The sequence below is a fragment of the Corynebacterium guaraldiae genome (assembly GCF_053480195.1).
This window is the reverse complement of record NZ_JBRBAU010000016.1, coordinates 1-48,123: the sequence shown is the minus strand read 5'-3', so window position 1 is coordinate 48,123 and position 48,123 is coordinate 1. Positions and strand designations below refer to the sequence as shown.

Annotated in this window: 44 protein-coding genes, 1 tRNA gene, 1 other RNA gene and 1 pseudogene; 23 read left to right on the top strand and 24 right to left on the bottom strand. The window is 61.4% G+C overall.

Annotation, left to right across the window (positions count from 1 at the left end):
- The 8 genes from sucB to ACUY3D_RS11335 all read left to right on the top strand — a co-directional run.
- The coding region (gene sucB, locus ACUY3D_RS11370; RefSeq protein ID WP_448241133.1) for a 2-oxoglutarate dehydrogenase, E2 component, dihydrolipoamide succinyltransferase at positions 1 to 1,331 on the top strand (1,331 nt) is incomplete at its 5' end.
- Positions 1,332 to 1,586: 255 nt separating this feature from the next.
- Positions 1,587 to 2,741: an MFS transporter gene (locus tag ACUY3D_RS11365; RefSeq protein ID WP_448241132.1), complete on the top strand. Its 1,155-nt coding sequence runs from the start codon at positions 1,587 to 1,589 to the stop codon at positions 2,739 to 2,741.
- Positions 2,742 to 2,814: 73 nt separating this feature from the next.
- Positions 2,815 to 5,682 (top strand): aminomethyl-transferring glycine dehydrogenase, encoded by a 2,868-nt coding sequence (gene gcvP / locus ACUY3D_RS11360; RefSeq protein ID WP_448241131.1) that lies wholly within the window; start codon positions 2,815 to 2,817, stop codon positions 5,680 to 5,682.
- Between the two features lie 3 nt (positions 5,683 to 5,685).
- Complete coding sequence (gene gcvT, locus ACUY3D_RS11355) at positions 5,686 to 6,798, top strand: glycine cleavage system aminomethyltransferase GcvT (protein ID WP_070519776.1); 1,113 nt, start codon at positions 5,686 to 5,688, stop codon at positions 6,796 to 6,798.
- A gap of 42 nt (positions 6,799 to 6,840) precedes the next feature.
- The gene (gene gcvH / locus ACUY3D_RS11350) at positions 6,841 to 7,233 is read left to right on the top strand and encodes a glycine cleavage system protein GcvH (RefSeq protein ID WP_070562740.1); all 393 of its coding nucleotides are present in this window, start codon (positions 6,841 to 6,843) and stop codon (positions 7,231 to 7,233) included.
- Positions 7,234 to 7,303: 70 nt separating this feature from the next.
- Positions 7,304 to 8,110 carry a lipoyl(octanoyl) transferase LipB gene (lipB, locus tag ACUY3D_RS11345; RefSeq protein WP_070596484.1) on the top strand — a complete coding sequence of 269 codons (807 nt, stop codon included), beginning with the start codon at positions 7,304 to 7,306 and terminating at the stop codon, positions 8,108 to 8,110.
- 109 nt (positions 8,111 to 8,219) lie between these two features.
- Positions 8,220 to 9,293 carry a lipoyl synthase gene (lipA, locus tag ACUY3D_RS11340; RefSeq protein ID WP_448241134.1) on the top strand — a complete coding sequence of 358 codons (1,074 nt, stop codon included), beginning with the start codon at positions 8,220 to 8,222 and terminating at the stop codon, positions 9,291 to 9,293.
- Between the two features lie 42 nt (positions 9,294 to 9,335).
- Positions 9,336 to 10,121 (top strand): DUF4191 domain-containing protein, encoded by a 786-nt coding sequence (locus ACUY3D_RS11335; protein WP_070519767.1) that lies wholly within the window; start codon positions 9,336 to 9,338, stop codon positions 10,119 to 10,121.
- A 129-nt stretch (positions 10,122 to 10,250) separates the two neighbouring features.
- On the opposite strand, the gene ACUY3D_RS11330 is transcribed toward ACUY3D_RS11335, so the two are convergent.
- Positions 10,251 to 10,685: an RDD family protein gene (locus ACUY3D_RS11330; RefSeq protein ID WP_448241130.1), complete on the bottom strand. Its 435-nt coding sequence runs from the start codon at positions 10,683 to 10,685 to the stop codon at positions 10,251 to 10,253.
- Positions 10,686 to 10,813: 128 nt separating this feature from the next.
- On the opposite strand from ACUY3D_RS11330, the gene glnA reads away from it, so the two are divergent.
- Positions 10,814 to 12,247 carry a type I glutamate--ammonia ligase gene (gene glnA, locus ACUY3D_RS11325; RefSeq protein ID WP_070530146.1) on the top strand — a complete coding sequence of 478 codons (1,434 nt, stop codon included), beginning with the start codon at positions 10,814 to 10,816 and terminating at the stop codon, positions 12,245 to 12,247.
- 273 nt (positions 12,248 to 12,520) lie between these two features.
- Here the strand turns inward: glnA and ACUY3D_RS11320 are convergent.
- A pseudogene (locus tag ACUY3D_RS11320) lies at positions 12,521 to 12,841 on the bottom strand (transposase); the annotation flags it as partial.
- A gap of 197 nt (positions 12,842 to 13,038) precedes the next feature.
- Positions 13,039 to 14,196: a hypothetical protein gene (locus tag ACUY3D_RS11315; protein WP_448241129.1), complete on the bottom strand. Its 1,158-nt coding sequence runs from the start codon at positions 14,194 to 14,196 to the stop codon at positions 13,039 to 13,041.
- 439 nt (positions 14,197 to 14,635) lie between these two features.
- Between ACUY3D_RS11315 and ACUY3D_RS11310 the strand changes: the two genes are divergently transcribed.
- Complete coding sequence (locus ACUY3D_RS11310) at positions 14,636 to 14,779, top strand: hypothetical protein (protein WP_448241128.1); 144 nt, start codon at positions 14,636 to 14,638, stop codon at positions 14,777 to 14,779.
- Between the two features lie 148 nt (positions 14,780 to 14,927).
- Positions 14,928 to 15,887 (top strand): TDT family transporter, encoded by a 960-nt coding sequence (locus ACUY3D_RS11305; protein WP_448241127.1) that lies wholly within the window; start codon positions 14,928 to 14,930, stop codon positions 15,885 to 15,887.
- Between the two features lie 35 nt (positions 15,888 to 15,922).
- Here the strand turns inward: ACUY3D_RS11305 and ACUY3D_RS11300 are convergent, their stop codons facing one another.
- From ACUY3D_RS11300 to thrC, 5 genes are all read right to left on the bottom strand, one after another.
- The gene (locus ACUY3D_RS11300; protein WP_448241126.1) at positions 15,923 to 16,504 is read right to left on the bottom strand and encodes an META domain-containing protein; all 582 of its coding nucleotides are present in this window, start codon (positions 16,502 to 16,504) and stop codon (positions 15,923 to 15,925) included.
- 130 nt (positions 16,505 to 16,634) lie between these two features.
- Positions 16,635 to 17,165, bottom strand: a complete 531-nt coding sequence (locus ACUY3D_RS11295) for an NUDIX hydrolase (protein ID WP_070623311.1) — start codon at positions 17,163 to 17,165, stop codon at positions 16,635 to 16,637.
- Between the two features lie 17 nt (positions 17,166 to 17,182).
- Entirely contained in the window at positions 17,183 to 17,962 is a 780-nt protein-coding gene (locus tag ACUY3D_RS11290; RefSeq protein ID WP_257964697.1) for a trypsin-like serine protease, read from the bottom strand.
- Positions 17,963 to 18,023: 61 nt separating this feature from the next.
- Positions 18,024 to 18,176 carry a hypothetical protein gene (locus ACUY3D_RS11285; RefSeq protein WP_167595809.1) on the bottom strand — a complete coding sequence of 51 codons (153 nt, stop codon included), beginning with the start codon at positions 18,174 to 18,176 and terminating at the stop codon, positions 18,024 to 18,026.
- Between the two features lie 4 nt (positions 18,177 to 18,180).
- On the bottom strand, positions 18,181 to 19,626 hold the full coding sequence (gene thrC / locus ACUY3D_RS11280; RefSeq protein WP_448241125.1) for a threonine synthase: 1,446 nt from the start codon (positions 19,624 to 19,626) through the stop codon (positions 18,181 to 18,183).
- 38 nt (positions 19,627 to 19,664) lie between these two features.
- Between thrC and ACUY3D_RS11275 the strand changes: the two genes are divergently transcribed.
- Together ACUY3D_RS11275 and ACUY3D_RS11270 are read left to right on the top strand one after the other, a co-directional pair.
- The gene (locus ACUY3D_RS11275; RefSeq protein WP_070519750.1) at positions 19,665 to 20,966 is read left to right on the top strand and encodes an MFS transporter; all 1,302 of its coding nucleotides are present in this window, start codon (positions 19,665 to 19,667) and stop codon (positions 20,964 to 20,966) included.
- A 15-nt stretch (positions 20,967 to 20,981) separates the two neighbouring features.
- Positions 20,982 to 21,113 (top strand): hypothetical protein, encoded by a 132-nt coding sequence (locus tag ACUY3D_RS11270; RefSeq protein ID WP_255362876.1) that lies wholly within the window; start codon positions 20,982 to 20,984, stop codon positions 21,111 to 21,113.
- A 162-nt stretch (positions 21,114 to 21,275) separates the two neighbouring features.
- Here ACUY3D_RS11270 and ACUY3D_RS11265 read toward each other — a convergent pair whose 3' ends face one another.
- The 4 genes from ACUY3D_RS11265 to ACUY3D_RS11250 all read right to left on the bottom strand — a co-directional run bounded on the left by ACUY3D_RS11265 (position 21,276) and on the right by ACUY3D_RS11250 (position 26,640).
- Positions 21,276 to 21,707 carry a hypothetical protein gene (locus tag ACUY3D_RS11265; RefSeq protein WP_227485674.1) on the bottom strand — a complete coding sequence of 144 codons (432 nt, stop codon included), beginning with the start codon at positions 21,705 to 21,707 and terminating at the stop codon, positions 21,276 to 21,278.
- Between the two features lie 34 nt (positions 21,708 to 21,741).
- Entirely contained in the window at positions 21,742 to 22,059 is a 318-nt protein-coding gene (locus ACUY3D_RS11260) for a Cgl2226 family protein (protein ID WP_070519746.1), read from the bottom strand.
- A 176-nt stretch (positions 22,060 to 22,235) separates the two neighbouring features.
- On the bottom strand, positions 22,236 to 25,295 hold the full coding sequence (locus tag ACUY3D_RS11255; protein WP_144268612.1) for a bifunctional [glutamine synthetase] adenylyltransferase/[glutamine synthetase]-adenylyl-L-tyrosine phosphorylase: 3,060 nt from the start codon (positions 25,293 to 25,295) through the stop codon (positions 22,236 to 22,238).
- Positions 25,296 to 25,302: 7 nt separating this feature from the next.
- Positions 25,303 to 26,640 carry a glutamine synthetase family protein gene (locus ACUY3D_RS11250; protein ID WP_070519741.1) on the bottom strand — a complete coding sequence of 446 codons (1,338 nt, stop codon included), beginning with the start codon at positions 26,638 to 26,640 and terminating at the stop codon, positions 25,303 to 25,305.
- Between the two features lie 405 nt (positions 26,641 to 27,045).
- Between ACUY3D_RS11250 and ACUY3D_RS11245 the strand changes: the two genes are divergently transcribed.
- Together ACUY3D_RS11245 and ACUY3D_RS11240 are read left to right on the top strand one after the other, a co-directional pair.
- Positions 27,046 to 27,915, top strand: a complete 870-nt coding sequence (locus tag ACUY3D_RS11245; RefSeq protein WP_230307987.1) for a DUF2786 domain-containing protein — start codon at positions 27,046 to 27,048, stop codon at positions 27,913 to 27,915.
- A 110-nt stretch (positions 27,916 to 28,025) separates the two neighbouring features.
- On the top strand, positions 28,026 to 29,750 hold the full coding sequence (locus ACUY3D_RS11240; protein WP_070519737.1) for a CYTH and CHAD domain-containing protein: 1,725 nt from the start codon (positions 28,026 to 28,028) through the stop codon (positions 29,748 to 29,750).
- A 135-nt stretch (positions 29,751 to 29,885) separates the two neighbouring features.
- On the opposite strand, the gene ACUY3D_RS11235 is transcribed toward ACUY3D_RS11240, so the two are convergent.
- Positions 29,886 to 30,074: a hypothetical protein gene (locus ACUY3D_RS11235; RefSeq protein WP_070519735.1), complete on the bottom strand. Its 189-nt coding sequence runs from the start codon at positions 30,072 to 30,074 to the stop codon at positions 29,886 to 29,888.
- Positions 30,075 to 30,220: 146 nt separating this feature from the next.
- Between ACUY3D_RS11235 and ACUY3D_RS11230 the strand changes: the two genes are divergently transcribed.
- The gene (locus ACUY3D_RS11230) at positions 30,221 to 31,492 is read left to right on the top strand and encodes a galactokinase family protein (RefSeq protein ID WP_448241124.1); all 1,272 of its coding nucleotides are present in this window, start codon (positions 30,221 to 30,223) and stop codon (positions 31,490 to 31,492) included.
- Here the strand turns inward: ACUY3D_RS11230 and ACUY3D_RS11225 are convergent.
- From ACUY3D_RS11225 to ACUY3D_RS11205, 5 genes are all read right to left on the bottom strand, one after another.
- Positions 31,489 to 32,892 (bottom strand): RNB domain-containing ribonuclease, encoded by a 1,404-nt coding sequence (locus ACUY3D_RS11225; RefSeq protein ID WP_070562708.1) that lies wholly within the window; start codon positions 32,890 to 32,892, stop codon positions 31,489 to 31,491. The genes ACUY3D_RS11230 and ACUY3D_RS11225 overlap by 4 nt on opposite strands.
- A gap of 36 nt (positions 32,893 to 32,928) precedes the next feature.
- Positions 32,929 to 33,362, bottom strand: an RNA gene (gene rnpB, locus ACUY3D_RS11220) — RNase P RNA component class A.
- Positions 33,363 to 33,377: 15 nt separating this feature from the next.
- A complete protein-coding gene (locus tag ACUY3D_RS11215) occupies positions 33,378 to 34,559 on the bottom strand; it encodes a bifunctional RNase H/acid phosphatase (protein ID WP_101735552.1) in 1,182 nt (393 codons plus the stop codon).
- The gene (locus ACUY3D_RS11210) at positions 34,556 to 35,272 is read right to left on the bottom strand and encodes a zinc ribbon domain-containing protein (protein ID WP_070519727.1); all 717 of its coding nucleotides are present in this window, start codon (positions 35,270 to 35,272) and stop codon (positions 34,556 to 34,558) included. The genes ACUY3D_RS11215 and ACUY3D_RS11210 overlap by 4 nt, the downstream gene beginning before the upstream one ends.
- Complete coding sequence (locus tag ACUY3D_RS11205; protein ID WP_070519725.1) at positions 35,273 to 36,121, bottom strand: Nif3-like dinuclear metal center hexameric protein; 849 nt, start codon at positions 36,119 to 36,121, stop codon at positions 35,273 to 35,275.
- 102 nt (positions 36,122 to 36,223) lie between these two features.
- On the opposite strand from ACUY3D_RS11205, the gene ACUY3D_RS11200 reads away from it, so the two are divergent.
- The 4 genes from ACUY3D_RS11200 to ACUY3D_RS11185 all read left to right on the top strand — a co-directional run bounded on the left by ACUY3D_RS11200 (position 36,224) and on the right by ACUY3D_RS11185 (position 40,133).
- A complete protein-coding gene (locus ACUY3D_RS11200) occupies positions 36,224 to 36,715 on the top strand; it encodes a low molecular weight protein-tyrosine-phosphatase (RefSeq protein ID WP_070519723.1) in 492 nt (163 codons plus the stop codon).
- Between the two features lie 31 nt (positions 36,716 to 36,746).
- The gene (locus tag ACUY3D_RS11195; RefSeq protein WP_448241123.1) at positions 36,747 to 37,730 is read left to right on the top strand and encodes an SURF1 family cytochrome oxidase biogenesis protein; all 984 of its coding nucleotides are present in this window, start codon (positions 36,747 to 36,749) and stop codon (positions 37,728 to 37,730) included.
- A 137-nt stretch (positions 37,731 to 37,867) separates the two neighbouring features.
- A complete protein-coding gene (locus tag ACUY3D_RS11190) occupies positions 37,868 to 38,653 on the top strand; it encodes an excalibur calcium-binding domain-containing protein (RefSeq protein ID WP_448241122.1) in 786 nt (261 codons plus the stop codon).
- 280 nt (positions 38,654 to 38,933) lie between these two features.
- Entirely contained in the window at positions 38,934 to 40,133 is a 1,200-nt protein-coding gene (locus tag ACUY3D_RS11185) for an IS1249 family transposase (protein WP_448241121.1), read from the top strand.
- Between the two features lie 213 nt (positions 40,134 to 40,346).
- On the opposite strand, the gene ACUY3D_RS11180 is transcribed toward ACUY3D_RS11185, so the two are convergent.
- Together ACUY3D_RS11180 and ACUY3D_RS11175 are read right to left on the bottom strand one after the other, a co-directional pair.
- Positions 40,347 to 40,419, bottom strand: a tRNA-Val gene (locus ACUY3D_RS11180).
- A 110-nt stretch (positions 40,420 to 40,529) separates the two neighbouring features.
- Positions 40,530 to 40,967, bottom strand: a complete 438-nt coding sequence (locus ACUY3D_RS11175; protein ID WP_070517365.1) for a DUF3052 domain-containing protein — start codon at positions 40,965 to 40,967, stop codon at positions 40,530 to 40,532.
- A 173-nt stretch (positions 40,968 to 41,140) separates the two neighbouring features.
- Between ACUY3D_RS11175 and aceE the strand changes: the two genes are divergently transcribed.
- Complete coding sequence (gene aceE, locus ACUY3D_RS11170; RefSeq protein ID WP_070532701.1) at positions 41,141 to 43,897, top strand: pyruvate dehydrogenase (acetyl-transferring), homodimeric type; 2,757 nt, start codon at positions 41,141 to 41,143, stop codon at positions 43,895 to 43,897.
- Positions 43,898 to 44,122: 225 nt separating this feature from the next.
- Here the strand turns inward: aceE and ACUY3D_RS11165 are convergent, their stop codons facing one another.
- Positions 44,123 to 45,136 carry an alpha/beta fold hydrolase gene (locus ACUY3D_RS11165; RefSeq protein WP_101735549.1) on the bottom strand — a complete coding sequence of 338 codons (1,014 nt, stop codon included), beginning with the start codon at positions 45,134 to 45,136 and terminating at the stop codon, positions 44,123 to 44,125.
- A gap of 26 nt (positions 45,137 to 45,162) precedes the next feature.
- On the opposite strand from ACUY3D_RS11165, the gene ACUY3D_RS11160 reads away from it, so the two are divergent.
- Positions 45,163 to 45,465: an acyl carrier protein gene (locus tag ACUY3D_RS11160; protein ID WP_070519714.1), complete on the top strand. Its 303-nt coding sequence runs from the start codon at positions 45,163 to 45,165 to the stop codon at positions 45,463 to 45,465.
- A complete protein-coding gene (locus tag ACUY3D_RS11155) occupies positions 45,462 to 46,241 on the top strand; it encodes an HAD-IIA family hydrolase (protein WP_070562692.1) in 780 nt (259 codons plus the stop codon). Before ACUY3D_RS11160 ends, ACUY3D_RS11155 begins: the two co-directional genes overlap by 4 nt.
- A 3-nt stretch (positions 46,242 to 46,244) precedes the next feature.
- On the opposite strand, the gene ACUY3D_RS11150 is transcribed toward ACUY3D_RS11155, so the two are convergent.
- From ACUY3D_RS11150 to ACUY3D_RS11140, 3 genes are all read right to left on the bottom strand, one after another.
- Positions 46,245 to 46,679: a hypothetical protein gene (locus ACUY3D_RS11150; protein ID WP_070562688.1), complete on the bottom strand. Its 435-nt coding sequence runs from the start codon at positions 46,677 to 46,679 to the stop codon at positions 46,245 to 46,247.
- Between the two features lie 399 nt (positions 46,680 to 47,078).
- On the bottom strand, positions 47,079 to 47,882 hold the full coding sequence (locus ACUY3D_RS11145) for a serine hydrolase domain-containing protein (RefSeq protein WP_448241120.1): 804 nt from the start codon (positions 47,880 to 47,882) through the stop codon (positions 47,079 to 47,081).
- A 10-nt stretch (positions 47,883 to 47,892) separates the two neighbouring features.
- On the bottom strand, positions 47,893 to 48,123 hold a 231-nt coding region (locus ACUY3D_RS11140; RefSeq protein WP_448241119.1), incomplete at its 5' end, for an excalibur calcium-binding domain-containing protein.

The following is a 48,123-nucleotide window of genomic DNA, read 5'->3' as shown; positions in this document are numbered from 1 at the left end:
AACTCGGTGAGTCCGTCACCGAGGGCACCATCACCCAGTGGCTGAAGTCCGTCGGCGACACCGTCGAGGTCGACGAACCACTCCTCGAGGTCTCCACCGACAAGGTCGACACCGAAATCCCGTCCCCAGTCGCCGGCACCCTCGTTGAAATCCTCGCCGAGGAAGACGACACCGTCGACGTCGGCGCCGTCATCGCCCGCATCGGCGACGGCTCCGCCGCCCCGGCCAAGGAAGAAAAGGCCGAGAAGAAGGAAGAGCCGAAGGCAGAGGAAAAGGCCGACAAGAAGGCCGAGGAGAAGTCCGAGGCCAAGGCTGAGAAGAAGGACGAGAAGCCGGCCGCGTCCGCTGAGCCGAAGGCTTCCGAGACCTCTACGAAGGTCAATAACGGTGACAACGTCCCGTACGTCACTCCGCTGGTACGCAAGCTGGCTGAGAAGCACGGCGTGGATCTCTCCACCGTCTCTGGCACCGGTGTTGGCGGCCGCATCCGCAAGCAGGACGTGCTGGCCGCTGCTGGCGAGGGTGAGGCACCGGCTTCCTCCGCTAAGGCAGCTTCCAGCAGCCCGCGTGCTCGCTGGTCCACCAAGTCCGTGGATCCGGAGAAGCAGGAGCTCATCGGCACCACCCAGAAGGTCAACCGTATCCGCGAGATCACGGCGTCCAAGATGGTTGAGGCCCTCCAGATCTCCGCTCAGCTGACCCACGTCCAGGAAGTCGATATGACCGCCATCTGGGATATGCGCAAGCAGTCCAAGCAGGCGTTCATTGACAAGTACGAGGCCAACCTCTCCTTCCTGCCGTTCATCGTGAAGGCAACCGTTGAGGCGCTGGTGTCCCACCCGAACGTCAACGCGTCCTACAACCCGGAGACCAAGGAGATGACCTACCACGCTGACGTCAACGTGGCCATCGCCGTAGATACCCCGAAGGGCCTGCTCACCCCGGTCATCCACAAGGCTCAGGAGCTGACGCTTCCGGAGATCGCTCAGAAGATCGCCGAGCTGGCTGACAAGGCACGCAACAACAAGCTCAAGCCGAACGATCTGACCGGCGCAACCTTCACCGTGACCAACATCGGCTCCGAGGGCGCCCTGCTGGATACCCCGATTCTGGTTCCGCCGCAGGCCGGCATCCTGGGTACCGCCGCTATTACCAAGCGTGCGGTTGTCGTGACCGAGGACGGCCAGGACGCCATCGCTATCCGCCAGATGTGCTACCTGCCGTTCACCTATGACCACCAGGTGGTCGACGGTGCCGACGCTGGTCGCTTCATCACGACCATCAAGGACCGCCTCGAAACCGCGGACTTCGAAGCTGACCTTGACCTCTAAGCCTTAGAGCTAAGCCCTAGGCTTGCTCCCCCGCCACTGCGGCGGGGGAGCTTCGTCGTTTTCGCCCTGCTTTCCTCCATCCCACAAACACAGCTCGGTGACATCGCTCAGAGGAACCGCTACCCCTCCAAAACTGACGAAGTTTCCTTCAGATCCTCAGAGATCGGCGCCAACTTTGTCAGTTAGGCACGTTTTCTTTAACCGTCTTGCCACCAAGACCCGACAACTGTGACCCAGCACACTAGACTGAGTCGCATGGTTTCGCAAAAGTGGTTTCGCGTCGCACTCGGTATGTTTCTCGTCGCCTGCGGCGCCAATCTCTTCGCTCCCATGGTCGTGGTCTACCAAACCACCACCTCCCTCGGGGTTCTGCAAACAACCTTCCTTTTTGGCATCTACGCCCTCGGCATCATGGTCGCTCTATTCATCGGTGGTCCGCTTTCGGATTCGCTAGGGCGCCGCGCCATCATGCGCCCAGCCGTCCTCACCACCACTGCCGGTTCCCTCATTTTCCTTAGCGGCGCAGGCGGCGCCTTCCTCCCCTTGTTAATCGGCCGCCTGTGCGCGGGTGCCGCCGTGGGCCTCGCCATGTCTTCCGGCGCGGCCTGGATCAAGGAGCTCAGCACACATCTGAGCGTTGGAGCCAAGCGTTCCTCCATAGCCCTGTCGGCCGGTTTCGCATCAGCACCCGGCGTGGCTGGTATCGCCGCCGAGTTCCTCCCCTGGCCCACCGTTGTGCCTTATCTTTTGCACATCGGCCTAGCACTCATCGTGGTCCCACTCGTGTGGACGGTGCCGGAACAGCAATCTGCACAGTCAGCTTCGAGGCGCCGTTCATTTGTCCCGACCAGCCTGATTACTCCCCACTACTTACCGGTGGTGGCCTATGCACCATGGGTCTTCGGCTCCGCCACCACCGCCTTTGTGTTCCTGCCCGCGCAGCTCAGCGAGCACCTACGCCACCCAGTTCTTGTCGCCGGCCTGTGTGCGCTTCTCACCATGGGCAGCGGCGTGGTTATCCAGCAACTGGCTGGCCGCATCCGCGTGACCTCGTTCCATAGCATGGCGCTGGCCGCAGTAGGAATGGCACTGTGCCTCGCCGTCCTCGCTGCGACTCAGCATGGTTGGGCAGTTTTTCTCCTGCCTATCGCGGCTATCATCATGGGCAGTTCCTATGGAATCGGCATGCTCAGCGGACTCGCGGAGACCCAAGCCATCGCCGACGCAGAGGAGCTCGGTGCAGCGACGGGGGTGTTTTATTCACTGACTTATCTGGGTTTCTTTGCCCCCTTCATCCTGTCACTTTTGGGCCCTGCCGTTGGCTATTCCACGGCCTTCGTCATCGGTCTCACCGTCGCGGTAGCGACCGCCGTAGCGCTGCGCCTCCATGTCAGGGGTAACCGGGGCTAATGTCATGGCCTACGCCTTATACTTGGGGGCAGTTTAGGTCACACAAACTAACGCCACAAAGGAGATAAAACACATGGATTTCATCTCTCGCCACCTCGGGCCTGATGCGGCCGAGCGTGAGACGATGCTCAAGGCAGTGGGCTATGACAGCGTGGAGGCACTCGTCGATGCCGCCCTGCCCACCTCCATCCGCGCCACCGAAGCGCTGAACCTCCCGGAAGCTCTGAGCGAAGATGACGCGCAGGCGAAGCTGCGCGAGTACGCCTCCCAGAACGTCGTGCTGAAGTCCTTTTACGGCCAGGGTTATTCCGATACCCTCACCCCGGCGGTCATTCGCCGCGGGCTGCTGGAGGATGCCGGCTGGTACACCGCATACACGCCCTACCAGCCGGAGATTTCGCAGGGCCGCCTCGAAGCCTTGCTCAATTTCCAGACCATGATTGAGTCCCTGACCGGTCTTCCCATCGCGAACGCCTCGCTTCTCGACGAAGCCTCCGCCACCGCCGAAGCTGTCGGCCTCATGGCCCGCGCGGTGAAGAAGGGCCGCCGCGTGCTGCTCGATTCCCGCCTGCACCCGCAGGTTCTCGCCGTGGCCGCCGAGCGCGCCCGAGCCATCGAGCTCGAGGTCGAGATTGCTGATGTCCGCGATGGCATCGTCGGCGAAGACCTCGTCGGCGCCGTTCTGGCTTACACCGGAACCGAGGGCGATATCGTCGACCCCCGCGCCGCCATCGAAGAGCTCCACACCCGCGGCGCTCTTGCCGCCGTCGTGGCTGACCCCCTGTCGCTGCTTCTCTTGGAAGCCCCCGGTGAGATGGGCGCGGACGTGGTCCTCGGTTCCTCGCAGCGCTTCGGCGTGCCGCTCTTCTTCGGCGGCCCGCACGCGGCGTTCATGTCCGTCACGGACAAGCTCAAGCGCCAGCTGCCGGGCCGCATCGTGGGCGTGTCGAAGGACGCCGCCGGCCGCCCCGCCTACCGCCTCGCACTGCAGACTCGTGAGCAGCACATCCGCCGCGAGCGCGCGACCTCCAACATCTGCACCGCCCAAGCACTTCTGGCCAACGTGGCCTCCATGTACGCGGTGTACCACGGGCCTGAGGGCCTCAAGGTCATCGCGCAACGCGTCCACGACCGCGCTTCTGCTTTCGCTGCGGCCGTCACCGACGCAGGCAAGGACATTGTCTCCCGCGACTTCTTCGACACCGTGACCGTGACCGGCGTGGATGCCGCGGCCATCAAGACCCAGCTGCAGGAGCAGGGCTACCTGGTGCGCACCATCGGCTCGGACAAGGTCTCGGTCTCCTTCGGTGAGTCCGCCACCAACGAGGATGTCAACATCCTCGCCGCCGCCTTCGGCGCCGAGTCCTCCGCTAACTCCGAGCCAGCCGCGTCTGGCTCCTTCGAGATTCCGTCCTCCGTCCAGCGCGCCGAGGCCCCGCTGCAGCACGAGATCTTCAACTCCATCCACTCCGAGACCCAGATGCTGCGCTACCTGCGCACCTTGGCGGATAAGGACTTGGCCCTGGACCGCACGATGATCCCTCTGGGCTCGTGCACGATGAAGCTCAACCCCACAGCCGCGATGGAGCCCATCTCCTGGCCGGAATTCGCCGGCATCCACCCGTATGCCCCGGAGGAGACCACCGCGGGCTGGCGCGCGCTGATCGACGAACTCGAGTCCTGGCTCGCCGAGATTACCGGCTACGCCCAGGTCTCCATCCAGCCCAACGCCGGCTCCCAGGGCGAGCTGGCCGGCCTTCTGGCCATTCGCCGCTACCACGTGGCCAACGGCGATCACGGCCGCGATGTCATCCTCATCCCGGCCTCCGCGCACGGCACCAATGCGGCCTCGGCCACCTTGGCCAACCTGCGCGTCGTCGTGGTCAAGACCGCCGACGATGGCTCGATTGACCTCGCCGACCTCGACGCCAAGATTGAGCAGCATGGCGAGCACATCGCCGGCATCATGATTACCTACCCCTCCACCCACGGCGTCTTCGACCCCGAGGTGCGCGAGGTCTGCGACAAGGTTCACGCGGCCGGCGGCCAGGTCTACATCGACGGCGCCAACATGAACGCGCTAGCCGGTTGGGCCCGTCCGGGTGCTTTTGGTGGCGATGTGTCCCACCTGAACCTGCACAAGACCTTCACCATCCCGCACGGCGGCGGTGGCCCGGGTGTGGGCCCGGTGGGCGTCGCCAAGCACTTGGTGCCCTTCCTGCCGGCCGATGCCAACGACCCCAAGCTGGATCCCTCGCAACCGACTGCGGAGACCACCGGCGTGCCGTCCACCGCATCGCGCTACGGTTCCGCCGGCGTGCTGCCAATTTCCTGGTCCTACCTGGCCATGATTGGCGCCCAAGGACTCACGGAGGCCACGAGCCACGCCATCCTCGGCGCAAACTACCTGGCACAGAGCCTGAAGGATTCCTTCCCTGTGCTCTACACGGGCAATGCCGGCCTCGTGGCTCACGAGTGCATCTTTGACCTGCGCGAGCTGACCGACGCCTCCGGCGTCACCGCCGCTGACGTGGCCAAGCGCCTCGTGGACTACGGCTTCCACGCGCCGACCCTCTCCTTCCCGGTGGCCGGCACCCTCATGGTGGAGCCCACCGAGTCCGAGGACCTGGGTGAGCTGGACCGCTTCATCGAGGCCATGCGCTCCATCCGCGCCGAAATCCAGGAGATTATCGACGGCCAGGTGGCCTACGAGGACTCCGTCATCCACCATGCCCCGTTCAACGCCGAGTCCGTCGCGGCCGACGAGTGGGATTTCGCCTTTAGCCGCCAGCAGGCCGCCTACCCGGTAACTTCGCTGCGCGCCAACAAGTACTTCCCGCCGGTGCGCCGCATCGACGAGGCTTATGGTGACCGCAACCTGGTGTGCACCTGCCCGCCGCCAGAGGCTTTTGACTACTCCGACGAGAACCAGGAGGTTTAATCAATGACTGACTACCTGCACTCCCCGCTGCATGCTGAGCATGAGAAGCTCGGTGCCACTTTCACGCCCTTCGGGCCGTGGGAGATGCCGCTGAAGTATGACAACGAGCTCGAGGAGCACCGCGCGGTGCGCGGAGCCGCCGGCCTCTTCGACCTGTCCCACATGGGTGAAATCTGGGTCAACGGCCCGGACGCCGCCGAGTTCCTGTCCTACTGCTTCATCTCCAACCTGGTTCCCCTCAAGGTGGGCAAGGCAAAGTACTCCATGATTTGCGCCGAGGATGGCGGCATCATGGATGACCTCATCACCTACCGCTTGGAGGAGACCAAGTTCCTCGTCGTGCCGAATGCTGGCAACGCCGATACCGTGTGGGAGGCGCTCAACGAGCGCGCCGAGGGCTTCGACGTGGACCTGAAGAACGAGTCCCGCGATGTGGCCATGATTGCTGTCCAGGGCCCGAAGGCGCTGGAGATCCTCGTCCCGCTGGTGGAGGACACCAAGCAGCAGGCAGTGATGGACCTACCCTACTACGCCGCAATGACCGGCAAGGTGGCGCGCAAGTACGCTTTCATCTGCCGTACCGGCTACACCGGCGAGGACGGCTTCGAGCTCATCGTCTATAACTCCGATGCCCCAGAACTGTGGGAGGAGCTGCTCAAGGCCGGCGAGGAGTACGGCATCAAGCCCTGCGGCCTAGCCGCGCGCGACTCCCTGCGCTTGGAGGCTGGCATGCCGCTCTACGGCAACGAGCTCACCCGGGACATTACCCCGGTGGAGGCCGGCATGTCCCGCGCCTTTGCCAAGAAGGAGCAGGACTTCGTGGGCGCAAAGGTGCTGCGCCAGCGCGCCGAAGAAGGCCCGCAGGCCGTTATTACCGGCCTGGTTTCCTCGCAGCGCCGCGCCGCCCGCGCCGGAGCGGAGGTCTTCGTTGGTGAGAACAAGGTGGGCACGGTGACCTCCGGCCAGCCCTCCCCCACTCTGGGCCACCCTGTCGCGCTCGCGCTCATCGATACCGCCGCAGGCTTGGAGGCCGGCGACGCCGTGGAGATCGACATCCGCGGCAAGCGCTACCCCTTCGAAGTGTCCGCGCTGCCCTTCTACAAGCGCGAGAAGTAAACTCCACTACTGAATCCATCTACCGAAAGGACATCCCTTCTCATGGCTAATCTTCCTTCCGATTTTTCCTACTCCGAGGACCACGAGTGGATTAACGCAGCTGCTGATTCCGTTGTCGGTTCCACCGTCCGCGTCGGCATCACCTCCGTAGCCACCGACCGCTTGGGTGAGGTCGTCTTCGCCGAGCTGCCGGCCGTGGGCGATACCGTCGAGCACGGCGAGACCTGTGGCGAGGTGGAGTCCACCAAGTCCGTGTCTGACCTCTACTCCCCGGTCACCGGTACCGTGACCGCCGTCAACGAGGGTGTGCACGATGACTACGCCGTCATCAACAACGACCCCTTCGGTGAGGGCTGGCTCTTCGAGGTCGAGGTCACCGAAGCTGGCGAGCTGATGACCGCTGAGGAGTACGCCTCCGCCAACGGCGTGGCCTAAATCTGCGTCTGAACAGCACGTATTCAGCCCCTGTCTGGCTGAATCTTCGCGGGGACTAGCATGGGTATCCATGACTGCTCCCCGCGAACCTTTCTTTCCCGCCAACCGCTCTATTCGCGCATCCGACGAGCCACTGGAGATCCGCCGCTTGGGCCGCATGGGCTACCAAGAGGCCTGGGATCTCCAGGCCGAGCTCGCCGCAGCGCGGGCGGCGGGCACGCAGGGTGATGTCATCCTCGTGGTTGAGCACCCCAACGTCTACACCGCCGGCAAGCGCACGCAACCGGAGGATATGCCCGATAACGGCCTGCCGGTCATTGACGTCGACCGCGGCGGGCGTATCACCTGGCACGGCGAGGGCCAGCTGGTTGTCTACCCCATCATTAAGCTGGCCGAGCCGGTCGACGTCGTTGACTACGTCCGCCGCCTCGAGGAAGCCATCATCCAAGCCGTCCGCGAACTCGGTGTGAGCACCGCCGGGCGCATCGATGGCCGCTCGGGCGTGTGGGTTCCGTCCACCACCCGCGCCGCCGATCCGGCCGCCCCGAAGCGCGACCGCAAACTGGGTGCCTTGGGCATCCGCGTTACCCGCGGCGTGACCATGCACGGCCTCGCCCTCAATTGCACCAATACCCTGGAGTACTACGAGCACATCGTGGCCTGCGGTATCGACGATGCCGACGTGTCCACGCTCTCGCTGGAGCTTGGCCGCGAGGTCACCATTCAGGAAGCGGAAGCGCCGCTTCTCGACGCCCTCCTCAAAGCCCTCTCAGGCGAACTCACCGTGGCCGACCACACCTTCGCCTCGGCGCCTGATCCCATCAAGGTGGCCAACGAGAAGGCACGCCAAGCCCGCAAAGCAGCAGAGGGAAAGTAGAAGATACCCTCGGTGGAATAAACCCGGCTCTCGCAGGACTTGTATTAGGAAGAGCTAACCCCAACGCGTAAAGTGAGGTTCCGTGACTGTTAAGCCTGAAGGACGCAAGATGCTCCGCATTGAGAAGAAAAATGCGGAGTCGCCCATCGAACAGAAGCCACGCTGGATCCGCAACCAGGTTCGCACCGGACCGGGTTATGAGGACATGAAATCCCGCGTATCCGGAGCTTCCCTACACACCGTGTGTCAGGAGGCCGGCTGCCCCAATATTCACGAGTGCTGGGAATCGCGTGAGGCTACCTTCCTCATCGGCGGTGACAAGTGCACCCGCCGCTGCGATTTCTGCGATATCGCCACCGGCAAGCCGGAAGAGCTGGACCGCGACGAGCCGCGCCGCGTGGCCGAGAACATCCAGGAGATGGATCTCAACTACACCACCATCACCGGCGTGACCCGCGATGATCTGCCCGACGAGGGTGCCTGGCTCTACGCCGAGGTTGTGCGCAAGATTCATGAGCTCAACCCCAATACCGGCGTGGAGAACCTCACCCCGGACTTCTCCGGTAAGCCGGATTTGCTCCAAGAGGTTTTTGAAGCCCGCCCCGAGGTCTTCGCTCACAACCTGGAGACGGTGCCGCGCATCTTCAAGCGCATCCGCCCGGCCTTCCGCTATGAGCGTTCACTTGACGTCATCCGCCAGGCTCACGAGTTTGGTTTGATCACCAAGTCCAACCTCATCCTGGGCATGGGTGAAACCGCCGAGGAGATCGAGGAAGCCCTTCGCGATCTCCGCGAGGTCGGCTGCGACATCATCACGATTACCCAGTACCTGCGCCCCGGTCCGCGCTTCCACCCCATCGAGCGTTGGGTGCGCCCAGAGGAGTTCGTGGAGCACTCCAAGCTGGCCAAGGAACTGGGCTTCGGCGGCGTCATGTCCGGCCCGCTGGTGCGCTCCTCCTACCGCGCTGGCCGCCTTTACGTGCAGGCTATGGAGGCCCGCGGTCTCGAGCTGCCGGAAAACCTGAAGCACTTGGCGGAGACTTCCCAGGGTGCTACTGCCCAGGAGGCCTCCACGCTTCTGGAGAAGTACGGCCCCTCCGAGGAGACTCCGGTGACCACGCGCATGGTTAAGACCCCGGCTGGTGCAGCGAACCCGAACTCTGCGGCGTCCACTATTCGCTAGTTCGATTCTCTTTTTGACCCTCTGACCTCTAAAGTAGGAGCCATGGCTAACGACGACAAGGCATCGCTGAAGGAAGCGAAAAAGCAGGAGCGCGCGGCCAAGCGCGCCCAGCGCAAGCAAAACTGGTCACAAATGTGGCAAGCGTTCAACATGCAGCGCAAGCAGGACAAGGCGCTCATCCCCATCATGCTGGCTGCATTCTTGGGCATGGGCTTGCTCTTCTTCCTTATCGGCATGCTCTTCAACGGCGAGTGGTTCATGCTCATCCTGGGCTTGGGCATCGGCGCCATCCTGGCCATGTTCCTGTTTACCCGCCGCCTCGAGCGCGATATGTACAAGAAGGTGGAGGATCAGCCTGGCGCCGCCGGCTGGGCCTTGGAGCAGCAGCTGCGCAACACCGTCGGTGTGGTGTGGAAGGTCAAGACTGGTGTGGCCGCTACCCGCCAGCAGGACCTTATCCACCGCGTTATCGGCAACTCCGGCGTCATCTTCGTCGTCGAGGGCGACCGCAAGCGCGTCGGCCCTACTCTTAACCGCTTGAAAAAGCGCGTGGACCGTATGGCCGGCGGCGTGCCGGTGTACGAGGTCTTCGTGGGCAATGGCGAGGACGAGGTGCCCGTGTCTAAGCTGCGCAGCCACATTATGAAGCTGCCGCGCAACTACAACAAGAACGAAACCTACGACAACATTCGCCGTATCGAGGCCATGGATGATCTGCCGGGCACCACCCCTGGTCTGCCCAAGGGCCCGATGCCCCGCCAGGCTCAGAACATGGCGGGCATGAACCGCCGTATGCGCCGCATGCAGGAGCGCAAGGGCGGCAAATAAGCCACTAGCTCCAAGCACAACAAGGGTCCCTTCCGAGATTCTCGGAAGGGACCTTTTACGTTGCCTTCGAAGCCTCCCGGCCTAGTTGCCTCACGCACCCCAGCAGCTTTATCGCTGGCCCCAACAGCCTTAGGCCATGATGACGGCGGTGCCGGTGGCGCGGTCGTGGAGGCCACGACCGTCGGCATCGACCATCGCTGCGGGAAACAGCACGGCGGTCAGCAAGGTACGGACCACCGCACGCCACAGGCCGACGGAAGTGCCCGGCACGTCGAGGCGCGCCACGCCCATACCGAGCAACGCCATGCCCGGGGTGCGGGCGAACAGCCACCCGCACACGATGCCCATGACTACCCACACTGCATAACCCAAGAAGGCGGGACCGCCCAGATTGTCCGTGAAGAGCTCGAGAACGTTGGCAATGATCATGGCCAAAATCCAGTCAATTAACACGCCGAACGCACGCCGCATTACCGACGCCAGGGCACCTGGCCCTTCCTTGGGCAAGCCCAATGCCTGCCCAGGCCACTGCCCCGACCCGATGCCATCGTTGTTATCTGCCATGCCCACCAATCTAGCCGCCGTCCATCCCGAGCAGAAATTTTGCCTTCAGGTGCCCACGCGTCCCAGTGATGCAGCCAATACCTGTAAACTAGTCGGGAGTACTACACGTCAACCAACAGGAGACCACCGTGTCCTTTGAGACAATCCAGGACGTCATCACATTCATCAAGGAAGAGGACGTCAAGTTCGTTGACATCCGGTTTACGGACGTCCCCGGCACCGAGCACCACTTCTCTATTCCGGCCGAGGAATTTACTGAAGACGCAGCCGCCGACGGCCTCGCCTTCGATGGCTCTTCCATCCGCGGATTCACCACCATCGATGAGTCCGATATGACGCTGTTGCCGGATCCGAAGACTGCCTTCGTGGATCCCTTCCGCACCGCGAAGACCCTGAACATCAAGTTCTTCGTCCACGACCCGTTCACCCTAGAGCCCTTTAGCCGCGACCCGCGCAACATCGCCCGCAAGGCTGAGGAATACCTCTCCTCCACCGGCATCGCGGATACCTGTAACTTCGGCGCTGAAGCTGAGTTCTACATCTTCGACTCCGTTCGCTACGGCACCGATGTCCACAACGGCTTCTACGAGGTGGACACCGATGAGGGCTGGTGGAACCGCGGTTCTGAGACCAACTTCGATGGCACTCCGAACACCGGCTTTAAGACTCGCGTGAAGGGCGGCTACTTCCCGACGGCACCCGTCGACAAGCATGGCGAGGTCCGCGACGCCATGGTGGAGCAGCTGCAGAAAGCTGGTTTCACCATCGAGCGCTTCCACCACGAGGTGGGCAGCGGTCAGAACGAGATTAACTACCGCTTCAACTCCCTGCTGCACGCGGCTGATGATATTCAGACCTTCAAGTACATCATCAAGAACACCGCGGAGCAGTTTGGTAAGACCGTAACCTTTATGCCCAAGCCGCTGGCGGGCGATAATGGTTCCGGTATGCACGCCCACATGTCCCTGTGGCAGGACGGCAAGCCGCTCTTCCACGATGAGGCTGGCTACGCCGGTCTGTCCGACATGGCTCGCTACTACATCGGCGGCATCCTGGCCCACGCACCGGCTGTGCTGGCGTTCACGAACCCCACCCTGAACTCCTACCACCGCCTGGTTCCGGGCTTCGAGGCGCCGATTAACCTGGTGTACTCGCAGCGCAACCGCTCGGCTGCCATCCGCATCCCGATCACCGGCTCCAACCCGAAGGCCAAGCGCATCGAGTTCCGCGCTCCGGATCCGTCGGGCAACCCCTACTTCGGTTTCGCTGCCATGATGATGGCGGGTCTCGACGGCATCAAGAACCGCATCGAGCCGCACGCTCCGGTGGACAAGGACCTCTACGAGCTGCCGCCGGCAGAGGCCGCCTCCATCCCGCAGGCACCGACCTCCCTGGAGGCCTCCATCGCAGCACTCGAGGAAGACAACGACTTCCTCACCGAGGGCGATGTCTTCTCTGAGGACCTCATCGAGACCTACATCAACTACAAGCGCGAGAACGAGATTGCGCCGGTCCGCCTGCGTCCGACTCCGCAGGAATTTGAGATGTACTACGACTGCTAATTTCCGGCAGAATCGCCCTGATCTGAGAAATTACTTTCCCAGGTCAGGGCTTTTTCATGCCCGCAGATTTCAATGAAAATGGGCGAAAGCATCCGCCTTTCAGAATTGTGCGGGATTTCTGCGGGATCCGGCCTACACCGAAAGCGCTTCCCAGCTCACGAAAACACGCAACTCTGGCACGCTTCAAGGGGTATATTCATCCTGATCTCTCAGCACTTTGTGCGCGTTTTTCCTCGCGTGTGAAAGGGCGCTCTCTTTACTCTCGAGACCCCTTTTGAGGTAGCACGTTGCGATAACTGTAGTCAGGGCCCGTTCGGTGCGGGTGCGTCGTTCAAGAAGCCAGTCGGGGAAGAAGGAACCACGGCGCAGCTTCGGGACGGCTATGCCGATAGAGCCCACCCTGGTATCGAGTTGTCGGTGACGGTAGCCGTTGCGGGAATTAGTGCGAGTATCGGACATGGTGGCGTAATCAGCACCGCAGACGCTATCGGCTTGGGCAGAGAGGATCTGATTGATGAAATCGCCAAGCATTAGGCGCATTAAGTCTGGGGAGGCTTGGGGCAGCAGTTCTTCGAGATAGGCAGTCGGGTCGATATGATAGGGGCAGCGGCCATCGCGGTGTACTTCCTTTCGAGGATAGGTAGAAGTTGATTCGAAAGGTACCCGCGATGGTCGCCGCATTCGTTCACGGCACCGACATCACCGGGGCACAGATACACCACACTAAGGGACGCAACCCACCAAATTCCTAAATTAGAAGCAAATGCCCTGGCAGACGCATCGGCAATTAGTTATGTAGTGGAGTCCTCGTCTGTATCTTTGTTTTTCGCAAATCGGCCACGAAGCCCTTTCGCGAGCCCCGTAGCATTGCTCCCAAGGCTGCCGAGCTGCTCTTTGGTTGCCTGAGCAGCTGTGCCTGCGATATCCCGTGCACTTACAGCCGCGCTTCCAGCTAATCCGAGTGCACTTTCAGACACGCCTTTGACAGAGGAGCCCAAGTCCGCGAGTCGCGTCGACCCTGACCGTTCGGCGATGTCGTTGGCCACCGTGACCATGGCGAGATATTCTGCGCCGTCGACACCCGGGGGCGGCAGTTCGCGCAGGTGATCCTTGAGACGCTGCGACTGCGTCCGCAAGGTTGCAAAGGTCATCGTGCCGGAGAGCGCACCGCCCAGCAAGGGGATTACCTTTGTGACTGTCTTCGCGAAGGAGTCTTTGGTGACCTTGACACCCACGAGCTTGAGGGTTTGCTTAACCACTGGGTACCAGGCGGTCTTGGTCAGAGCTTTTTGAGAAATCTGCTTCTGAATCGCGGGGCGAGCGACTTGTTTTGAGAATGCAATGAGGCTATTCGCGGCGCCACCCACGCCCATCATCACACCCAAGAAAACGGCGAGCTTGCCAACGGTTTCATCATCAGCTTCATCCATGTCGCCAAGCAGATCCTGCCAGCCGTACAGATAGGCGAGCTTTTGCATCACGCGGAATGCGTGCACATAGAACTGAGTGATGTCGCCAGGAACGGTGGCGGCCATTGCTAGGCCGCCTGGCAGGCCCGCCGTGAAAGAAATCGCTGCGGACTTGGTGGTCTCAAAGCTAATGGTCGAATCTGCAATTGAATCCAGCTGCGCCAAGGTTAATTCAGCATGAATTGGCGTGCTTCTCAGGGCCTGTGAAATGACGTCATTGGATACACCGACCTTGCGTAGCTCTTGCGCAAGGAATTTTTCGCGATCGATGCGCACCCCGCGAAGACGGATGATTTTCTTGAGAAAATCCATGGCGAATTTTTGCGCCGCTGCGTCCTGCTCGGCGGTCATTGTCTCTAGATCTTGTACGTCCTCAAGCTCAGTGGGGACTTCGACTCCCTCGAGCGATTCTTCAACCAGTTCGCCATCGAGAATGTCATCGGTCAGTTCAAGAGATAAATCGTCGGGTTGCTGTGACATGAGACAGCCTTTCGTAATCAGGGAATGTGGACCAAATGTTACTGCAACGCCATGGTTTGCAGCTACAAAGTAAGAGGTACCTCTCAGCACTGGTTTCTTCCGCCCTAGGGCGAAATCGATGCGGGAGTGCGGAAGTAACTCGGAGAGATTCGCAGAAATCCAATTCGCTTCAATCCGGCTTAGGCTCTTGTGTCTGTGATGGGACAAAAGCAGTTCGCAAACGGGAGAAAACGCCAAAAGCCTAACTCGGCGTTGACCGAATTAGACTTGCGCGGACGGTCGGGAAGCGGCTACTCCACTGTGGGGCCTGCCCCCGGATAGTAGACACGTCGGGGGTTAGGCCCGAACAAGCCAGCGCGCAACGCGAACAACAGCAGCAGCAAAACCAGCAACAGCACCAGCTCCGGCACCTGCCGCACCGCAGCAGCAAGCGCCCAGCATGGAGTGGGCAACCCTCGGCCCCTACGGTGGATTCATGGGCTGCTCCCAGGCGCAGAGCATGTGGCCTTCCAACTCCACGGAGTGCTACCAGGGCGGCGACGGTAACTACTACTTCAACGGCCTACGGCAGGCAATGTGCTAGATACAGCTCACCGGCCGCCCTACTTCTTGGTGGAGCGACATTGAGGAATGTGGGGCCGCTTACTACGCCAGCGAATTCGGAGTAAATTCACCGCGCTATCAGGCATGACGATGGGGCACGGCACGAGCCAAACAACTACGCTAACCGCGTGACTACTAGATTCCGCCAACTGCCACCGCCCGGGCCCGCATGGGGCGGCAGCCTCATGGGAACCTCCATCGTCTCCCGGCTGCTCGTTGAGGAGGGCATGCTGACAGGCTCCGCCGTCTTCGCAGCGCTATCCTGCATTATTCTCCTCGTGCTGACGGTTGGCTTTGCGCTATACCGCCAGCCCAACTTCGCGCGAACCTCGATGGCTGAATGGTCCATGTATTTCATCGGCATCCTGGCGCTCGGAGCAGCGCTGTCCGGGTTGACGGATATCGGAACCTTCCGCTTAGTGGGCTTTTGGATTGGCGGCCCGGTTACCGTCATCACGTGGGCTATTCAGCTCACCCGCTTCGACGGTGAACCGCGCTTTACCTGGGGCCTGCCGCTGGTCGGTCCCATGATTTCATCCTCCGTGGCTGGCTTCCTTGCCCTCGACTATGGGCATGCCTACCACGTCATGGGCACCATTCTTTTCATCATGTCGATCTCTACCGCGGTCCCCATCTTTATCCGTGTGTATTGGGCCGCTTGGCACGGCAAGGTTAATCTCGCCGGTGCCAACTCAGCTACCGCCTGGGTTCCGCTGGGCGTGGTGGGCCAATCCACCACCGCGATGCAGATCCTCTACCCCGGTCATGTTTCCGTCTATTACGGGCTGACCGCCATGGTGATCGCCGTCCCCCTCGCGCTCTATGCCATGATCACCTTCTACCCCAACGTGGCTCGCTGGGTGGACTACTCACCGGCGTGGTGGGCGTGCACCTTCCCACCGGGAACGGTCAGCATGGGTGGTCACCAGGTAGCCCTAGTGAATGGCTCGGAGCTTCTCGACGTCATCGCGCTCAGCATTCCGTTGCTCCTCATCGCGCACTGGTCTGCTTGCTCCTGCCGCTTCATTAGCTGGCTCATCGAAGGCCGGCGCGCACAGAGAAGCGGAGCTAGCCCAATCTCGAGCTAGCTCCGCAGTGCACGCTGTCAGGTGTTTAACAGGCTTTAGTTTTCAGCCTTGGTGAACTGGATGGCCTGGCCCTGGCTGCCCAGCGCGAAGGTGTTGCCCTCCACGGGGATAACGACCGGCTTAGCGGTGAGGATGGTGTTGAGCGCATCGGCATCGGCCATCTCTTCAGGGGAGCAAGCACGCATCGTGGAAGTCAGGTTCTCCGCCACGACGGCATCAGTCTGATCAAGCTTGTAGCTGCCGCCACCGGAGTTGCAGCCATCGTTGTAGGTCAGCGTTCCATCCTCATTGAAGGTCACGGAAATCGCCGGGTTCTTCTTGGCGGTGAAAGTGCCGTTGAGAACCTTCTGGGCCTCATCAGCCGGCAGCTTCTCCTGCAGGCCGTCGATGTCTTCATACTTCTCAATCAAGCCAGAACCTTGCGGAGCTTCCGGCTTCGTGGATGAGGAGAAGGAGTCACCGAACAGGCGCGAGCTCAGCTCCTGAATCTGGCTGGACTTCACGGAGTCAGCGGAGGATGGTTCCTGCGCACCGGCAGTACCGGCACCCAGGACGCCGCCCGCGAGGGCGACGAACGCAGTTGCAGTGGTTGCTTTCTTTAATGTGCGTGAAATCATGACCCCGAAGCTATCGAGCACCGCCGGCAACACCAACCCATTTCATGCGTTTCTGATGATACTTTGCGGTAACTCCAACGATTCCCAGCCCACGGACAAACCTCAAAGAAAAGACCTCTGAACTGGGATTTTAGTTGCGCTTAACGTAGCCCATCCGCGGACGGAAGCCCTGCGGGTGTTTCATCTGCGCCACGGCATCCCCGATGATCATGCGGTGGCGCGCGCTGACGGACGTCGGCATCTGCGCCACCGAGAACCACTGCGCGGCAAGGTTCTCTTCGTCGGAGACGACCGGCTCCGCATCATCCGGAACGGAGACACGGATGGAGGTATCCATGTAGATGCACTTATCCCCATTGGGACAGACCACTGGGCCCACCTGACCGACGCCGAGGAGCGCTTCGATACGGCCGTCGAGCCCCACCTCTTCCTTGAGCTCACGTAACGCGGTCGTCGTGACTTCCTCGCCAGGCTCACAAATACCGGAGATGGGAGCCCACGTGCCATTATCGGCTCGCTGGGCCAGCAGCACTGAAGGCAGCTCCCATATCGCAGAACCGGTAGGAACCGCCCGCACGATAACCGCGGTCACGCTGGGAAGGAAGAGCTGCTCGTGACCGATTTTCTCACGCAGGGACACAATAAAATCAGGAGTCGGCATGAGTTTAATCTTAGCGCCTAGACCCGCTCCAGAATCTCCGGCAGGAGTGCCTCGATGTCGGAGGCAGCGGTAAAGGACATCTCCGCCTCAGACCCGTCGGTGCAGCCTTGACTGCTTGCCGCGGCTTCCGTCGTCCCTGACAGAACCCCGACGATCACGCCTTCAAAGGGGCTGCCCGGCGCGCCAAAGACCGGCGCCCCGGAATCACCATGCGTGGAACAGACTCGGGCACTCGCCGAGACGGTGTCCAACGTTCGGTCGCCAAACTGAAGTTTCCCGTGACTTTCTCCATGCGTCAGTGGTCCGCACGTCTCTCCCGTGATGCGCCCCAGCTTGCACACCTCATCCGGAAGCTCCTCCTGCCCCGCAGCGACCACGCTGGTAGGCATGTCCTGCGGGACATAAAACTCCGCCTGCCGCGTGATCTCCACCAAAGCGAAGTCGAGCTGGTGTGTGTCAGGTGAGCTGAGATCGGAATAGATGATGGTGCCGACGGGCTCCGCTGGGTACACGAATTCCCTATCCTCAGCGCCTGCCCACACCGTATCCCCCGGCTCACCGCAATGGGAGGCGGTGACGGCGATGGTACGGGCGTCGTCAAGCACAAAGCTCCACGCCACCGTGCAAAGGTTGAAGTCAAAGGCTTCGCCGGGAACGGGCTGCATAGCAGAAATGTCGAGCGCCGCGCCCGGCGGCACTGGGGAGACATCGGGCGTATGCGTCTGCGGCGGGGCCGGCGTCATAGTGGTGTACTCGGACGTGCTCGAGGCAGCTTCGGGAACGGAGTCAACCCCCATAGGCATTGAGCATCCACCCACTGCCAGCGCAGTCGCGCTGAGCACCACCAGAAGGTAAGGCCTAGTCCTCCTGAGCGGATGCAGCCTCACCCGGGTCCGCCTTGTGATCCTTGTTTTCCTTCTCCATCTCAGCGACCTGCTTCATGTCACGGATGAACTTCTCCGGGTCAAACTCAGTGAAATACTCCGGGCCCGAGAATTGTTCCTGTGCCATTGGCTTAAACCTCCGTGCTCTTGATGTATTGCGTGATGTAATCCTTCACCGCCGCCGCATCGTTGGGCAGATCGGTGACGTGGCGCTCGGCTTCCAGGATTCCGGCGAAACGCTCCGGCACCTCCGGTTCAGTGCCGATGGCTTCCGAGATGGTCTCCGCGAATTTCACCGGAAGCGCGGTTTCTAGGCACACGATGGGAGTGTCAACGCCGTACTCATCCTTGACTGCGCGGGCAACCTTGATGCCGTCGGCAGTGTGCGGATCCACCAGCACGTTGTAGCGCTCGTGGACATCCTTAATGGTGGCGAGGCGGTCCGCGTGGGTGGAGGAACCAGACAGGAAGCCGTATTCGGCGTGGGCGGCGTCGAGCGCCTGCTTGTCGACGTTGAACCCGCCTTCCTTCACCTTCGTTCCAAACAGATCCTTGATTTGTGCGGCATCGCGGCCCAGCAGGTCAAAGGCGAAGCGCTCGAAGTTCGAGGCGCGGGAAATATCCATCGACGGCGAGGACGTCTTGTACGTCTGCTCCGAGGAGCGCGGGCGGTAGCTGCCGGTGCGGAAGAACTCATCGAGCACGTCATTCTCATTGGTTGCGACGATGAGTTTGTCGATGGGCAGACCCATCTGGCGGGCGATGTGGCCGGCGCAGATATCACCGAAGTTGCCGGTGGGTACGCTGAAGGAGACCTTCTCGGTGTTCTCCGCGGTGACCTTAAGGTAGCAATTGATGTAGTAGACCACCTGCGCCATGAGGCGGGCCCAGTTAATGGAGTTGACCGCGCCGATGTGGTTTTCTGCCTTGAAGTTAGCGTCGGCCGATACCGCCTTGACCACATCCTGGCAATCATCAAACACGCCGTCCAGGGCGATATTGCAGATATTCGGGTCATCCAGGCCGAACATCTGGGCTTGCTGGAAGGGCGTCATGCGCCCGGCCGGGGTCAGCATGAAGACGCGGATACCTTTGCGCCCGCGCATGGCGTACTCCGCCGAGGAACCGGTGTCACCCGAGGTAGCGCCCAAGATGTTGAGGGTTTGCCCACGGCGGGCCAGCTCGTATTCGAAGAGCTCGCCCAACATTTGCATGGCCATGTCCTTGAAGGCGGCCGTCGGACCTTCAGAGAGGTGACCGATGTAGAGGCCCTCCCCCAGTTCGCTGACGGGGACGATCTCCTCATCGTCGAACTTCGGATAGGTGTAGGCGCGCTGGGCAATCCCCTCGAGGTCCTCTGCAGGAATATCGTCCACGAAGAGCTTGAGCACCTCCGCGGCCAGGGCCGCGTAGCCGCCCTCAGCCAAGGTCTGGCGCCACTGGGTAAGGGTGGCGTCATCAATGCGGGGGTAAGTTTCCGGCAGGTAGAGGCCGCCATCAGGGGCCAGACCTCCAAGGAGGATATCCGTGAAGGAGGCGGGCTGGCGGTCGGTATCGCGGGTCGAAATGTACTTCACCCCCTGCATCTTAGTTGGTGACGCGTAAAGTATCAGCCATGTCGGTTCCTCATCCACGCAATGTAATTACCACGAAGGCTCTCTCTGTGTGGGTGGCTGCGGTGTTGGTCTATATCGTGGCGATGACCGGCCGCACGTCATTTGGCGTGGCGGGCCTCGAAGCCATCGATCGCTTCGAGGTCGACGCCTCCCGCATTGCCGTGTTCACCGCTGTGCAATTGGGTATCTATTCGCTGGCGCAGATCCCTACCGGGATGCTCATCGATAAGTTCGGGCCGCGGCGCCTGCTCGTCATTGGTTCCGTCATCATGGGCGTGGGTCAGGTACTCCTTGGCTTCACCAGCAATTATTGGGTAGCCATCGCCGCCCGCCTGCTCATCGGCGCGGGCGATGCCACCGCCTTCCTCTCCGTGATGCGTATTCTCCCCTACTGGTTCCCGCTGCACCGCACCCCCATGTTCACTCAGGTCACCTCGTCGCTTGGGCAGCTGGGCCAGTTCTTGTCCGCCCTTCCTTTCGCCATGCTGCTGGGCTGGGGCGGGTGGACCATGGCCTTCGTTAGCTTGGGTGCGGTGGGCATCCTCATCGCCGTTGCGGCCGCGGTGGCGGTGGCTGATTCCCCAGAATCCCTCGGCATCGTGCCCAAGCCGAAGGAAAAACCTAACGCGAAGCCGGAAAGCACAGCAGCGCTGTTATCCACCGTTTTCCGTTCCCCCGTAGCCTGGCAGGCATTCTTTATTCACTGGATCGGCCTGGGGGCCACCAACGTGTTCGTCATGCTATGGGGCGTGCCGCTGATGACTGCAGGCATGGATTTTTCTAAGACTAGCGCCGGCTGGATCCTGACGTGGTTTAGCGTGTGCATGGTGCTCGTCGGCCCACTGCACGGCAAGCTTTCCTCCAGGGCCAGCGGTTTCCGCCCGTGGCTCGCCTTAGGGTTTGTGGCTACCCACTGCGCGGTGTGGGCCTTGTTCTTCCTCTTCGGTGGCAGCTATCTCTCGCTGTTCATCCTCATCAGCCTGGTAGCCCTGTGCACACCGGTGGCAAATTACGGTTTCGACATTGTCCGTGAAAACCTCGACCGCACTGTCGTCGCCACGGCGACGGGCCTGGCCAATATGGGAGGCTTCATCGCCACGGTCATCGGCGCCCAGCTCGTCGGCATGGTTCTCGATCACTTGGGTAATGGGCCTGACTACCCCTTCCATGACTTCCGGCTCGCTGCTTGGGCAGTCTTTGTCGTGTGGTGCATTGGCATCGTGGGTGTTCTCATCACGCACATCCTGCGCGGCCGCGGCGAGGACGGCGGCCCGCACGTCACCATCGTGCAGGTTGGTTAGTTCAGGGCTGGGCTAGTGAAGGGCCGCGGCGCTGAACGCCGCCTCAAGGGGTACCGAATTGGCCACTTCGAAGACCCCGAGCCCACCGCCAATCGGAACGAGGACGGCAATGCTCACCCCCAGGGCGGTTCTGAGCAGCTCGCGTAGTTTTCGTTGTTTCTCCACCTCAACGCACCAACCTTTATCGATTCGTTATCTGTGCGTGTGAGCTTAAGATCCGCGGCTGCCAGGCAGATCCCCGTTGACTGCGTATCACCTGCCAGTCCCTGTGTGTTCGCGCCGACACCCCAGCCGGGCTAGTTCATCGGGCTATTCGGCCGGGGTCGATTCCACGAGAATCGGGCCATCCACCGGGGCGACGACCCCGGCGTCAAAGGCGGCGAGCACACCCTTCGCATCATCTTTCGTAATTGCACCCGCCTCCACGGCCTTCTTGAGATCAGTCTCGAGGATCTGGCGGGAGCGGTACCTGTCCGATGCCACCGACAAGAGGCCGCGAGGAACCGATTCCGACGGGATCCCCAGTGCCTCTGCCAGCGAAACAATGCGGTCATTTTCAGCAGGGTCGAGCTGAACATCAACCGACTGATCCTGTGGGACGCCACCGTTGACCACCTGCTCCACGGTCAGTGCGCCCTCCGGCACCTGGTGCCGCTCTGTGGCCCACCAGCCTGCGCCGACGGCGGTGATGACAGCGATCACAACGAGGACCCACACGGCGATAAACTGCTTGGACTTCACGGCCACAACCTTAGACTTTTCTCACACCGCCGGCTTAATCCGCGCCAGGGCCAAAGGTCCCAAAAGAGGTACCGCGCGGGGGATGCGGCGAATCCAGGCGCTCGGACAGCGCATCAATGATGGACCGGATAGTTGACTCTGCGACGGAGCGATCAAGGCTGCTGCGGCGTGGGGTCTCTGGCTTCGGCTCAGGAGGGACAACGCGGGGCTTGTCGACGTCCAACCGCATCACCGTCCCCTCCACGCTCAGCGCGGCGGCGGGATCGCACCCGGCGGCTCGGGCGGCGGACAAGAATGCATCGAGATCAGCCAGCGTGGCAGCATTGAGATCGAGAGAAAGATTAAGGCTCATGGTGTTCTCCTTTTTAGGCTCCTTAAAGGGGCGCGGGACACTATCTGTTCACTTCCGCCTAAGGCTAACGGCTTATCACCTGATTGAACAGGGGCGTGCGTTAAGTTCAGGGATAGATCCGGGTTCACTCAGGGTGCGGGTCAGGGAGGATACACACCTGCCCACGCTGTGCTCTACTAATCGTGCTCGAATGACTCAGTCTCACCCCAAAACACCTCGTCGACTACCTTCCGGGCGTGCCGGGTGACTTTGAGGTAGTGCTCTAGGAATTGTTGGTTGCGCTCGGGCGCCCAGCCGGCCGCACCAGCCACCTGCGCCAGTTGAGGGCCCGGTGCCGGAAGCTGGTCCACACGCTTGCCACGCACCAATACCAGGGCGTTGCGGGCATCGGTGGCCAACAACCAGGCCTCTCGCAGCTCCTGCACTTGTTGGACTGGAATGACCTCGCTCTCCTCGAGGGCGTCGAGAACGCGCAGCGTGGAGGGATCATGGAGCGCCGGCACGTCGTGAGCATGCATCATCTGCAGCAGCTGGACGGTCCATTCGATATCGGTCAACCCGCCGCGCCCCAGCTTGGTATGGGTATTGCGGTCAGCGCCGCGCGGCAAACGCTCGTTATCAACGCGCGCTTTCATTCTGCGGATATCGCGGATGGTCTTCTCGCTCACGCCCTGCGGTGGATAGCGGAAGGCATCCACCATGGTGAGGAAACGTTGCCCGACGTCTTTGTCCCCCGCCACGAAAGCCGCGCGGAGTAGTGCCTGCATCTCCCAGGGTTCGCCCCACTGCGAGTAATAACGCTCATAGGACTCGATCGAGCGCACAACTGCTCCCGACCGACCCTCTGGTCGCAAGCCCAAATCAACGTCCAAGGGCGGATCCCCGGAAGGCTTTGCCAGACGGCGGCGCAGTTTCTCGATAATGCCAATTGCCCACGGCAGGGCTTCCTCTTCGGCATTGTCTTCGGTTGGCTCGGCCACCACGATGACATCGGCGTCCGAGCCAAAGCCCAGCTCCATGCCGCCGAGCCGCCCCATTCCAATCACGGCGATGCGGGCTGGTGGTTCGGCGTCATCGTTCTCCAGCCTCCAGGCCCTGACTTCGGCGCGCAGCGCGGCTTCCAGCACTGCATTCCAGATGGTGGACAGCTCAAAGCACACCTGCTGGACCGGCAAAAATCCCAGCAGATCCGCGGCAGCGATCCGCGCCAGCTCCGCGCGGCGAAGGGCTCGGGCTACCGACACGGCCTTGTCAGGGTCCGCGTGACGCTTAGTCGAATTAATCAATGCGGAGGAAACTTGCGCCGGTTTGGTTTCCAATAGTTTGGGCCCTGCTGCACCATCGGAGAGCTGCTTGACGACGTCCGGCGCGCGGATAATAAGCTCCGATGTAAATGGCGAGGTGCCCAATATCTTCATGAGGCGCTGGCCGACGACGCCTTCGTCACGAAGCATGCGCAGGAACCACGTTCGGTCGTAGGCCGCTTCCGACAGCTTGCGATAATTCAGCAGGCCCATGTCTGGATCGGCCGTGTTTGAGAGCCACTCCATCAACGTCGGCAGCAGGATGGCCTGGATACGGGCCTTGCGCGACTGCCCAGCCGCCAGGGAGGTGAGGTGCTCGAAGGCGCGATCCGGGTGGCGATAGCCAAGTGCTGCCAGCTGCAAAAGCGCTGCTTCTCGCGACAATTTGAGCTCATCCGCAGACATCGACGCCACGGAATTCAACAGCGGGCGGTAGAACAAGCGCGAGTGCAGCTCAGAGATGAGCAGGCGAATCTTCCGCAGGTGGGCGTTCATCCGATCCGCTGCTGATTGATGCCCCTGTGGGTGAAATCCTGAATTGATGGCCAGCCACGTCAGCGCCGTGAGGTCATCTTTTTCCGGCAATGTGTGCGTACGGCGGAAGCGCTCCAACTGGAGGCGATGCTCGAGCAAGCGGAGAAACTCATAGGCCTCGATGAGTTGGGTGCCGTCCTCGCGTCCGACATACCCGGCGCGCACGAGCGCTGCGAGGGCATCGACCGTCGCCAGCGTGCGCAGCGATTCATCTGAGCGGCCATGAACCAATTGCAATAGTTGGACGGCGAATTCCACGTCCCGCAAACCGCCCTCGCCGAGTTTGAGTTCGCGAAGGCGCATATCCTCCGGGACGTTGTCCAGCACTCGACGGCGCATAGCCTGGACGTCTTCCACGAAGGATTCCCTCTGCGATGCAGTCCACACCATGGGCCCAATCTGGTCGAGATAGTCCGTGCCCAAGGGCAGGTAGCCGGTCTGCGGCCGCGCCTTTAGTTGGGCTTGAAACTCCCACGTTTCCGCCCACCGCTTGTAGTAGGCCACGTGCGAATCCACTGTTCGGACTAGTGCACCAGACTTGCCTTCTGGGCGCAGGTTGGCGTCGACCTCAAAGAAGCACGCCGAGCCGATTCGATTGAATTCTGACGCGAGACGGGTGATCCGTGGCGTTGCCTCCGAGCCCACGAAGATCACGTCCACGTCGGAGATGTAGTTCAACTCGCCCGCACCGCACTTGCCCAACGCGATGACTGCCAGCTGTGCATCGAGTGGCTGATCCTCGTAGACCACTCGGACAGCACCGGCGAGCGCTGCCGTCAAGGAGGCGTCAGCGAGGGCCGTCGTCAGCCGCGTGACTTCACGGAAGCCCACCCGCGGCTGCGGCCGTGACTGTCCCTTGCGCGAATGGAAAGTCCCTGCGAGGTCATGAGCGGCGATGCGCATCATGAGCGTTCGGTAAGCCACCTTGAGCGATGCTTTGTGGTCGCCAGGAGCCGCCCGGTATGTGCCGGGAGAGGTCAGATCGGGGCTCGCGGTATCAGGACGAGTGGGCGGCTCGGCGTACGTTGCCGGTTCCGCGCCTACCTCTTCCAACAAGGTGTGCAGCATTTCCGTGGGAGTCGGCAGCGGGCGCTGTAGCTCGCGCCAGGTCTCTGGGTGGGCGGCAAGGTGATCACCAAACGCCGAGGAGCCGCCCAACAGGGCCATCAACCGTACCCGGAAGGTTTCGTCTTCACGCATCGCCGGGCCAATCTCAGGCGCTGACTCGATGATCCTCATTAACGTATTGAGGGCCATATCGGGATCACCGGCTGCGGCTAGGGTCCACAGCAGCTCAAGGGACTCAGGATTATCCCACCCAAGGCGGGACAAGTCCTCCGCAGCAGTTGGCCGGGTAAGGCCAAGAGTTGCCGGGGACGGTACAGATGCTGGACGCATGCTTCTCCTAGAAATTCAGGTTGTTGCGCAACTCGAATGCGGTGATCTGCTGCTGATACTCGTGCCACTCATCCCACTTGGCGCGCAGGAAGTACTCAAAGACGTGCTCTCCTAGGACTTCCGCCATAAACTCAGAGCGCTCGAATTCACGGAGCGCCTGGTCCAAGCTGCTTGGCAGATCCTTGTACCCCATCGCGCGGCGCTCACGACGGGTCAGCTGATGGACGTCATCCTCGGCGGGATCACCAAGCTCATAACCTTCCCTGATTCCACGCAGGCCAGCGGCAAGCAACACCGCGTAGCCCAGGTAGGGGTTCATCGCTGAATCTAGTGAACGGATTTCAACGCGACGCGACATTTCTTTGGAAAGACGATAGGTAGGAACTCGAACCAAAGCCGAACGGTTGGAGATTCCCCACGTCACTGATCCCGGGGCTTCGCTGCCAAACATCAAGCGCTTGTAGGAGTTGGTCCACTGGTTGGTGATTGCGGTCATTTCCACAGCGTGTTCAAGGATGCCGGCGATAAACTGCCGCCCCGTACTGGAAAGTGAAATCTCATCGTCGGGGTCGTGGAAAGCGTTGGAATCTCCCTCGAAAAGGCTCAAGTGCGTGTGCATGCCCGAGCCAGAGCGATGCTCAAATGGCTTCGGCATGAATGTGGCGTGCACTCCTTGCTGGGAGGCAACCTCTTTAATGAGGTAGCGGAAAGTCATGATGTTGTCCGCCATGGACAGCACGTCGGCATGACGTAGGTCGATTTCCTGCTGCCCAGGTGAGGTTTCATGATGGCTGAATTCCGTGGCAATGCCCATGGATTCCAGCGCGTACATCGACCGGCGCCGGAAACTCGGGGCGTTATCGTGCGTGGCTTGGTCGAAGTAGCCTCCGTTATCGGTGGCAATCAGGGTATTGATATCGCGGGCGTCTTCCAGAAGATAAAACTCAATCTCAGGAGAAGCCTTGCACGTAAACCCTTCATTGGCAGCCTCAGTAACCTGACGGCGCAGAATGTGGCGCGGGTCCACCAAGGAAGGTTGCCCATCGGGCTGGGTAATATCGCAGAACATGCGTGCCGAAAGAAGCTCTGGTTCTTCCTTGTCAAAGGGCATGATTTGGAAGGTTGAAGGGTCCGGCATTGCGATAGTGTCGGCCTCTGAGATGCGGGAGAACCCTTCCACCGAGGAACCATCGAAGCCAACACCTTCCTCAAAGGCAGATTCCAACTCTGAGGGGCTCATTACCACCGATTTCAGCGCCCCCAAGATGTCAGTAAACCAAAGGCGAATGAAGCGGATATCGCGTTCTTCAACTGTACGAAGGACGAATTCGTGTTGGCTGTTCATGTTCTAAACCCTACCGCCGCGGGCCCAAGTAACGGCGGGAGTTGCAGCTTTTGCCCCCGCCCTTCCAACTATTGTCCCAGTTGGCAAGAGTATCTCGGGGGCAAATTTTTTCGACTCTTAGACCAGATATCAGTCTCACGTGCTTGAATGGCCTCACAACCGAACAGATGTACACATACAAACGGAACAGGAACAGCTATGAACAACCACCACGGAACCTTAAGCGCACGAGGACTCGAGCTCATTTGCCAAGCTGCCAGTCAAGGATGGTCACCTAAGGACTTACTCCACGTCCTAGGCAGCTTTTGCCACCCTCTTATTTATCGTGCCGCTGCCCATATTCCCGCGCAGATTAGTTCTACTGTGCTGCGCAAGGAATGGTTAAGCGTCTCCCCGCCTAACTCGATGACTATGTCGACCGATGACCTCATACGGCTCATTGACGCTACTTCCGCTCTGCCCCCGCTGCGTGACGTTGACGTGCTCGCAGCAGAGAAAACTAGTTCTCGGGCAAACCAAGACAGCAAAGAGAATCGGATCCGCAACAAGATCACCCAACTTCTGCGAAAGGCAGAATCCACTCCTTATGAAGAGGAAGCCAGTGCACTCATTGCCAAAGCACAGAGCCTTCAACAACGGCACCGTCTCGATGAGGCACTCGCCGAATCCCCGGACACGGTGATGTCCACACGCATCCGTATCAGCGCGCCCTATATCAACCACAAGACCACGCTTCTTAGCGTCATCGCGGATCGAAATGGATGCACCGTCCTCAAGCTTCACCCCATGGGAATCATCACCGTCTTTGGCGCCGAGGCGGACATTGATCATGTCAGCGACCTGTTCGCTTCCCTCCTGCGGCAGTGCGAATGGCACATGACTCATGGGGAGGCTGCCGACAACGCGCGATTACTCGGCAATGTGGCGTCGTTTCGCCGAAGCTTCATTTTGGCCTACGCCACCCGCATTGGGGAGCTTTTGGAGGAAGCGAACGCCTCATTGGCGCCTCACGACGAGAAACAGGCAGACTCGGCTGCGGGCAGCAACGCCAAAAGGAAAAACGACGTAGCCCTCGCTCAGCGATCTTTATCAGCGGTGGAAGTACGCAGACATAAGGCAGAAGCTTTAGCTGATCACCTCTTCCCTGATTCGCGAACCATCTCCTTAGCAATGAGGAACCATGCAGGGATGTCCGCAGGTGCAACTGCCGCGGAGAATTCCCACTTGGGTGGTGATTCCTCGGGCTTGGGTGGGCGCCGCCAACTCACCGGTTAAGGACCAGCAAGGGTTGGCACATTTGCACTATTAGCCAGGTAACCTAGAAGGCAGTGCAGAGGTTTTATACCTCTTCTTTTATCATTTCGCTCCCCGACGAAGGTGTGTACATGTCTCCAAAGACGTTTCTTGAAATCGAAGCCAAGTTCGCCGTGGATGAAACCACCCCGGTACCAGATCTCGCCCGCCTCGATGAGGTAGCCCGAGTCGCAGAAACTCGCCACCACTCGTTGTCGGCGATTTACTACGACACTGAGGATCTCCGCCTTACCCACGCGAAGATCACGCTGCGGCGCCGCACCGGTGGAAATGACGATGGCTGGCATATCAAAATTCCCGGCGCGGAAGGTCGTACCGAAATCCGAGCCGAACTCGGTGAACCCGTCGACGGCAAGTACGAAGTCCCGGCCGAACTCCTCCACCAGGTTCGTTCGGTGATCCGTAACCACCCGCTTGAACCCATTGCACAAGTGGACAACAACCGCACCGAATTGCTCCTCGTAAACACGGACGAGCAGCCTGTCGCTGAGTTCTGCGATGACCATGTCACCGCATTCTCTTTCCTACCAGGTGGCTCTCAGAGCACATGGCGCGAGTGGGAAGTAGAGCTCGCAGGAGAACTGCCCGGTACGAAGGAGGGCAGCGCGCTACTGCGTCATGCCACCTCCCTGTTGATCAGTTCTGGCGCGCGGGTTTCCTCCTCACCGTCCAAGCTGAAGTCAGCATTGGGGCAGTCCATCAACAATGTCGAGCTTCCCCCAGCACTCGCAACGTCTAACGTGGAGCCCGGCTCCCCCGCGGCGGCAGTCGTGGAGGCACTGCGAGCTAATCGGGATAAGCTCGTCGAGTTTGATCCGCGGGTACGCCGTGATGAGTGGGATTCCGTGCACCAAATGCGCGTTGCTACCCGCGAATTGCGCAGCCACCTTCAAACCTTCCACGGCATTGTCGTGGGCCCGGAGATCAAACGCTTAGAGTGCGATCTCAAGGAGCTTGCTGCCATGCTTGGCGTTGCTCGTGACGCTGAAGTTGTGGAAGAACGCTGGCAGAATCTCCTCGCATCGGAGGACTCCGATGTGCTTGATGAAGCCACCCGCGAACACATCGCACACGATATGGGCCGCGCTTACCGCCGCGCGCATCGTCGTGTCATCGCCGCTCTCGATTCTGACCAGTACCTGGCTCTGCTCGATGCGCTCGACGCATTCCTTTCCAACCCGCCAGTCGCCGCCGAGGATGCTTCGGTTGACGAAGACACCAGCGCCGGGGACAACGGTGCGGTGGAATCTGATTCCGCTGCCACAGCTTCCGCTGAACTATCTGAGCAGCAGGAGGCAGCGAAGGACTATGCGCCGAAGCACGCCAAACGTGATGAAGAAGAGTCCCACGATCTTGACACGGTGATGGCGCTGCACCTCAAGCAGGCCTATGACAAGCTGGTCAAGCGCCACAAGAAGGCTATCTCCAACTGGGATAACACCGAGCTGACGCTGCATGAGCGTGAAGAGTACTTCCACGATATGCGCAAGGCCGCAAAGAAACTGCGCTATGCAGCTGAGGCCGCTGGTTCAGCCACCACGCTAAAGACCAAGAACCTCTACAAGGCCTGCAAGCAGATGCAATCTGTCTTGGGAGACTTCCAGGATTCCGTGACATCTCGCGATAAGTTGCTCGAATTGGCAGAAACCGCACGCCGGCGTGGCGAGGATACCTTCGGCTATGGTCTGCTCTACCAGCGCGAGCGCGTCATCGGGTTGGAAGCACTCAACGCCTACTCGGACAGCTTTAAAGCCATCAAGTCCGCGTTTAAGCCGCTGCGCAAGAAGCTGCGCTAAGCCGCCGGCTCATCCTGCGTGGCTGTGTAGTTGTGCAGTCACCACAACGGCCCACACCATCGCCTGCTTGCGGTGGTGTGGGCCCGAGCTTTTCGCATCCGCCTCATGGCCGGCCATGAGACGTTTAGCTATCGCCTAGTTATCGTCTTCGGCGGCATCCTCAGCATCAGCCGCGGCGGTGCGGGCTTGCGCGATTTCAATAGCGCGCTCGGCTTCCTCGCGGGAATTGTAGGGGCCCATGCGGTTCTCCCAGCCGGACACCTTTCCCTGGGATACCTCACCGGTAGACGGGTCGTAGAACCACTTGTTGTCAGCCTCAGCCATAGTTTTCTCCGTTCTGTCGGGCAAGTAATCAGTGCACCCCACACTACAGACCGCCCGCGGGTCACGCCCGTTAGAATAGATTGGTCACCTACTCCTGCCTTTTCTTTTAGGCAGGCTTTCGCCACCAGCAAAGGAGAACCTTCCCGATGCCCCTGTGGACTGCCCCTTCGACCCCGGCCGTCGACCGCGTTCGCGCCGCACACCGCGAGAACGTGGGCGCTGATGCAGCTCATGTTGCCAGCGCCCCTGCCACCTGGGCACTCATCGGCGAGCACATCGATCACTACGGCGGCATCGCCATCATGGGCCTGGCCAACATCCGCGCGGCAGCAGCTGTCAGCCCCCGCAGCGACGGCCTGGTCAAGGTTCGCCTAGAGCACACCAACGGCGAGACCGTTGAAGACCAAATTTCCCTCGAGCAGGTCTCTTCCCTCGCCGCGGAGCAACAGCCCAGCGTCGATTCCGAAGGCCAGCCCATCGAACCCCCTGCACCCGAAGGGGCCATCGCCGCGCGCCTCGGCGGCATCATCTACACCATGATCAACCGCCAGCTCCTTACCCGCGAGACCGCCGGCGCCGATATCACCGTGGTCAACGACATCCCCGATTCGACCGGGCTCGGCGCCGCCGCAGCCATCGACATTGCCACAGCGCTAGCGTTGCTCGGCAACGCAGATGATCTGCATGATGCTCCGCTGCGTGCCCGCATCGCGGAGGTGTGTTCCCAAGCAGTTGGCACCTTCGCCCGATTCCCTGCGCTGCGCGCCCGCCACTCCGCCGCGCTGCGCGGCGCTGGTGAGTCCATCACCATCATCGACTACGCCGACGGCTCCGTCACCCAGGCACCGCACATGGTCAACAAAGACATCGCGGCTTTCGCGCTGGCCGTGCCAAGTGATGCCGATTCCTTAGAAGCCGTCGCAGAGATTCGCACCCGCGAGCGATTCATCGACGCCGCCTGCCGCGCCTTCGGCACGCCTTCGCTGCGCCTGTTGCCGGATGCACCCCAACGCGTCCTCGAGTGGCTCGCCGCTGTCCACAAGGTGCACGGCACCGAGAATCAGCCGACCATCGCGCAAGCCACCGCGTGGCTGACCTTCTACTCAGAGGAAACCGAGCGCGCCGAAGGAGTTGCCCGCGCTTTGCGCTCGCGCCGCGGCACCGAGCTTTTCCCGCTCCTCACGCAGTCGCAGTCAGCCTTGTCCACCGTGTATGAATTCAGCTCCGCGGAGAAACTCGCGCAGCTGGCCACCGCGCGCGGCGCCGTCGCGGCACGCTCCGCCCACGCGGGCACGTCCTCCGCGGTCATCGCCTACGTGCCGAGCACCAAGGCCGCAAACTTTGCGGCCGACTTGGCCGAGGACGGCCTGCTTGTCGTCCCGCTTAGTGCCGGAAGCCCAGCAATCACCGAGGACTAGTCCGCCGGCCACGCGAAGAGCACATCGCGCTCCTCAACGTCGGCCTTGACCAAGGACACCATCGTCTCCTTGCCGGTCTCCGGGTGGCCTACGGCCTGCCCCATCACCGGCGGGTCTAGGACGAAGAGGCGCGCCTTCTCGCGCTGTTCCCCGCCATCAACCACCACGGCTTCGAAGTTGGTGCCTACCCACGGCGCCAAGACCGTCGCCTCCGTAAGGTTCAAACAGGCCTTATCCACCTGGGAGGCCAGCTGCGATGTCGAGCGCATCGTGGAAATGACATCCCCGGCGCGCTCGCGCACCCACTGCGGAACCTCGTAGCCGCCGCTGAGCGCCAGGCAGACCTCCGTGGCGAAGCGGTCAACTAGACGCCGCAACGGGGCCGTCACGTGTGCATAGTAGCCGCCGATTCCCGCGTGCACGTCCGCCTGGCCATCCTCCAGCCACACGTAGTCAGCACCACGAAGTAAACGCTGGGCCTCGCGCATCACCGCCATCCCGCGCGGCGAATCCGCGTCCACGGAATGCAGGAATTCAGAGATGCTGCTCTCCCCCAGCTCAAAACCCAGGGCCTCCGCCTCAGAGCGGAAGGTGGCCTCAGCCTCCGGGGTGGCCGCCGATAGGGTGCGCAGGAAACCAACTCCATGTGATTCCATCAGCCGCCCCGCGCACATTCCGGTGAGCAGGGAAATCTCCGAGTTATAATCCATCACCTCATGGCGCGGCTCCATGACCAGCTCATAGTGGCCTTTCTCCCCATCGCTGCTTTCGGATACGCGCTGCGAGGGAATGCGCAAGTTGATCGCCTCGCGGCGCAGCGAAGAAGCCTGGCGCAGCTTTCCCACCTCCGGCAGCAAGGCGATGGAGGAATGCAGCGTGCCCTTCTCCAAGTCGGCGTGCACTTGGTCGTAGTCCAGCCGCGCGTGGCTGCGCACGAGCGCGCGCTCCACCGAGAAGTCCTCCACCTCACCTGCGGAGTCGAGGTCGAAGGTCCAGAGGACGGCGGGGCGGTCGACGTCGGCAAGCAGCGAAGCCCTATCTTCGGAGAGCTCTGCCGGGTGCAGCCGCGCCGGCTCATCCGGCAGGTAAATGGTCTGGCCGCGCTTGAGGGATTCCTGCTCGAGTGCGGAGCCCGGTTCGATGAACGCGGCGACATCCGCGATGGCATAGAGCACGCGGTAGCCGCCATCGCGCGCCTCGATGAACACGGCCTGGTCCAAGTCCATGGAGCCGGCCGGATCAATTGTTACCAGCGGGATGTCCCGGGCATCGCGGCGCTGCTCGGCATAGCGGTCCTGCGCGGAGGCGGCCTGTGCGGTGACCTCCTCTGGGAAGTCGGTCGGAACGGAAAACTCCTCAGCGATGGGCCGAAAGTCCAAGGGCGCGGCATATAGTTTCATGCCGCCCCATTGTTCCAAAAAATAAAAGCGTGGGTGCGAATGAGCCAACCTATAAGCCGGATTCTGTGCCGCGCACGCGACGCGGTGGCAAACATCCATCCAGGCCAACCGTTGCCAGTTGGCTCAAGCAGCTACCTTCAGGCTTCGGCGAGCAGCCTACTAACGCCTGATCGGGCCCGCTAACGTGGCGGGCCGTGATGCCTTGCTCCCAGTGGGGTTTACCCAGCCACCGCCATCGCTGACGGTGCTGGTGCGCTCTTACCGCACCCTTTCACCCTTACCGCTTCCCTTTCGCCGCGCCGAAACGCAGTGGAGGTACGCGGCGGTCTACTCTCTGTTGCACTTTCCCGCGGGTCACCCCGGGTTGCTGTTAGCAACCACCGTGCTCTGTGGAGTCCGGACTTTCCTCGGCCCGCGCCTAGCCCCATAATGGGGCCGGTTCGACGGAACGCGTTTGCCCGGTCGGCTCATTCGCGCCTGTTAGTTTATCGCAGCGCGCCCAGATGCCCCACATCGTTGAAACGGTGCAGGGTGCTACCGCCCTCGAAGAACTCGACCTCACTCAAGGAAGCCAGCTCAAGGAAGAGGTGGTTGGGCGTTTGCGGTCCGGAATCGAGTGCTTGGCGCACGAAGGACTTGATGGGGTTGACGTGGGAGACCACGAGGACAGTCTGCTCTGCATAGCGCTGCTGCAGCTCGCGGCGCGCAGCACTGACGCGGCGGTGCACTGCGCGCAGGGACTCGCCACCCGGGCAGGCCACGGACGTATCCTTCAGCCAACGCGCGTGGAGCTCGGGGTCGGCGGCATCGGCTTCGGCGAAGGTCTTGCCTTCCCAGCGCCCGAAGTCCACCTCGATGAGGTCCTCGACGGTTTCCACGCGCAGCTCACGGCCCTTAACCACGGCGGCAGCCGTCTGCTGACAGCGGCGCAGCGGCGAGCACACCACGGCATCGATGTGGGTATCGGCCAGGGCTTGGGCAGCGGCGAGCGCTTGCTTCTTGCCCAGCTCGGTCAGCTCGGGGTTTGCACGCCCGGAGTACTGCTTGGCGGCGGACATCGCCGTCTGCCCGTGGCGCAGCAGGATGAAGCGGGTGGACTGTCCGGTCTCGGAGCGCCAGTCGGCCGCGGTTGAAGACGCCGTGCTTGGCGACGTCTCCCCTGCCTCCCCGCCGGGTTCTTCACTGCCCGCAGCATCGACAGCGGCGCCGGTCTCAACGGCGTCGCCGGCACCCATATCGAGGATGCCCACGGGCTCGCCCTTCGCGGCGGCGTCCATCGCCACGTTGGAGAGCTCATCGGCCACCGAGTTCTTGGCGCGCGGAACCCACTCGAGGCTGAAGCGCGGAATCTGGTTGAGCAGGCGGCGCGCCTCGATGGCCAACTTCTGCATGTCCGGGTGCTTGATCTTCCAGCGCCCGTTCATCTGCTCCACCACGAGCTTGGAGTCCATATAGAACTCCACCTCATCCGCGCCCAGCTCCACCGCGGCCTCCAAACCGCGCAGCAACCCGTGGTATTCGGCCACGTTATTCGTGGACTTCTGGCCCACGACGTAAGCGATTTCCCTGAGCAGCTGCGAGCGGTCCTCGTTATAGACCGCAGTTCCGGAGCCGGCGATCCCGGGATTGCCGCGGGAGCCGCCGTCAGCAAAGATGACTAGCTTCATGAGGCCGGGCGCACCAGGTAGGAGCCGCAGTCGCTGCACTGCGGAACCTCGTCGGCAGCAGCGTTGCGCACCGCGTTCTGCTCGGCCGGCGGCAGCACGATGAAGCAACCACCGCAACCACGCCCGGTGAAGGCCGCAGCGCCCACGCCGTTTTCTTCGCGCACGGTCTCGTACTCCTCCAGGACATCCGCGGGCAGCTGCTCGCGCAGCTCGCCGATGCGCACCTGCGGATCCGGGCGGTTCGCCGCGGCCTCTTGGGCGGCCTCGGCCGCGCGCTTGAGTACTTCGAGTTTACGCTCGGAATCGGAGACCTTCGCGCCGTGAACATCAAGGTTGGCGCGCAGTGCGTGGATTTCGTTATGGGCTTCCTGTAGCTCGCTCATAAGATCCGCGATGCGGGACTTTGCAGCGTAGAGATCGTGCTCCAGGTCCTTGCGGGTCTCTGGGTCGGTCGCAGCACCAAGCTGCGCCTTGTCATCGCGCTCGCGCTGACGCAGCTTGCGCTCGTCAGCCTGAATGCGCAAGATCTCCAGTTCCATGTCGTCGACGGCGAGCTGGGCGGAGCCGGAGGCGTCGACAAGCCGGGCGTGTGCGGCCTGGGCCTTCTCGTACTCCTCTTGCTCCGGGATGGTGGTTGCCCCACCTAGCGCCTGGGAGCGCTCGAGGGTGGCCAGCTCCAGCAAGATGCTCTGCAGGTCCTGTGGCAGTTTCATTTAGTTCTCCTTATGCGCAGAAATCGTCCATGGGTCGGTGCGGACATCGATGATCTCGGTGTTCACGCGCAATGCGTCCTCCACAATATCGCGCGCTTGGGCAGTCCAGGGAAACTCGCTGGCCCAGTGAGCGGTATCCACCACGGCCGGGCCCTCCGGCTCCGCCAGGTGCGCGGCGCGCAGGTGCTCATCCACTGGGTGGTGGCGCAAATCGGAGGTGACGTAGACGTCCACGCCGAGAGCCGCCGCGTGGTCCAGGAAGGAATCCCCCGAGCCACTGGAGACGGCAACTTTCTTCACCATGCGCTCCGGATCGCCGGCCGCGCGCACTCCCCATTCGGTTTCCGGAAGGGCATCGGCCACGCGCTGGGTGAATTCGCGCAGAGTCACCGGCTGCTCAAGCTCGCCCACGCGCCCTAGCCCTAAGGCCTCGTCGAGGTTCTCATAGGGCTCCACCGGGACGATGGGGCGGCCGGGCGTGATACCGACGAGCTCAGCCAGCTTGTCGTTGACACCCGGGCGGGCCTTATCCGCGTTGGTGTGCGCGGCCAACAGGGCCACGCCATTGCGTATCAGAGTGTGGATGACCTTGCCCTTCGGCGTATCCGCCGCCACCGAGGTCACCCCGCGAAGCAGCAGCGGGTGATGCACCACGAGCATCTGCGCGCCGAGCTCCACGGCTTTGTCTGCCACTTCCTGGGTGCAGTCCAGAGCGAAGGCCACGGTGCTCACCTCGTCTGTGGGGTCGCCGCACACCAGGCCAACGGCATCCCAGGACTCGGCCAGCTGCGGCGGGTAGGCCTCGTGGATTACGCGGCGGATCTCGCCAACGGTCGTTCGTTCTGCCATCTCGTATGCTCCTTGTTGGCTTGAGGTTTCACGTCAGTCGCGTCGCTGCTATATCCTAGCTTTCGTTCGCCAGCGCACCCCTCTAGCTTAAGGAGCCTTTGCATGACGCCTCCGGAGAACGACAACCAGCTCCACATCGTCTTCGTGTGCACGGGCAACATTTGCCGCTCACCCATGGCGGAAATCATTACACGCGACGCCATGGAGACCGACATGCTCGATCTCCTCGCGCGAGTTTCTTCCTGCGGCCTCGGCGGCTGGCACGTGGGCCAGGGCGCGGACGAGCGCGCCGTGGCTGAGCTGCGCCGCGGCGGCCACGATGGCGCCGGCCACCAGGCCGCCCAGCTGGGTCCGGACCATATGGACGCGGACCTCTTCGTGGCCATGGACACCGGCCACCGCGATGCCCTCATCGAGCGCGGCATCCCGGAAGACAAGGTGCGCCTCATGCGCAGCTTCGATCCGAACTCACCGGAGGATGCCAGCGTGGAGGATCCTTTCTACGGCACGGAGGAGGACTTCGCCCGCACCCGCAGTGAGATCGATGCTTCCGTTCCGGGGCTGCTCGACTGGATTAAAGAAAACCACGGCTAGATAATTCTGCGCGGCTACTAGACTGGTCATCATGCTTAAGACATTCCTCAAGCCTGGGTGGGTGCTCTCTCTCATCTTCATCGTCGCGTTTTCCTATTTGTCTTTCACGGTGCTCGCTCCGTGGCAGCTGAATAAGGACGCGCAGATTGTGGAGCGCAACCACCTCATTGAGGAGGCCTACGACGCCGACCCCCAGCCGGTCACCGAAGTCTTTTCTGCTGATGGCTCCCTGCACAAGGAGTGGGAACGCGCGGAGCTAACCGGCCACTACCTCTCAGAAGATGAGGTGCTCCTGCGCCTGCGCCCGGTGGAATCCGCCCCGGGATTCCAGTCGCTGGTCCCCTTTGAAACCGAGTCTGGTGAAACCTTCCTGGTCAACCGCGGCTGGATGCCCACGGACGAGGGCAACTCCGTCCCCCACATCGACCCGGCCCCGCAGGGCGAGGTCACCATCGTGGCCATGGCGCGCTACGACGAACGCAAGCACACCTCCGCACCCATTGAGGAACAGGGATACACGCAGGTCTACTCCATCAATACGGAGCAGATTGCAGAGCTTGTCGACGTCCCCCTCGCCCACGACTACCTCCAACTCTCCCCGGACCAACCAGGTGAGCTGCATGCGCTGCCGGTGCCGAAGCTGGACCGCGGCAACCACTTGTCCTATGGCTACCAGTGGATTGCCTTCGGCGTGATGGCGCCGCTGGGGTTTGCCTACTTCGTGTGGTCTGAGATTCGGGAGCGCCGCCGCGCCCGCGATGAGGATGCCCTGATTGCTGAGGCCACTGCGGCCGCCACCGGTGCCGGTACCAGCTCCCCCGATGCGGCTGCGGACGTCGATAGCTCCGCGCACGAGGATCCTTCCGGCGAGCACTCTGATGCTACGACGCCTGCTACCCCGCCTTCGACGCCTGCGGCTGCCACGCAGCCTTCGCGCCGCTCCCGCTCACGCTATGGCTCCGCCAAGCCGGACTTCTACGAGAAGATCCGTGAGCGCGGTCAGGAGCGCTACTAGCACCTGAATATTAGTGAGCTCAAGTTTCCTTCATCCCCTGCTCAAGCGCAGTAGACTGCAATAACTAGAGTTACCAACTACCAAGTATCACTAGGGCTTATACCGAGTTCTTACTTGGATTCTCACCATTTTTACATATGAACAAGAAATTAAAGTTTAAGAACTTCCTCGCTTGGGGCGGAATCATTTTCGGCGCACTGATAATCGTAGGAAGTATAGCCTCAGGATCTTTTCGAAGCTTTGCTGGAGGACTCTTCATAGGCCTAGCCTTCGTCCTTCCTAGTGCTTGGTATCTGTTACACCAACGGCGAGAGACTAATGGTGCCGCCCCGCTTAAACGCCACTGGGGCATCATTACAGCAATTGCAATTCTCTCAGCTCTCGTCGGAGGACTAGTTGCTCCCAGTTCTCCTCGTACGAGTCAAGAAGATTCCAGCGAACATCTGACTGAGCCAGAAACCTCGACCCAGCCAGCGGGCCCCAAGACCACCGAAGAGTCGCCCACAACTAGCACCCCGCCGAAGCAAATTGATCGATGTGAACCCATTGATGGGGCTAAAAATACATTTTTCACTGATGGCTCACACGGCTGGACAGAAGACTGCGACAACGAGATTCGTGCTGCAGAAGAAGAGCGACGCAAACAAGAGGAAATTGTGGAGTCCCAACGGCGTCAAGCCGAGCAAGAAGCAGCTGAGCGGGAAGAAGCTGAACAGCAACGTTTGCAGCAGGAGCTCGAAGAGCAACAGCAGTTTGAGCAACAGCCGGCGCCTCAGCTTGATCAGCCGCCAGCTGATTTGAATTTTAGAAGCTGCGAGGAAGCCCAAGAAGCAGGCTATTCTCATATGACTGCGGGAAGCCCTGGCTATAGCCGACGCCTAGACCGCGACGGCGACGGTATCGCTTGTGACAAGGTCGGTTAGAGAAAGGGACGCACTGATCAAGGCATCCCTAACGACTTCGCCTTACATGTGCTTGAGGCTTTCCTGTTCAAGCTCCGTGTAGCGCCACCTAGGATTGGGCGCACTTCTGGAGAAAAGTAGGCCTAAACGACAGGATGTGTTGGTGAGGTTGGGTGGTTAGCTGGTCTGGTGTGCTGGTATTAGGATGATTTCACTTATCCGGAGGGATAACCCAGTCTCGGGCCGGAAATACCGCCGGGGGAGTGCCGGTGTGCTAGCTGCCTAGGTTCACGATGAGAGGATGAGTAAGAATCATCCTCGATGCCCTGTCTGTAGCGGGGTATGCATCAAATACGGAACGACAAGTACCGGTCGCCAACGATGGCGATGCCGCACTTGCAAGGCCACTTTCACCCGCGCCAATGACGACGCAGTTCAAGCAAAATGGTTTCGCCTTTTCATCTCTTGGCTCATGTCAGGCCACAGCCTGGCAGAGACAGCTAAGACCTGCGGAGTTTCATCACGAACTCTGCAACGCCGGTTCAAAACGTTTTGGCTTATCCAACCTCCCCGAAGCGTTGATAAGCAGCGAATCTACGACCAAATCTTCATCGACGGCACCTACTTCAACACCAAGTGCCTTGTCGTGGCTGCTGACTCCTGCCATGTCATCAACTGGTTCTGGTGCACTAAGGAATCCTCCTGGTCATACATGCGCCTGCTGGACGAACTAGCCCCACCACAACTGGTGACCTGTGATGGGGATTCCGGAGGACTTAAAGCACTACGCCGCCTGTGGCCTGATACCCCGGTTCAACGCTGTATTGTCCACGTCAAACGCAGCATTCAACGCGCCACAGGCCTGCACCCCACCTCGCCGATGGGCAAAGCACTGCGACGGCTGTCCTTCGAACTGCTAGCCGTTGACAACCTGGATGAAGCAGCCGAATGGACTGCCAAGCTACACCAATTCGGCACTGTATTTAGCGCCCAGCTCAAAGCCAGAACTTACGTCAAAGACGTCCCTTTCGAGCAGATTCCTAAATCCAAACGTGGCAACAAAAAATGGTGGTACACCCACGATGTTCACCGCGGAATCTACCTGCAGCTGAAGAAAATGAGTCAACACGGACACCTCTTTGCCTACCTCACCCAAGCTAAAGAAGGCCAACGCTTAGAGCGCACAACCAACAGCCTGGAAGGCGGAGTGAACTCACAAATCAAGAAACTGATGCACGCCCACCGGGGACTACGCGACGAGCAACAACGCATCGCCTGTGACTGGTGGCTGTACCTACACACGCAGCTGCCTGGCGACCCCGTAGAAATCGCCAGGCAGCAAAACTGGGGCCAGGACGCACTCGCCAAAGCACAAACCCTAGCCAACCAGGAAACACAAGCCACCAGCGGCCACGAAGACGGCCGACCAGCAACCTACGACAGCGCCATCGACACTGCCTACAACCACTCTATGGGAATACGCAAAGGTCACATACGCTAAACCCCAACCCCCACCAACACAATCTGTCGTTTAACTCGACACGCCGGAAAACAACACGTTTTGTCGTTTAGGCCGAAAAGTAGTTTGAAATACTTACGGGGCAAAAGTGACCTCCGTGAACACGCGTAAGTACTTCATTCATCCCCTCATCCGGGATCAACCCGGGAATAAGTAAAAGGCCAAACCTTAAAGTTGGTTTGGCCTTCCATTTTGTGCGGCCTGAGGGGATCGAACCCCCGACCTACTGGGTGTAAACCAGTTGCTCTTCCAGCTGAGCTAAAGCCGCAGTGCACTGTGTGCTCGCACAAGATTAGCCTATGGGCACCCGCAGCGACAAATCAAGGTGTAACTAGTCGCTGCGAATGCCGTGTGAGCAGGCATATCCTGCGGTGGCCCTTAAGGCTTCTTGGTGTAGCCGCGAGCCACAAGGCAGGAACCCTGCCACTCGCCGAGGCGCTCAGCCTTGGTCTGCACCAGACCAGCCAGCTGTGCGGATTCGGAGATCTCACCGGGCTCGAGGTTGCCCGGCTTTCCAGCGCCTGGGGTCAGCAGCCAGATACGGCCGGAATCACCCAGGGGACGGGTGGCATCGACCAGCCCATCGACCAAATCGCCGTCCTCCGCGCGCCACCACAGCAGCACGAGGTCACACAGCTCGTCGGTCTCCTCATCGAGGAAATCCTCCCCCAACACGTCCTCGATGGACTCAGAAATCGTGGAGTCACAGTCCTCGTCCCAGCCAAGCTCCAGAGCAATCTGCCCCTCTTCGATGCCGAGCTTGGCTGCAAATCCCGTCACTCGCTGAGTTCCTTCCGATGAAGTAGTTGATGTCATGCAGAGTATTTTAACGTCTACGGTGCACTTTTTCGCGACGAACCTCCCCCTATCTTCCCCAGTGGTGGACATTTTCCCCCATGAAACCACCCCTGGGGGCCTCCAAATGCCCCGCCGTGAAAGCGGCGCGTATCCTAGGAACAGATCTTTGTACTACGAACCAGGAGGATTTAATGGCCGACTTGGACGCCCACAACGGCGACTCCAACTTCCCCATCGTTCGCGATGGCGTGGCAGCATACCTGCACGACTCCGACCCGGAAGAAACCCGCGAGTGGATGGACTCCCTCGACGGTCTGCTGGACTCTTCCGATCCGGAGCGCGCCCGCTACCTCATGCTGCGTCTTCTTGAGCGCGCTACCGCCAAGCGCGTGCCGTTGCCGTCCCTGACGTCCTCGGATTTTGTCAACACCATCCCAACCTCCCTCGAGCCGGAGTTCCCGGGCGATGAGGAATTGGAGAAGCGCTACCGCCGCTGGATCCGCTGGAACGCGGCCATCATGGTGCACCGCGCACAGCGCCCGGGCATTGGCGTCGGTGGACACATTTCCACGTACGCAGGTGCTGCCCCGCTGTATGAGGTGGGCCTGAACCACTTCTTCAAGGGCAAGGATGATCCCTCCGGCGGTGACCAGGTCTTCTTCCAGGGCCACGCTTCACCGGGCGTCTACGCACGTGCTTTCATGGAAGGCCGCCTCACCGAGGAAGACCTCGATGGTTTCCGCCAGGAGCACTCGCGCGGCGAAGGCAAGGGCCTGCCGTCCTACCCGCACCCGCGCCTGATGCCGGACTTCTGGGAATTCCCCACCGTGTCCATGGGCCTTGGCCCCATCAACGCAATCTACCAGGCACGCTTCAACAAGTATCTGGAGAAGCGCGGCATTAAGGACACCTCCAAGCAGCACGTCTGGGCCTTCCTCGGCGACGGCGAGATGGATGAGCCGGAGTCCCGCGGTCTGCTGCAAATGGCGTCCCTCTACGAGCTAGACAACCTGACCTTCGTGGTCAACTGCAACCTGCAGCGTCTCGACGGCCCGGTGCGCGGTAACACCCAGATCATTCAGGAGCTGGAGTCCTTCTTCCGCGGTGCTGGCTGGTCCGTCATCAAGATTGTCTGGGGCCGCGGCTGGGACAAGCTGCTTGAAGCCGATAAGGACGGCGCCCTGGTCAACATCATGAACACCACCTCTGATGGTGACTACCAGACCTTCAAGGCTAACGACGGCGCCTACGTCCGCGAGCACTTCTTCGGCCGTGATGAGCGCACGCTCAAGCTGGTTGAGGACATGTCCGATGATGAGATTTGGGCACTGCGCCGCGGTGGCCACGACTACCGCAAGATCTACGCCGCATACGACAAGGCGCTGAGCTACGCGGGCACCGGCCGCCCGACGGTCATCCTGGCCCACACCATTAAGGGCTACGGCTTGGGCCACAACTTCGAGGGCCGCAATGCGACCCACCAGATGAAGAAGCTGACGCTGGAGGATCTGAAGCTCTTCCGCGATAAGCAGGGAATCCCGATCAGCGACGAGCAGCTCGAAGCCGATCCGTACCTGCCGCCGTACTACCACCCGGGCAAGGACGCCCCGGAAATCAAGTACATGCTGGAGCGCCGCAACGAGTTGGGTGGCTTCTTGCCGGAGCGCCGTGAGAACTTCGAAACTCTCACCACCCCGGATCTGTCCAAGCTGCGTTCGGTGCGCAAGGGCTCGGGCAAGCAGGACGTGGCCACGACCATGGCTCTGGTGCGTACCTTCAAGGAGCTCATGCGCGATAAGGAGCTGGGCAAGCGCGTCGTTCCGATCATTCCTGATGAGGCCCGCACCTTCGGCATGGACTCCTGGTTCCCGACTCTCAAGATTTGGAACCCGCGCGGCCAGAACTACGTCCCGGTGGATCATGACCTCATGCTCTCCTACCGCGAGGCTGCCGACGGCCAGATTCTGCACGAGGGTATTTCTGAGGCAGGCGCAGCCGCCTCCTTCACCGCAGCTGCTACCTCCTACGCCACCCAGGGCGAGGCGATGATTCCGCTGTACATCTTCTACTCGATGTTCGGCTTCCAGCGCACCGGCGATGCCTTCTGGGCTGCCGGCGACCAGCTGGGCCGCGGCTTCATCATCGGCGCTACCGCCGGCCGCACCACCCTGACCGGCGAGGGCCTGCAGCACATGGACGGCCACTCCCCGATCCTGGCGTCGACCAACCCGGCTGTGGAGGTCTACGACCCAGCCTTCGGCTACGAGATTGCGCACCTGGTTCCGCGCGGTATCGAGCGCATGTACGGCGAGGACAACGAGCCGATCATGTACTACATCACCGTGTACAACGAGCCGGTCAAGCAGCCTGCCGAGCCGGAGAACCTCGACGTCGAGGGCCTGCACAAGGGCATTTACCACTACAACACCGCTGAGTCCGGCTCCATCCCGGCCAACATCCTGGCCTCCGGTGTGGGCATGTACGAGGCTCTGCGCGCCCAGGAAATCCTGGCTGAAAGCTACGACGTCAAGGCGTCGCTGTTCTCCGTCACCTCGTGGGTCAAGCTGGCGCGCGACGGCGCGGCCCGCAACAAGGAAGCTCTGCGCAAGGGCGTTGAGCCGACCGAGGCATTCGCCACCTCCCAGCTCAAGGGCTTCGAGGGACCGTTCGTTGGTGTCTCCGACTTCGCCACGGACCTGCAGGAGCAGATTCGCCCCTACGTCCCGGGTGACTACATCGTCCTGGGTGCAGACGGCTTCGGCTTCTCTGATACCCGCGAGGGTGCCCGCCGCTACTTCAACACCGACGCCGAGTCCATCGTCGTCGCAGTCCTCGAGGGCTTGGCTCGCGAGGGCAAGGTGGAGCGCAGCACCGTGGAAAAGGCGGCTCGCGAGCTCAAGCTCGACGACCCGACGTCCACCCTCTCCACGTCCTCCGATGAGGACTAAGGCTTAGGCCTTAAGAGCCTCAAGCTTTCCAGCCCCTTCTGCCTGAGCAGGAGGGGCTTTCTCATGTTCAACTCATGTTCAAGCCGAGGGGCAACTGCCCTTGTTGCCAAAGATCGGGCCAGATCTTGAATCAGAGGCTATAACTTTGGCAGAACGGGCAGTTCGGGCACCGCGCGTGGCCCAGCCAACGCCAATAGAAGGCTCAACCGCCATCAGCAGCAGGCCCTAGCTACCCAGCACTCCATCGAGGACGCGCCCCAACGCCTTGGAGACCTCGCTGGGCTCCTCCAAGATGACCATGTGCCCGGCGCCGTCGATGACAGTCAGAGTGGAATCCGGCCAGTGACGGGCAATGACCTCCGATTGGCGGTGCGGGGTCACGATGTCAAGGCTGCCCACCACAATTTCGCCGGGCACGTTTCTAAGCCTGGCCGCCGCGCCGAACTCGGAGTGCTCCACCAGATCGTCGAAGAAGCCTGCGTAGCTCGACATCGGGGTATCCAGCAGCATCGCCACGTGGAATTGCAGCTTGTCCATCTGCGGGAAGCCCTGCAGCAGCGCCGCGAAGGCCGGGGCGATAAGCGCTGCGGCCTCAAAGCGCACGCGGTTGAGCCGGCTCGGCAACCGCAAACAAGCGCGATAGACCATGCCCAGCGTCTTCGATTCCAAGACGCGCGCCACGCCCTCGGCCGCAAAGCGCTGCATCGAGGTAGCCACCAGCGTCATGCCCTTAACGCGGTGAAAAACCTCCCGCGGGGCGCGCCGCAGCAGGTTGAGCGCAATCATTCCGCCCATCGAGTGCCCAAGCAGCACCAACGGCCCCTCGGCGGCGCGCTCAGCGATGACGGCCAGCACGTCGTCGGCCGCGCCCCGAACCGTGCACTGCGCGGGAGTGACGTGGGTGGATTGGCCGTGGCCGCGGACGTCGACAAGCAGGCAGCGCACCGAAGGGTAGTTGCGGCGCACGTCGTTGACCTGGGAGTAGAAGCTCTCAGCAGACAAGCAGTAGCCGTGGATGAAAACCACGGTGACCTCCGCGTCCTGCGGGCCTACCTCGTACCATGCCACGCGCACGCCGTCGTTGTCCACGAAGCCCGAGTCCGTCACCCCGGTCAGGCCCGGCTCTGTCGTGAGATCATGCAACTGACCGTGGACGGTGTGCTCGATGGAGCGCATGCGAGGGCGGGCCCGGCGCGACCAGCTGCGGGCGATGGCGGAGGAACGTGCTCGAATAACCATGACATTTCAATACTAGACTGGGCTCCATGGCTAATGACCTTTCAGCGCAACTCCAAGCCCGCTTCGGCTCCGCGCCGGCAGAAGAAAAAGAAGCTTCCCCAGCCGGGGACGCATACGGCGAGCTCACCCGCCTCATCACGAAGGTGACCGGCGTGGAGGAAGGCCTGGAGCGCGAAGCGAAATTGGAGGACCTGGGGGTTGAGTCGCTCGAGCGCATCGAATTAGCCGTGCGCCTCGAGGAGGCCTGCGGGGTCCGCCTTAATGAAGAAACCATGCTCTCCGTCACCACGGTGGGCGAACTTGCTGATTATGTGGAGGAACACTCGTGATTTCCTATCTCTCAGACATGGACGGCGTCCTCATCAAGGAAGGGGAAATGATTCCCGGCGCGGATAAATTCATCCAGGCGCTGAAGGATAACAACATCGAGTACATGGTGCTCACGAACAACTCGATGTCCACCCCGCGGGATCTCTCCGCACGTCTGAAGAACACCGGTCTCGACATCCCGGCGGAGCGCATCTGGACCTCGGCGACGGCCACGGCGGCCTTCCTGTCCACCCAGGCCGGCCTCTCCACGGCCTACGTCGTGGGCGAGTCCGGCCTGACCACCGCCCTGCACGAGGCCGGCTGGATTCTCAATGACCGCGACGCGGACTTCGTGGTCTTGGGTGAGACCCGCACGTATTCTTTTGAAGCCATCACCACGGCGATCAACCTTATCCGCAACGGCGCGCGGTTCATTGCCACCAACCCGGACGTCACGGGCCCGGCCCCGCAGGGCGTGCTGCCGGCCACGGGTGCTGTCGCGGCACTCATTACTGCGGCGACCAACCGCGAGCCTTACTACGTGGGCAAGCCGAACCCAGTCATGATGCGCAGCGCGTTGAATAACATCGGCGCGCACTCGGAAAATACCGTCATGATCGGTGACCGCATGGATACCGACGTCAAGTCCGGTTTGGAGGCCGGCATGCGCAGCATCCTGGTGCGCTCAGGCATCAGTGATGACAGCATCATCGAGCGCTACCCTTTCCGCCCGACTCACGTCATTGACTCCGTGGCGGAGCTTCCGGAGCGCATCCTGGATCCCTTCGCGGACTAGGACTTAGACCGCACGCTTGACGACGCCCCTGAATCCGTACTCCCCCGCCAACATCTCCACGGCGCGGCCCAGTGCGTCCAGTTCGCTGGGCGTTCCCGTAATGACTTGCTGGCAGCCTATCCCGAGGCCGCCTGCGTTGTCGGGAACGCGGCCGCTAAGCGGATCCCATACTGGGTCGCGGTGCCAACGGGTACACCATTGGGCGGTCAGCGGGTCATCACCAGGCACTATGAACTCGCTTTCGCTGCTGATGCAGCGCGCCATGGCGCGCTCGATGGCAGGGCGCAGGTTGCGCGGCATGCCCGAGATCTGCAGCACGGCGGTGCAGACCTCACCGCAGGCGCGGTTGGGCCAGTTATCTGCCGGGCTGCCAAGTGGGGTGGCTGAAGCGGCCGGCGCGGTGTCACCGGCCAGCTGCGGGTGAACGCGTTGATTCACTCCTTAAACTCCTTTGACGTGCGAGTGATGGCACGCCGGCATGCGCCGACGCAAGACGAGCTTCGTCTTCCCCTACGAACTTGTCTTCATCACGTCACTCGCGCCGAGGCGCGAACACCGCTTGGTGCGGCCGCAGTATGCGGCCACACGGTGCGTCGTTGTGTGCCCACAATTTTCCCCCGCCACTTGAGCCACAACAACCCTCAACCTGCGCTTAAGCCCCCACAGCCTCAACAAGAACTTGAGACTTTCACCCCGAAATTCGCCCCATCAATCACTTCAGTCACATAAGTCAACGTGTGTAACACGCGCGCGTTGTCGCCACAGCTACCCCACTACCCCCGTTGCGGCGCCCTACGGTACGCCGCGACGACGCTCAACACCGTCATGCCACCCCGGCTAGCCCGCCTGGCACTCCTGCCAGATGGCCGTGTTGGTCTCAGCCCACAAAGGCTTGCACCACTCGCCAAAATCGCGGTCCGTCAGCGCAACCATGGCCCAGTCACCAGCCACCCACAGGTAGGTACCGCTCATACCGAAGTGCCCCACGGCATCGGCGGGCAAGCCACCCATCCACTGCTGCTTCTCACCGTGGATTTCAAATCCCAACCCCCACGTGCAGTCTTTGAAGCTGCCATAGCCGGGCACGATACCCCGCAGCCCCGGGAACTGGACGCTGCGCATCTCTTCGACAGTCGAAGGATCGAGCAGGCGCGGCGAATAGACCTCGCCGGCAAAGGCAACGAGATCCTCCACGCTGGAGACCAAGCCATGACCCGCTGACCCCTCCAGAGTTGTGGCTTGCATCCCCAGAGGAGCACACACACCTTCAGCAAGGTATTCAGCAAATGGAATCTCGGTGGCCTTCTCCACTTCCTCGGCGGCCCATTCATAGCCGGCCGAGGAGTAGATGCGGCGCTCCCCTACGGGCTTCTGTGGCTCGCGGGAATCAAAGCCCACGCCCGAGGCATGTGCCAAGAGGTGGCGCAGCGTGGAGCCTTCAGGGCCTGCCGGCTGATCCAGCTCCACCGCCCCTTCTTCCACGGCCACCATCACTCCATAGGCGGCCACCAACTTGGTCACGGATGCCACCGGGAAGCGGCGGGAGGTATCCCCCACCTGCTCAACCACTTCGCCGCGGTGCAGCAAGGCACCAGCAACGGTATCGACGGGCCAGGACTCAAGGGAAGAAAAAGCGCTCATGCGCTCCAGCTTAACGAGGATCGCGCTCGCAGCCTACGCCATCACCATCGCGGTCGAACTTGGAGCGGAAACCTGGCTCACCCGCATAGATCGGGCGGCCTAGTGCGTTCCACACGTCTGCGCAGCGAGTAAAGGACGCGGGGGCAGGCTTCGGAGCCGGAGCCGGCTTAGGTGCGGGAGCCGGCTTGGGCGCCGGGGCTGGAGCAGGAGCCGGAGCTGGCTTCGGCGCGGGGGCAGGGGC

Coding starts and splice junctions, on each gene's coding strand:
- ACUY3D_RS11205 (WP_070519725.1), bottom strand. CDS start 36,121: ATGGCAGAACGAACGACCGTTGGCGAGATCCGCCGCGTAATCCACGAG.
- ACUY3D_RS11160 (WP_070519714.1), top strand. CDS start 45,163: ATGGCTAATGACCTTTCAGCGCAACTCCAAGCCCGCTTCGGCTCCGCG.
- ACUY3D_RS11235 (WP_070519735.1), bottom strand. CDS start 30,074: ATGGCTGAGGCTGACAACAAGTGGTTCTACGACCCGTCTACCGGTGAG.
- ACUY3D_RS11250 (WP_070519741.1), bottom strand. CDS start 26,640: ATGAACAGCCAACACGAATTCGTCCTTCGTACAGTTGAAGAACGCGAT.
- gcvH (WP_070562740.1), top strand. CDS start 6,841: ATGGCTAATCTTCCTTCCGATTTTTCCTACTCCGAGGACCACGAGTGG.
- ACUY3D_RS11195 (WP_448241123.1), top strand. CDS start 36,747: ATGCTTAAGACATTCCTCAAGCCTGGGTGGGTGCTCTCTCTCATCTTC.
- ACUY3D_RS11300 (WP_448241126.1), bottom strand. CDS start 16,504: ATGATTTCACGCACATTAAAGAAAGCAACCACTGCAACTGCGTTCGTC.
- ACUY3D_RS11285 (WP_167595809.1), bottom strand. CDS start 18,176: ATGGCACAGGAACAATTCTCGGGCCCGGAGTATTTCACTGAGTTTGAC.
- ACUY3D_RS11330 (WP_448241130.1), bottom strand. CDS start 10,685: ATGGCAGATAACAACGATGGCATCGGGTCGGGGCAGTGGCCTGGGCAG.
- ACUY3D_RS11290 (WP_257964697.1), bottom strand. CDS start 17,962: ATGGGGGTTGACTCCGTTCCCGAAGCTGCCTCGAGCACGTCCGAGTAC.
- aceE (WP_070532701.1), top strand. CDS start 41,141: ATGGCCGACTTGGACGCCCACAACGGCGACTCCAACTTCCCCATCGTT.
- ACUY3D_RS11255 (WP_144268612.1), bottom strand. CDS start 25,295: ATGCGTCCAGCATCTGTACCGTCCCCGGCAACTCTTGGCCTTACCCGG.
- ACUY3D_RS11295 (WP_070623311.1), bottom strand. CDS start 17,165: ATGCCGACTCCTGATTTTATTGTGTCCCTGCGTGAGAAAATCGGTCAC.
- ACUY3D_RS11335 (WP_070519767.1), top strand. CDS start 9,336: ATGGCTAACGACGACAAGGCATCGCTGAAGGAAGCGAAAAAGCAGGAG.
- gcvP (WP_448241131.1), top strand. CDS start 2,815: ATGGATTTCATCTCTCGCCACCTCGGGCCTGATGCGGCCGAGCGTGAG.
- lipB (WP_070596484.1), top strand. CDS start 7,304: ATGACTGCTCCCCGCGAACCTTTCTTTCCCGCCAACCGCTCTATTCGC.
- ACUY3D_RS11145 (WP_448241120.1), bottom strand. CDS start 47,882: ATGAGCGCTTTTTCTTCCCTTGAGTCCTGGCCCGTCGATACCGTTGCT.
- ACUY3D_RS11310 (WP_448241128.1), top strand. CDS start 14,636: ATGGAGTGGGCAACCCTCGGCCCCTACGGTGGATTCATGGGCTGCTCC.
- ACUY3D_RS11240 (WP_070519737.1), top strand. CDS start 28,026: ATGTCTCCAAAGACGTTTCTTGAAATCGAAGCCAAGTTCGCCGTGGAT.
- ACUY3D_RS11275 (WP_070519750.1), top strand. CDS start 19,665: ATGTCGGTTCCTCATCCACGCAATGTAATTACCACGAAGGCTCTCTCT.
- lipA (WP_448241134.1), top strand. CDS start 8,220: ATGCTCCGCATTGAGAAGAAAAATGCGGAGTCGCCCATCGAACAGAAG.
- ACUY3D_RS11210 (WP_070519727.1), bottom strand. CDS start 35,272: ATGAAACTGCCACAGGACCTGCAGAGCATCTTGCTGGAGCTGGCCACC.
- ACUY3D_RS11215 (WP_101735552.1), bottom strand. CDS start 34,559: ATGAAGCTAGTCATCTTTGCTGACGGCGGCTCCCGCGGCAATCCCGGG.
- ACUY3D_RS11230 (WP_448241124.1), top strand. CDS start 30,221: ATGCCCCTGTGGACTGCCCCTTCGACCCCGGCCGTCGACCGCGTTCGC.
- ACUY3D_RS11190 (WP_448241122.1), top strand. CDS start 37,868: ATGAACAAGAAATTAAAGTTTAAGAACTTCCTCGCTTGGGGCGGAATC.
- ACUY3D_RS11245 (WP_230307987.1), top strand. CDS start 27,046: ATGACTATGTCGACCGATGACCTCATACGGCTCATTGACGCTACTTCC.
- ACUY3D_RS11260 (WP_070519746.1), bottom strand. CDS start 22,059: ATGAGCCTTAATCTTTCTCTCGATCTCAATGCTGCCACGCTGGCTGAT.
- ACUY3D_RS11175 (WP_070517365.1), bottom strand. CDS start 40,967: ATGACATCAACTACTTCATCGGAAGGAACTCAGCGAGTGACGGGATTT.
- ACUY3D_RS11185 (WP_448241121.1), top strand. CDS start 38,934: ATGAGTAAGAATCATCCTCGATGCCCTGTCTGTAGCGGGGTATGCATC.
- ACUY3D_RS11200 (WP_070519723.1), top strand. CDS start 36,224: ATGACGCCTCCGGAGAACGACAACCAGCTCCACATCGTCTTCGTGTGC.
- gcvT (WP_070519776.1), top strand. CDS start 5,686: ATGACTGACTACCTGCACTCCCCGCTGCATGCTGAGCATGAGAAGCTC.
- ACUY3D_RS11225 (WP_070562708.1), bottom strand. CDS start 32,892: ATGAAACTATATGCCGCGCCCTTGGACTTTCGGCCCATCGCTGAGGAG.
- ACUY3D_RS11365 (WP_448241132.1), top strand. CDS start 1,587: ATGGTTTCGCAAAAGTGGTTTCGCGTCGCACTCGGTATGTTTCTCGTC.
- ACUY3D_RS11165 (WP_101735549.1), bottom strand. CDS start 45,136: ATGGTTATTCGAGCACGTTCCTCCGCCATCGCCCGCAGCTGGTCGCGC.
- ACUY3D_RS11315 (WP_448241129.1), bottom strand. CDS start 14,196: ATGTCACAGCAACCCGACGATTTATCTCTTGAACTGACCGATGACATT.